Source organism: Streptomyces sp. NPDC001851 (assembly GCF_040297165.1).
Lineage (GTDB): Bacteria > Actinomycetota > Actinomycetes > Streptomycetales > Streptomycetaceae > Streptomyces.
Genome location: NZ_JBEOYR010000045.1, coordinates 1 through 43,400, shown reverse-complemented (window position 1 = coordinate 43,400; position 43,400 = coordinate 1). Strand labels below are relative to the sequence as shown.

Here is a 43,400-nt window from a genome sequence, read left to right as displayed (position 1 = left end):
ACCACGTACTGGATCGCCGGCTTGTCCACGACCGGCAGCATCTCCTTGGGAGTGGCCTTGGTCGCCGGCAGGAACCGGGTACCGAGACCGGCCGCGGGAATGACAGCCTTGCTGATCCTGGGGTGCGACTGAGTCATGCCCGCAACCTTATCCGGTGCCTTTGCAGGGAATCTGTGGCTCCGGCCGGTTGACCCTTATATGGCCGCATGGGAAGAGTGCAAGGACGAGCCGTGGAACACGACGGACGCGCGAGCGAGCCTGACAAGCGGAAGTTGCGGCGGGAGTTCCTCTCGGTGAGGAACATGTTGACGGACGATGACGTCGACGAGACGGGCCGCGCGCTGGCCGGGCGCGCGCTGGAACTGCCCGAGCTGGCGGGTGCGCGCACGGTGGCGGCGTACGTCTCCGTGGGCGGCGAGCCCGGCACGGCGGCGCTGCTGGACGCGCTGCGCGCGCGGGGCGTACGGGTCCTGCTCCCGGCGCTCCTGCCCGACAACGACCTGGACTGGGGCGAATACGCCGGCCCTGGCTCCCTTGCGCGGGTCCGGCACAGCGGGAAGATGGCGCTTTTCGAGCCCTCCGGCGCGCGTCTGGGCCCGGACGCCGTGACGGCCGCGGACGTGGTGCTGCTGCCCGGGCTCGCGGTGGACGCGCGCGGGATGCGCCTGGGGCGCGGCGGAGGGTCGTACGACCGCGTACTGGCCCGTCTGGAACGCGCGGGCGCACGCCCCCGGCTCGTGGTGCTTCTGTACGACACGGAGGTGGTCGCGCACATCCCGGCGGAGGCGCATGACAAGCCGGTGCACGCCGTGGTGACGCCCTCGGGCGTGCGCCGTTTCCCGAGCGGCTGAGCGGACTTCCGGTACGAGAAAACGGCCCTCCACGCGTGCGTGGAGGGCCGTTTCCGTGTCGTCACCGTGTCATGGCCTGAGGACGAGTGTGTCGCTCGTGCTGTTGTCGACCGCCTTGCCCGAGAACGACCAGGGCAGCAGCTCGCCCTTGGCCCACAGACTCGTCTGGTCCGTGTAGTGCGCGCTGAAGGCGTGCCCGGAGGCACCGGTCAGGTTGATCCACCTGGACTTGTCGAAGTCGGCGAGGTTGACGACCATCCGCATGGAGGGCACCCAGACGACGTTGTAGCCGCCGGCGGCGTTCCAGCCGGTCGCGTTCACCGTGGCCTCACCGCCGCTGAGCTTCCAGGGGCCGCGGTTGAGGATGTACTGGAGCACCCCGGGGCCGTCGGTGCCGAGCGTCTGGTTCTTCAGGAACAGGCGGTGCAGCCGGCCCCAGCTCCAGGTGTCGATGTCCTTGCCGAGCTTGGCGGTCAGCTCCCAGCGGGCGTCGATCATGGCGCGGGCGAAGAGCTGGTCCATGGTGTTCGCCGCGGGACGCGTGCCCGACTTGGGCGTCTTCCACCAGTCGCTGTCCGGCTTCTCCATCAGGGTGCGCACGACCTCGAACCAGCGGTCGCCGCCGTCCGGCTGTCCCTGGTCGGCGTCGCGTTCACCGCATTCGCGCACCTTGGCGTCGTCGTCGACGGGGCCGGTGCTGTCGATCTTGTCGACCCACAGGCACTGTCCCTTGACGCGCAGTTCCTTGGGGAGCTTGTTGCCGAAGGCGAGCTTGAGGATGTTGCGCCACACGGCGTTGAAGTAGGCGGCTGCCGCCGAGTCGGCGTCCTGGGTGTAGTCCCAGCCCTCCAGCAGCTTCTGCGCATCGCGCACGTTCTTGTCGTTGAGGTTGATCTTCAGCAGCTTCGGCACCAGGAGCTTGGCGATCTCGCTGCTGCTGTCCAGCTGCATCTGCCGCATGTCGTCGGTCGAGATCCTTCCGCCGTTGTTGATCTTGGATTGGATCAGGTCGGCGATGCGCTGGCTGCGGGTGCCGTAGCCCCAGTCGGTGGTGAGGGTGTACGGGTACTTGCCCTTGTCGACCACGGCCTGGTTGGCGGTGACGATGTAGCCGCGCTTGGGGTTGTACTCGTAGGGCAGCTCGTTCTGCTTGACGAAGCCGGTCCAGTGGTACTTCGAGTCCCAGCCGGGGGCGGGGATGGAGCCGTCGTCGGCGGCGGAGCGCGTGGGGATCTTGCCGGGCAGTGTGTAGCCGATGTTGTTGTCGGTGTCGGCGTAGACCAGGTTCTGCGACGGCACGTCGAACAGGGCGGCCGCCTGGCGGAAGTCGCTCCAGTTCGCCGCCCTGTCGAGGGCGAAGACGGCGTCCATGGAGGTGCCCGGGTCGAGCGCGGTCCACCTCAGGGCGATGCCGTAGCCGTCGCCGCGGTCGGGGGCGGCGGCGTTGACGGTGGCCTTCTTGCCGACCTCGACGAGTTCGTCGTCACGGTCGGACAGCAGGGGCATGCCGTCCTGCGTCTGGCGCACGACGATGGTCTTCGAGGAGCCGCCGGCGACGTTGATGGTCTCCTCGCGGGTCTTGAACGGCCGGACCTTGCCGTCGTACAGGTAGCCGTTGGAGCTCACCTTCTCCAGGTAGAGGTCGGTCACGTCGACCCCGGAGTTGGTCATGCCCCAGGCGATGTCCGCGTTGTGGCCGATGATCACACCGGGCATTCCGGCAAACGTGTAGCCGGTCACGTCGTACTGGCACGCACTGGAGACGCTGCGGCAGTGCAGGCCCATCTGGTACCAGACGGACGGCAGGGACGCCGACAGGTGCGGGTCGTTGGCGAGCAGCGGCTTCTTGTTGATCGTGTACTTCCCGGACACCACCCAGGAGTTGGAGCCGATGCCCTGGCCGTTCACACCGACGGCGGTGGGAACGTCGTCCAGGACCCTGTAAAGGCCCCCCAGCTGGCTCCTGAGCGTCGATCCGGTCGTACCGGCGGCGGAAGAGCCCACCGAGCCCGTCGCGCCCCCAGAGGCGCCTGTGGCGCCGCGGGTGGTGCCGGACGTGCCCGTCGCGCCGGCGCCCTGGGAGGTGCCGGTGGCGGTGCCCTGCTGGAAGGACTTGGTCAGCTCGTTGTACTGGCCTTCCTGCACGATCGGCTTGTTGCGGCTGTAGGGGTACTCCGGGTAGAGGTCCTTGATCTGCTGCGGGCCGAGCCGGCTGGTCATCAGGGCGCGGTCGACCTCGTCCTGCATGTTGCCGCGCAGGTCCCAGGCCATCGCCTTCAGCCAGGAGACGGAGTCGACCGGGGTCCAGTTCGCCGGCTTGTAGTCGTTGGTGAAGCCGAGGGCGGCGTACTCCAGGGAAATGTCCTTGCCGCTCTTGCCCTGCAGGTAGGCGTTGACCCCCTTGGCGTACGCCTGGAGGTACTTCTTCGTGGCGGCCGACAGCTTGGTGTCGTACTCCTGCTTGGCGACGCGGTCCCAGCCGAGCGTGCGCAGGAACTCGTCGTTCTTGACCTGGCTCTTGCCGAACATCTCCGACAGGCGCCCGGACGTCATGTGCCGGCGCACGTCCATCTCGTAGAACCGGTCCTGCGCCTGGACGTACCCCTGCGCCATGAACAGGTCCTGGTCGGAGGACGCGTAGATCTGCGGGATGCCGTTGCCGTCCCGCTTGACGTCGACCGGCCCGGACAGGCCCTGGAGTGTGATCGTTCCCGTGGTCTGCGGGAAGGAGGCGCGGACGGTACTGATCGACCAGTACGCCCCGTAGGCGATGCCTCCGATGATGGCCAGTACCAGGACAAGCACCATCAGTCGGGCTTTGCGCCCCTTCTTCCTGCCGGACTTGGCGGGCGCGGCACCGGTGGTGGCGGTGTCACCCGTTGTGGCGGTGGTGTTGGGGGGCATCGCTGTCCTTGCTGTCCTAACGCGAGCGGCAGGTCGGGCTGTGACTTTGAATGAGCGCTGGAGCAACCATAGGCGCAGGGCCCTGTCCGCCTTGACGCGGAGTCGGGAACCAGCACGCACGGGCGTTCGATCTTGCCCCGCCGAGCGTCAAGAAAGCGTCAAGAGTTAGGTAAGGTAACGAAGTAACCGGAGATTTCAGGGGAGGAACCGCCGCTGACTGTTCACCACCTCAACCAGCTCTTGCTCGTCTGCTCCGTGGTCCTGCTCGTCGCCGTCGCGGCCGTGCGGATCTCCTCCCGCAGCGGGCTCCCCAGCCTGCTCGTCTACCTGGCGATCGGCGTCCTCATGGGCCAGGACGGCATCGGCGAGATCCACTTCAACAGCGCCGCGCTGACCCAGGTCATGGGGTACGCGGCCCTGGTCGTGATCCTCGCCGAGGGTGGTCTGGGCACGAAGTGGAAGGCGATCAGGCCGGTCCTGTCGTCCGCCTCCGTCCTGGCGACCGCCGGTGTCGCCGTCAGCGTGGGGGTCACCGCGGCGGGCGCGCACTATCTGGTCGGGCTGGAGTGGCGGCAGGCGCTCATCGTCGGCGCGGTGGTGTCGTCGACGGACGCGGCGGCGGTCTTCTCGGTGCTGCGCAGAGTTCCCCTCCCCGCGCGCGTGACGGGCGCGCTGGAGGCGGAGTCCGGCTTCAACGACGCCCCGGTGGTCATCCTGGTCGTCGCCTTCAGTACGGCCGGCCCGGTCGAGCACTGGTACGTCCTGCTGGGCGAGATAGCCCTGGAACTGGCGATCGGCGCCGCCCTGGGGCTCGCCGTGGGCTGGTTCGGCTCCTGGGGGCTCAAGCACGTGGCCCTGCCCGCCTCCGGCCTCTATCCGATCGCCGTGATGGCCATCGCCGTCACCGCGTACGCCGCCGGCGCCCTGGCGCACGGCAGCGGCTTCCTGGCCGTCTACCTGGCCTCGATGGTGCTCGGCAACGCCAAGCTGCCCCACTGGCCCGCGACGCGCGGCTTCGCCGAGGGGCTCGGCTGGATCGCGCAGATCGGCATGTTCGTGGTGCTCGGCCTGCTGGTCACCCCGCACGAGCTGGGCGACGACGTCTGGCCCGCCCTCGTCATCGGGCTGGTCCTGACCATGGTGGCCCGTCCGCTGAGCGTGGTGCTCAGCCTGGCGCCGTTCCGCGTGCCGTGGCAGGAGCAGACCCTCATGTCGTGGGCGGGGCTGCGCGGCGCCGTGCCCATCATCCTGGCGACGATCCCGATGGTGAACGGCGTCACGGGCAGCCGCCGCATCTTCAACATCGTCTTCGTGCTTGTCGTGGTCTACACCCTCGTCCAGGGGCCGACTCTGCCGTGGCTGGCGCGCACGCTGCGCCTGGGCGAGCAGGGCGAGGCCTCCGACCTGGGCATCGAGTCGGCGCCCCTGGAGCGGCTGCGCGGGCACCTGCTGTCCGTCTCGATCCCGGAGGGCTCGCGGATGCACGGTGTGGAGGTCAGCGAGCTGCGCCTGCCGCCGGGGGCCGCCGTCACGCTCGTCGTCCGCGAAGGAAAATCGTTTGTTCCGCTGCCCATGACCGTGCTGCGCCGGGGCGACGAGTTGCTCGTCGTCGCCACCGACCCGGTGCGCGACGCGGCGGAGCGACGCCTGCGCGCGGTCGCCCACGGCGGCAAGCTGGCGGGTTGGCTGGGTACGAACGGGGCGGGCAGCTTGCGTTGAGGGCGCGTTTCGGGGAGTTCATGCCCCGTGAAATCCCAGGCGGCTGCGAGGGTGGTGCTCGTTTTCACAGCCGTGGGCGGCGCTGATCCCTGTAGCATGAAGGCGCACCCTGATCGAACCAACTCTGCCTGACGCAGAGCTGGCGCGACCGTATGGCGGCCGGGTCCACCCACCCGCAGTGGGCGCCGGCATCTACCGCAGTCCGCGCAAGAGGACAGCTCTCGGCGCCCGGGCCCACACGGCCCGCGCTACCAGGCGGCAGAAAGGCACGGGCCGTGGTATCCACGGTCACCACCACCGAACCGGAGAAGACCTCGCCGGCCTCGTCCCGCCCGGGATACGGACAGCTGCTGCGCACCCGCGGCGCCTGGACCTTCCTGCTCCCCGGTTTCGCGGCGCGCCAGCCGTTCGCGATGCTCACCCTCTCCATCGTGCTGCTCGTGCAGCACACCACCGGCTCGTACGGCGCCGCAGGCGCCACCGCGGCCGCCACCGGTGTCTCGATGGCGCTGTTCGCGCCGTACAGCGGCCGCCTCGCCGACCGCTACGGCCAGCGCGCCGTGCTGGTCCCCGGCGTCCTCGTGCACACGCTTGCGGGCCTGTCCCTGACGGCGCTCGCGCTGGCGCACGCGCCCCTGTGGGCGCTGTTCCTGGCGGCCGTCCCGACGGGCGCCTCGGTCCCGCAGGTCGGCCCCATGGTCCGTGCCCGCTGGGGCGTGAAGCTGCAGGGCTCGCCGCTGATGACCACCGCGGCGGCGTTCGAGTCGGTCACGGACGAGCTGACCTTCGTCTTCGGTCCGCTGCTGGCGACCGCGCTGTGCACCACCGTGGCGCCGGCCGCGGGCCTGATCACGGAGGGCGCGCTGACCCTCGTGGGCGGGCTGCTGTTCGCCGCGCAGAAGAGCACGCAGCCGTCGGTGAGCGGTGAGAGCGGACACGCACGCGTGGAGCACGGCTCCGCCCTGCGCGTGCCTGGTGTGCGCGTACTGGTCGTGACCTTCCTCGGCATCGGGTCCGTCTTCGGCGGCATGCAGGTGTCGCTCGCGGCGTTCACCGAGTCGATCGGCGAGCCCGGCCTGAACGGTGTCCTGTACGGCGTCTTCGCCGCCGGGAACATGCTGTCCGGCATCGTGTGCGGCGCGATCGCCTGGAAGGCCGCCCCCCAGCGGCGCCTGGTCGTGGGCTACACGGCGCTCGCGATCGTCGCGTCCGCCCTGTGGACGGCGCACTCGGTGCTGCTGCTCGCCGGGCTCGGCCTGCTGGTCGGCATGTGCATCGCGCCGGCGCTGATCACCGGCTACACGCTGGTCGAGGGCCTGGTCCCGGCAGGCGCCCGCACGGAGGCCTTCACCTGGCTGACCGGCGCGGTCGCGCTCGGTCAGGCGGCCGCCGTCACGGCCGCCGGGCAGCTGGAGGACCGGCTGTGGGACGGTGCGGGGTTCCTGGTGCCGATGGCGGGCACCGTGCTCGCGCTGGTGACTCTGCTGGCGCTGCGCTCCCGGCTGGTCGCGCGGCCGCAGAACCGCACCGTCGCACGTGGCGTCGGTCACCGCGTGCCGGTCACGGTGGACTGATTCCCGGGAATACGTCACTATGGACCGTCGTTAGCACTCATCGAGTGAGAGTGCCAGGAGGAAGACAGTGCCGACCTACCAGTACCAGTGCACCGAGTGCGGCGAGGGCCTTGAGGCGGTGCAGAAGTTCACTGATGACGCCTTGACCGAGTGCCCCAGCTGCAGTGGCCGCCTGAAGAAGGTGTTCTCCGCGGTCGGCATCGTTTTCAAGGGCTCCGGCTTCTACCGCAACGACTCCCGCGGCTCCACGTCGAGCAGCAGCCCGGCGTCGAAGTCGTCCGGCACGTCTTCGGCCGACTCGAAGTCGTCCACGTCGGCCACGGCGTCGTCCTCGACGTCCTCCGCGGCCGGCTCCGCCAGCAGCTCGGCCGCCTGACCTCTTTCTCCCGGACCCTGCCGTCGTACGACGGCAGGGTCTTCGGCGCTCGTCGGTACCGGCTCCCCCGCGGTTCGGCCGCCCGCTAGTGTGCTGGTCATGGCGAACGCAGAGATCGGCGTAATCGGCGGCTCGGGCTTCTACTCGTTCCTCGACGACGTGACCGAGGTCCAGGTGGAGACCCCCTACGGGCCGCCCAGTGACTCCCTCTTCCTCGGCGAGATCGCCGGCCGCCGGGTCGCCTTCCTGCCCCGGCACGGCCGTGGCCACCACCTGCCGCCGCATCGCATCAACTACCGCGCCAACCTGTGGGCGCTGCGCTCCGTCGGCGTACGGCAGGTTCTCGCACCGTGCGCGGTGGGCGGGCTGCAGCCGGAGTACGGCCCCGGCACCCTGCTCGTGCCGGACCAGTTCGTGGACCGTACGAAGTCCCGGACGCAGACGTACTTCGACGGGTTGCCGCTGCCCGACGGCACCGTGCCGAACGTCGTGCACGTGTCCATGGCCGATCCTTACTGCCCCACCGGACGGGCTGTCGCCCTGAAGGCCGCTCGGGGGCGGGACTGGGAGCCGGTGGACGGCGGCACGCTGGTCGTGGTCGAGGGGCCGCGCTTCTCCACGCGTGCCGAATCGTTGTGGCACCAGGCACAGGGCTGGTCGGTGGTGGGCATGACCGGTCACCCGGAGGCGGCGCTCGCCCGGGAACTGGAGCTGTGCTACACGTCGCTGACCCTGGTCACCGACCTGGACGCGGGCGCCGAGACCGGCGAGGGCGTCTCGCACGAGGAGGTGCTGCGGGTGTTCGCGGCCAACGTGGACCGGTTGCGCGGCGTGCTGTTCGACGCGGTGGTGGCGCTGCCGGAGAGCGCTGCACGGGACTGTCTGTGTGTGAACGCGCTCGGCGGAATGGATCCGGGCTTCGAGCTGCCGTAGCTCTCGCTAGACGATCCGGAGCTGCCCGTTCGAGTGGGCGGGATATCCACAGTTCGTCCGTGATCCACCGGCTCCGGCGGGATTCGGCGCGAGGCCTCATCGTGGCACCGCCAACCGAATTCCTCGTCGCAGGCGGTGATTCCCATGCCCCGGTCCTCGTCGTCCCCGTATGCGTCCTCGTCTCCTCCCCCGTTCCCGCCTCCCCTCCGGCTCCCGCGCCCGCTGGGCACGGACGCCCCGCCGACCTGTGAGATCCCGCAGTTCCCTCCGGTGCGCGTGCGCGGCGGGCGGTATCAGCTGCAGCGGCTCGTACGGCACCGCAGGCGGGCCATCGCCGCCGGTCTCGCGGTGACCGCGGCCGCGCTCGTCGCCGCGGGGCCGCGCAGCGGGGCCGAACCGCACCGCGCGGAACAGGCGCGCGGCCACCGGGTCACGCAGCCCGTACGCCGGCACGCGGTGGTGGACGTGGTGACCGCGCCGGTGCGGATCGCCGACGCGGCCACGGTCCGCCTCCTGCGGCCCGGCGACCGTGTCGACGTCCTCGCTGCCGAGGGCGCGTCGCCCGGGGGCGTCGCCCGGGTCCTCGCGCGCGGTGTGCGGGTGACCAGGGTGCCCGAGCCCCTGGAGGGCGGGGCGGAGAGCGGGGCGCTGGTCGTGCTGTCGGTGCCGCGCACCACCGCGGCACGGCTCGTCGGCGCGAGCGCCACGGCACGCCTGGCGGTGACGCTGTGCTGAACCGTCTCGGAAAGTTCCTGGGCTGCTTGCTGTCACGTCGCTGGATCGAGCGTTCGCACTGGACAGGATGGCCTCACCGTGCCGTAGGTTGCGGAGCGTGTCATTCCACACCCTGTGCATGCGAGGAGAGTCGCCTAGGTGAGCGCGAAGCAGGAATCGAGCGTCTGGCAGGGCTTCAAGGCCTTCCTCATGCGGGGCAACGTCGTCGACCTGGCCGTGGCCGTGGTGATCGGCGCGGCCTTCTCGAACATCGTCAACTCGGTGGTGAAGGGGATCATCAACCCGCTGGTCGGCGCGATCGGCACGCAGAACCTGGACAACTACAGCTCATGCCTGAGCGCCAGGTGCGAAGGGACCCACGGCATCCGGCTGATGTGGGGCTCTGTCCTCGGTGCCACGCTGACGTTCCTGATCACCGCGACGGTGGTGTACTTCCTGATGGTTCTGCCGATGTCGAAGTACCTGGCCCGGCAGGCGGCCCGCAAGGCGGCGCGGGAGGGCACGAGGGAGGTCATGGAGGTGACCGAGCTGGAGGTGCTCAAGGAGATCCGCGACGCGCTGGTCGCACAGCGTGGGTCGGGGCACGACGCGCGCTAGCGGCGTTGCTGCGGACGGCTCAGAGGTGGTGGGGCGGCTTCTCGTCCAGGAAGCGCTTCAGGTCGGCGGCGCTGTCGCCGTCCGCGCGCTCGCCCCAGCCGCGATCGGTGTCGTCCGAGGACTGCTGGTCCAGCGGGTCGTCGAAGACCAGCGCGGGTTTCGGGGCGGGGGGCTCGGATTCGGGGGCGGTGGGCATGCCTCAAGGGTACGGTCCCGGTCCGCGCGCCCGCGCGCGGCCGGCTCCCCCGGCGGGAGCGGCTTGTGATTGCGTTCACTGTCTGCTGGTGCCTTCGCAAGGCCTTTTGCCCGCTTTTCTGGTGTGCTGAGAGGCATGACGTCGAGTTCCGCCCCGGCGCCCGCCCCCTCGGGCGCCCCACAGCCCTCCGGACCGCTGCGACGGCTGACCGCGCGCGGGCGCGACGAGGCGCACCGGGTGTCCTCGCCGCTGGAGCTCTTCTTCGACCTGTGCTTCGTCGTGGCGATCGCACAGGCGGGTGTGCAGCTGGTGCACGCCGTCGCCGAAGGGCACGCGGGCGGTGGAATCCTCAACTACGCCATGCAGTTCTTCGCCATCTGGTGGGCCTGGATGAACTTCAGCTGGTTCGCCTCGGCGTATGACAACGACGACGCGCTCTACCGGGTCGTCACCCTGGTGCAGATCGCCGGCGTCCTTGTGCTGGCGGCCGGCATCTCCCGGGCCTTCCAGCATCACGACTTCCTGGTGGTCTGGCTCGGCTATGTGATCATGCGGCTGGCGATGGCCACGCAATGGCTGAGAGCCGCGAGATCAGCTGAGGGCGCGCAGAGAGCCATGGCGTTGCGGTACGCATGCGGTGTGCTGCTGTGCCAGATCGGCTGGCTCGGCCTCGTACTGCTGCCCGAACCCGCGCGGCCCTGGGTGTTCCTCGTGATGGCGGTCGCGGAGATGTGCGTGCCGCTGTTCGCCGAGAAGGGCTACGGGTCCTCCTGGCACCCGCACCACATCGCCGAACGGTACGGCCTGTTCACCATCATCGTGCTCGGCGAGACGATCTCCGCGGCGACCGTGGCCGTGAAGTCGGCCGTGGACGAGCACCACGCGCTGGGCGAGTTGCTGCCGATCGCTGCGGGCGGGCTCCTGATCGTCTTTTCCGCATGGTGGATCTACTTCGTGGTGCCCATCCACGGCCATCTGCGCTCCAACAGACAGGCGTTCCTGTGGGGTTACGGGCACTATCTGATCTTCGCCTCGGCCGCGGCGATCGGCGCGGGTCTGGAGGTGGCCGTGGAACACGCGGCCGGCAAGGCCCGTATCTCCGCCCTGTCCGCGTCGGCTGCCGTCACGCTGCCCACGGCGCTGTATCTGCTGACCGTCTGGGCGCTTCACTCCCGGCACTTCAAGGTCGGCATCGCCCAGCAGCTGGTCCTGCCGGTCACGGCACTGCTGGTGATCTGCTGCACCTTCCTGGGCGCCTGGGCGGTGCTCGCGGCGGGGCTCGTGACCTCGGCCGCGGTGGTGACCGGAGTGACGCTGACGGCGCGCATGGTCCATCGGGAGCGTGCGGCGAACGCCCCCGCTCCGGCGGGCTGAGCTCTCCTCCCGGGGGGCGTGGCAGGCCAGACTGGCCGTCATGACAGTTGACGCAATCACCGACGTCGCCGGGGTGCGGGTGGGTCACGCGACCCGCAGCGGGGACGGCTGGCTCACCGGCACCACGGTCGTCCTCGCTCCGGAGGGCGGAGCGGTCGTCGCCGTGGACGTGCGCGGCGGTGGTCCCGGCACCAGGGAGACCGACGCGCTCGACCCGCGCAATGTGGTGCAGCGGGTCGACGCGGTCGTACTGACCGGCGGCAGCGCGTACGGGCTCGACGCTGCGTCCGGCGTGATGGCCTGGCTGGAGGAGCAGGGGCGCGGGGTGCGGGTGGGGACGGACCCGGCGCACGTCGTGCCGGTCGTGCCGGCCGCGTGTGTCTTCGACCTGGGGCGCGGCGGAAACTTTCGCGCGCGGCCGGACGCGGCCACGGGGCGCGCGGCGGTGGAGGCCGCCGCGGCGAGTGCGCCGGGCGCCCGGGTGGCGGAGGGGTGCGTCGGGGCCGGTACGGGCGCCGTGGCGGGGCAGATCAAGGGCGGGGTGGGCTCGGCGAGCACGGTGCTCGACTCGGGGGTCACCGTGGCCGCGCTGGTGGTGGTGAACGCTGCGGGGTCGGTGATCGAGCCCGGGACGGGGGCGCTGTACGGGGAGTTGCTTCAGGGGAGGGTGGAGTATCCCGAGGGGCGCGTGCACGAGCACGCGCGCCGGCGCCTCGCCGAGACCGCTGCGAAGAACGCGCCGCCCCCGCTCAACACGACGCTGGCGGTGGTCGCAACCGACGCCGGTCTCTCCAAGGCGCAGGCGCAGAAGCTGGCGGGGACGGCGCACGACGGGATTGCGCGCGCCGTCCGGCCGGTACACCTCATGAACGACGGGGACACGGTGTTCGCGCTGGCGACCGGCGCGCGCTCGCTGTCCGAGCACCCGCTGGAGCTCAATGGCGTCCTCGCCGCCGGCGCGGATGTCGTGACGCGCGCGATCGCGCGGGGCGTGCGCGCCGCCGAGTCGGTCGCGGGGCCGGGCGGCACGTGGCCGTCGTACGAGGAGTTGTACGGGGTGCGACAGGGGTGGTGAGGTGGGCGGCCCGTGCGTCGGGCTGGAATTGTCGCGGTTCTGTCACGTGATGGCGTTTGACGGGGGTTGGAGGGAACCTTCCCGGGCGCCGGTGCGCTCTTTCTTCACGCACTGGAACGGATCACGCACATCACATGAACCTGGAGCAGCCCGTGACAACGCCGGACATTGCAGCGCGGCGCGCGCTGGGGGCCTGTGCCGCCATGCTGGTCGGCGCCCTCACCCTGACCGCCTGCGGTGGCAGCGCCAACGCGACCAGCGACGGCAAGGACGGCAAGGACTCCCCCAAGACGTCGACGGCGAAGGTCGTGATCTCGGCCAAGGACGGTTCGACCGGCGCGTCCATCAACGCGACCGGGGTGAAGGTCAGCGGCGGCAAGCTGACCGACGTGAAGATGACCGTGGCGGGGACGGGTCGGACCGTGGCCGGGGCGATATCGGCGGACGGCAGCACCTGGAAGCCGAAGCAGCAGCTGGAGCGGGGCACGAAGTACGAGATCGGCGCGACGGCGAAGGACGCGGACGGGCGTACCGCCGCGGCCAACTCCATCTTCACCACGGTCACGTCGGCGAACAGCTTCATCGGCACCTACACGCCGGACGACGGCAGCACGGTCGGGGTGGGGATGCCGGTGTCGTTCACCTTCGACAAGTCGATCACCGACAAGAAGACCGTGCAATCGCGTATCTCGGTCGACTCCAGCAGTGGCCAGCAGGTGGTCGGGCACTGGTTCGGGGATCGGCGGCTGGACTTCCGGCCGCGGGAGTACTGGAAGGCCGGCTCCAAGGTCACGATGAACATCGACCTGGACGGGGTCGAGGGCGCGAAGGGCGTCTACGGGGTGCAGAAGAAGACCGTCTCCTTCACCGTCGGGCGGTCGCAGGTCTCCACGGTCGACGTCAACACGCAGACCATGACCGTGGTGCGGGACGGCAAGACGGTCAAGACGGTGCCGATCTCCGCGGGCAGTCCGCAGCACACCACGTACAACGGGCAGATGGTGATCGCCGAGAAGTTCGTGCAGACGCGTATGAACGGCTCGACGGTCGGATTCGGCGGCGAGTACGACATCCCGGATGTGCCGCACGCGATGCGGCTGACGTCGTCGGGGACGTTCATCCACGGCAACTACTGGTACAGCAAGGGCAACCCGCCCTTCGGCCGGGAGGGCACCAGCCACGGCTGCGTCGGTCTCGCGGACGTGCAGGGCGCGCAGGGCGCCACGTCCGCCAAGTGGTTCTTCGACAACTCGCTCGTCGGGGACGTCGTGATCGTGAAGAACTCCCCGGACACCACCGTCGCCCCCGACAACGGACTCAACGGCTGGAACATGTCGTGGAGCGCCTGGACCGCGGGCAGCTCCGCCTGATCTGCAGTTTTTGACGCCACGTGAGGCCGCGCGGGAACTTTTCGCGCGGCCCGCGCGTTTTCCCGGCACGTTTTCTCGGTTCCCGGACATGATGTCCGACCGAGGGGCTACCGTATGCACCCACAAGGTGACATGCAGCAACGCCGGGAGAAACCTTGAGCGTTCCGTACGAGACAGCAGCGTACGAACCAGCCGAGTCGCCCGAGTCTCCGGAGGAGCACCTCGCGCGACTCCTCGGCCGTGCCCTGAACTCCTTCGAGCTGCCCGACGAGGTGATACGGCAGCTCGACTGCGCGCTGGTCCACGACAGCTCGCTGCACTCCGCGTACCACAGCGCGGGGCTGCACCGGGAGACGTACCGGCACACCTGGCTGCTCGCCGACGGCTCCGCGGTCACCCTGTGGGAGCTCGTGCACAACGCCATGCCGGGCGGCCCCCCGGAGCACGAGGTCTATGTCGACGAGGAGGAGCTGCAGGCGGCCACCTCGCGGCTCGGAATGCCGCCGGAGGCACCGGAGTTCGAGCTGCCCGCGCTGATGCGGCTGTGGGCGATTCCCGAGCCCCGGCACGTGTTCGCCTCCGACGACTCGGCGGACCACGCGCGGCGGCTCCTGCGCCGGGCGGAGAACCCGGACCGTCCCGGTGCGGAGACGGCGGCGTTGCTGGCGACGGCGATCGCGCACGAGATCACGCAGGCGTTCGGGCGCCCGGGGCGCGCCGGGCGCGCGGGGCTGAGCTACGCGCTGTACGAGCACGCGTTCCTGCTGCCGGACGACAGCGAGATCTCCCTGTGGGAGGTCGAGCACACGGCGACGCCCGACGGGCGGCACATGTGCGAGGTGTACATGTCGGAGGACGCGGCGCGGGACGCCATGGAGCGGCGCGCGGCGCGACAGGGGTAGCGCGTGGGGCGGTGTCGCGGGCCCCTTGCCGGTCAGTGATCGCCGAGTTGCCGTACCAGCCCGGCGAAGGCGTCCCGTTCCGCCGGGGTCAGTTCCACCGACTCCCACGGGGGTCCGGACTTGCGCTGGGTCGGCAGGACCGGAAGACGGGCAGCCGGGAGCTCGCGGACGGCCTCCGCTCGGAAGCGACGCAGCAGGCGCAGGACGCCGATCACCCACACCGCACCGGCCAGGGTGAGGACGGCCGCGCCGGCCAACTGGAGACTCGGGACGTGCTCAGGCATGCGTCCCAGTACACACCACGGTCCGGGACTTCGGTCCCGGACCGTGACGTATCTCGCAGGTGCCGTGAACAACTCACAGCGCACCAAAAGGACAAGGCGTGGCGGTGGGGTGGGTGCGGTGGTCAGGCCGCCACGGGCTGCTGGGTCTCCTTCGGTGTGCCGGCCCCGTTGGCGGTGGGGTCGGTGGCCGTGGCTTCCGGGGCCGGCTTGCGCATGCCCTTGAGGAGGACGACCAGGGCCGTGGTGGCGCAGACACCGGCCGCGATGGCGATGAGGTACGGGAAAGGGTTGCCGATCAGCGGTACCACGAAGATGCCGCCGTGCGGGGCGCGCAGGGTGGCGCCGAAGGCCATCGACAGGGCGCCGGTGAGCGCGCCGCCGACCATGGCGGACGGGATGACCCGCAGCGGGTCCGCGGCGGCGAACGGGATCGCGCCCTCGGAGATGAAGGAGGCGCCCAGGACCCAGGCGGCCTTGCCGTTCTCGCGTTCGGCCGGTGTGAACAGCTTGCCGCGTACGGTGGTGGCCAGGGCCATCGCCAGCGGCGGGACCATGCCGGCCGCCATCACCGCTGCCATGATCTTCATCGCGGAGTCGCTGGGGTTCGAGACCGCGATGCCGGCGGTGGCGAAGGTGTAGGCGACCTTGTTGACCGGGCCGCCCAGGTCGAAGCACATCATCAGGCCGAGCAGGGCGCCGAGCAGGACGGCGTTGGTGCCGGTGAGGCCGTTCAGCCAGTCGGTGAGGCCCTTCTGGGCGGTGGCGATGGGCTTTCCGATCACGACGAACATCAGGAATCCGACGATCGCCGAGGAGATCAGCGGGATCACCACCACCGGCATGATGCCGCGCAGGGGCGCGGGTATCCGCACCTTCTGGATCGCCAGTACCACGCCGCCGGCGATCAGGCCGGCCGCCAGGCCGCCGAGGAAGCCCGCGTTGATGGTCAGTGAGATCGCGCCGCCCACGAAGCCGGGGACGAGACCGGGCCGGTCGGCCATGCCGTAGGCGATGTAGCCGGCCAGGACCGGGACGAGGAAGCCGAAGGCCACGGCGCCGATCTGGAACAGCAGGGCGCCCCAGCTGTCGGCCTGGGTCCACACGAAGTGGTCCATCACCGACGGCGCCTTGTTGATCTTGTAGCCGCCGATCGCGAAGCCCAGGGCGATGAGGAGGCCGCCCGCGGCGACGAACGGGACCATGTAGCTCACGCCGCTCATCAGCCACTTGCGGAGCTTGGTGCCGTATCCCTCGGTGGAGTCGCCGGCGCGTTCGACCGGCGTGCTGCCCGGCGCGGGCGCCGGCGCGCTCCTCTCGCCGCGTGCTGCCTTCTCGCGTACGTCCGTGATGAGTTCGGCGGGTCGGTTGATGCCCGCCTTCACTCCCACGTCGACGGTCGGCTTGCCGGCGAAGCGGTCCTTGTCGCGTACGGGGACGTCGTGCGCGAAGATCACGCCGTCCGCCGCCGCGATCACCGCCGGGTCCAGCCGGGTGAATCCGGCCGAACCCTGTGTCTCGACGACGAGTTCGACGCCTGCCTCGCGTCCCGCGTTCTCCAGGGACTCGGCCGCCATGTAGGTGTGCGCGATGCCGGTCGGGCAGGAGGTGACGGCGACGATGCGGAAGGGGCGCTCGCCGGGGGCGGTGGCGCCCGGCGCCGGGGTGGCTCCTTGCTGGTCGGTCACGCCCGGCGCCGGGGCCGTGGTGCCCGCCGCGGCGCCGGCGGAGGCCGCCACCGGCGCCGCAGCGGTGTCTTGGGAGGCGCTCGCGGCGCCCTGGGCGGCGCTTGCCGCAGCGTTCGCGTCCGCGTCCGAGTCCACGCCCTCGGCGCTCGCGTCGCCCTGCGCGCCCTCGCCCGAAGACGCCTCCGGCGCCTGCGCCGTGCTCGGTACCTCGTCCCCGCGGACCAGTGCCGCCGCCGTCTCCGTGTCGGGCGCCGCGCGCAGCGCCGAGGTGAACTCGGTGTTCATCAGCTGGCGGGCCAGCGAGGAGAGGATCGTGAGGTGGGCGTCGTCGGCGCCGGCCGGTGCCGCGATCAGGAAGATCAGGTCGGCCGGACCGTCCACGGCGCCGAAGTCGATGCCGGCGGCGCTGCGGCCGAAGGCGAGGGTCGGCTCCGTGACGTGGGTGCTGCGGCAGTGCGGGATGCCGATGCCGCCGTCGAGGCCGGTCGGCATCTGGGCCTCGCGGGCGGCCACGTCGGCGAGGAAGCCCTCCAGGTCGGTCACCCGGCCCTGGGCCGCCATGCGCTCGGCGAGGGCGCGCGCCGCCGCTTCCTTGGTGTCGGCGGACAGGTCGAGGTCGACCAGGTCCGCGGTGATCATGTCGCTCATCGCGGGCTCCTATGCACGCGTGCCGCCCGGGGAGAGGGGTGGGCGGAGGTGGGGACGGGGGTGCTGTGGGGGGAGGCGGTGCGGAGGGTGGCCGTGGTGAGTAACGGGGAGTCTCGCCGGGGCCGGGCCGGAGTGGTCGTACGGCGCAGGAGCGGGGCGTTCATGACACCGGCTCCGTCAGTTCGCGGTCGAGCGGGATCTCGGCCGTGACGGTCACAGCCGCCGAGTCCAGGTCGGCGGGGGTCGGCATGACGCTGCCGGGGAGCTGGACCGCGGCGGCGCCGTGGGCGACGGCGGAGGCGAGGGCCTCGGGGCCGGTGCCGCCGGCGATCAGGAAGCCGGCGAGGGAGGAGTCGCCGGCGCCGACGTTGCTGCGGACGGTGCCGACGCGCGCGGCGGCGAACCAGGCGCCCCTGTCCTCCACGAGGAGCTGCCCGTCGGCGCCGAGGCTCGCGAGCACGGCGCGTGCGCCCATGCCGCGCACCTCTTCGGCCGCCTTCAGCGCGTCGCCCACGGTCGCCAGGGGGCGCCCGACGGCTTCCGCGAGCTCCTCGGCGTTGGGCTTCACCACGTCCGGCCGCGCGCGCAGCGCCTCCAGCAGCGCACGCCCTGAGGTGTCCAGCGCGATGCGTGCGCCTCCGGCGTGCGCCCGCGTGACGACATCGGCGTACCACGAGGGCGCGAGCCCCCGGGGCAGGCTGCCGCAGCACGCGATCCAGTCGGCGCCCCGTGACTGCCCGCGGACGGTGTCCAGGAGGAGTTCCTGTTCGGACGGGGACAGTTCGGGGCCGGGGGCGTTGATCTTCGTCAGTACGCCGTCCGCCTCGGCGAGCGCGATGTTGGAGCGGGTGGCTCCGGTGATCGGGACGGGCGCGACCTCGATGCCCTGGGCGTGGAGCAGGTCGGCGACGAGCGCCCCCGGCGCGCCGCCGAGGGGCAGGACCGCGACCGTGCGCCGTCCGGCGGCCGTGACGGCGCGCGAGACGTTCACGCCCTTGCCGCCCGGGTCCATGCGCTCGGTCTCGGCGCGGATGACTTCGCCGCGCTTGAGCGCCTGGACCTCGTAGGTGCGGTCGAGGGACGGGTTGGGGGTGACGGTGAGGATCATGCGCGTACTACTTCCGTGCCGGTGCGCTCGATGGCGGCGGCGTCTTCGGGGCTCAGCTCGCTGTCGGTGATCAGCAGGTCCACGTCGCTCAGGTCGCCGAAGCGGGCGAAGTGCTCCTGGCCGTGCTTGGTGGAGTCGGCCAGCAGCACCACGCGGCGGGCGGCGGCGACCGCGGCCCGCTTGACCGCGGCCTCGGCGAGGTCCGGGGTGGTCAGACCGTGTTCGGCGGAGAAGCCGTTGGCCGCCACGAGCAGCAGGTCGGCGCGGATCTCGCCGTACGCGCGGAGCGCCCAGGCGTCCACGGCGGCGCGGGTGCGGTGCCGTACGCGCCCTCCGACCAGGTGGAGCTGGATGCCCGGGTGGTCGGCGAGGCGGGCGGCGATGGGCAGGCTGTGTGTGACGACGGTCAGGGAGGCCTCCAGCGGGATCGCGGCGGCGACCCGGGCGACCGTCGTACCGGCGTCGAGGATCAGCGTGCCCTCGGCGGGGAGTTCGGCGAGGGCGGCCTTGGCGATGCGGTCCTTCTCGTCGGCGGCGGTGGACTCGCGCTCGGTGAGGTCCGGTTCGAAGTCGAGGCGGCCGACCGGGATGGCTCCGCCGTGCACCCGGCGGACGAGGCCGGCGCGGTCGAGGGCCTTCAGATCGCGGCGGATCGTTTCCGCGGTGACCTGGAACTCTTCGGCGAGCGACAGCACGTCCACCCGGCCGCCCTCGCGGGCGAGCCGGAGGATCTCCTGCTGCCGTTCCGGTGCGTACATGTCGCTGGCCTCCGCCTGATGTCCGATCACGTCCGGGTGACGCCCGAATGTGTGGTTTCAGGCCAGGCTACGCCCGCTATGGCGGAAAGTAAACAGGTTCGGATTCCAATCGGGCATGAACAGACATGCCCGGGCAGGTACGACGAGGGGCCCGGCACCTGGTTGGTGCCGGGCCCTCGTCGTCCCTGCTCAGGGCACCAGCGCGGGTTCCGTGTCCAGGACGGGCGCCTCCGCTTGCGGCGCCTCCTCGCCCTGCTGTGCGGGACGCTTCGGCAGGGCGGCCATCAGCAGGAAGATCACTCCCATGATCGCCGCGACCCACCACAGCGCGTGCTGGAAGGCGTGCACGAAGGCGGGGTCGACCCGGGCCGGGGCCGGCCGGTCGCCGATCTCGCCGAAGAACACCACGGACACGAGTCCGAGGCCGAGCGCGTTGCCCATCTGCTGCACCGTGTTGATCAGGCCGGACGCGGAACCGGCGTGCTCACGCGGAACCTCCGAGAGCACCGCGTCGGTCAGCGGGGCGACGATCAGGCCCATCCCGGCGCCCATCACGACCAGCGGCAGGGCCATCTGCCAGGAGGCGATGGACAGGCCGTACCAGTGCGCCTCCCCCAGATAGAGCAGGACGCCGGCGCCCATCACCAGCGCGCCCGCCTGGAGCACCTTCCGCCCGAACCTCGGCACCAGCTGCTGCACCGACAGGCCGGCCGCCGTGGACACCGCGAGGGAGAACGGCACTCCGGTCAGCCCGGCGTGCAGCGGGCTCCAGCCCAGGCCGACCTGCATGTACAGCGTCCAGACCAGGAAGAAGATGCCGAGCGCGACACCGAAGACGGTCTGCACGGCGATGCCCGCGGCGAAGCTCTTCACCCGGAAGAGGGACAGCTCGATCAGCGGGGAACCGTCCCTGGCCGCCTTCCGTTTCTCGTATGACACCAGCAGCGCGAAGACGACGAGCGCGCCGGCCATGCAGGCGTACCCCCACAGCGGCCAGCCCAGCTCCCGGCCGCGCGTGAGCGGGTAGAGCAGCATCAGCAGGCCCAGCGAGACCAGGGCGGCGCCGACGAGGTCCAGCTTCAGCGCCTTGGGGGCCTTCGACTCGGTGATGAAGCGACGGCCCAGCAGCCAGGCCATGACACCCACGGGGAGGTTGATGAGGAAGATGGGCCGCCATTCGAGGCCGAAGAGGTTCCACTCGGTGAGCAGGGCGCCGAGCAGCGGACCGGAGACCGCGCCGAGACCGACGATGGCGCCGAAGAGGCCGAACACCTTGCCGCGTTCATGGGCCGGGAAGGTGGCGTGCACGATCGACAGCACCTGCGGCACCATCATCGCCGCCATGCCGCCCTGCAGGATGCGGGAGGCGACGAGCATCTCCGGGTTGGCGGCGAAGCCGCACAGGGCGGAGGCGAGGGTGAAGCCGCCGATACCGATCAGGAACAGCCGCTTGCGGCCGTGGATGTCGCCGAGACGGCCGCCGGTGATGAGACCGGCCGCGAAGGCCAGGGCGTAGCCGGCGGTTATCCACTGGATCTGGCTGACCGAGGCGTGTGCGTTCCGCTGGATCGACGGGATGGCGATGTTGACGATCGTGACGTCGACCAGGTCCATGAAGGCGGCGGTCATGACGATCGCGAGCGCGAGCCAGCGGGTTCTGTCGGTCGCGGCGGGGAGCGCCGTGCGGGCGGGTGCGGTGGTGCGGCTGTCCGTCCGTCGTGGTGCGACGCGCGGTTCCCCGCGCCCCTTCAGGGTGTTCCGGTCGTTGTCGGTCATGGAATGAAGGTAGGGCGCCATTAGGTCAGATCATGTCCTAGTGGTACGGCATTCTCGTACTCATGACCACGGACACGCCGGCCCGGCTGCTGCAGCTCCTCTCGCTCCTCCAGACGCCCCGCGAGTGGCCCGGCGGGGAGCTGGCCGAGCGGCTGGGTGTGTCGCGTCGTACCGTGCGGCGGGACATCGACCGGTTGCGGGAGCTGGGCTATCCGGTGCAGGCGACGAAGGGCTCGGATGGCGGGTACCGGCTGGTCGCGGGCAAGGCGATGCCGCCGCTGGTGCTGGACGACGAGGAGGCGGTGGCGATCGCGGTGGGTCTGCGGGCCGGTGCCGGGCATGCCGTGGAGGGCGTGGACGAGGCGTCCGTCCGGGCGCTGGCCAAGCTGGAGCAGGTGCTGCCGGCCCGGCTCCGTCACCGGGTGTCCACGCTGCAGGCGGCGACCACACCGCTGACCAGCGGGGACGGGCCGAGTATCGCGCCGGAGACGCTGATCGTGATGGCCTCGACGGTGGCGGGGCACGAACGGCTGCGATTCACCTACCGGGACAGGGACGGCGGCGAGTCGCGGCGGCTGACCGAGCCGCACCGGCTGGTGTCGACGGGGCTGCGGTGGTATCTCGTCGCCTACGACCTGGACCGCGCCGACTGGCGGACCTTCCGGGTGGACCGGGTGAGCGAGCCGTTCGCGGCCGGTGCCCGGTTCGTGCCACGGGAACTGCCGACGGGGAGCGCCGCCGAGTTCCTGCGGCAGTCCATCCGGCGGCGGCAGGAGACGTATCCGTTCGCGGTGCGGTTCGCCGCACCGGCGGAGCAGGTCTCCGGGCGGCTGCCGGCGCGGCTCGGGGCGTTGGCGGACGACGGCGAGGGCGGTTGTGTCCTGCGGGGCGTCTCCGGTGATTCCCTGGAGTGGCTGGCTGTGCGGCTGGCGGCGGCGGGGTACGAGTTCACGGTGCGGGAGCCCGCTGAACTGGCGGCGTGCGTACGGGAGTTGGGCGGGCGGCTGAGCCGGGCGGGCGGTGCCGGGGAGGAGCCCTGAGGGGGCGGGCCGCGGGTGCCCGGTTTCAGGCCTCTTCGGTGACGGCCTTGCCCGGTCCGGTGGTCCACTCGAAGCCCCGCAGGGAGAGGAGGTTGCGCAGGGCCAGGGCTGCGGGGCCGCTCGGGCCGGCGGGTGGGGAGGAGGTGGCGGCCCAGGACTCCACGGCCACCCGGACGGCGGCGCCGGCCACGGCGGCGGCGAAGCGGAGGTCGGGGGTGACCGGTGCGGGGGCCGCGGGGTCGGTGCCCAGGGCGGTGGGTGTCATGCGGGCCGCCAGGATCTCGGCCAGGGTCTGTTCCGATGCCTGGCACACCTCGGCCCAGACCTTGCGCAGGGCGGGGCTGTCGCCGGCCAGGCGGATCAGGGTGCGGACCCATTCCCAGGACGCCGCCGAGACGCCGGCACCGGGGGTGAGGGTGCGGTGGACGGCGTGTTCCAGGGCCTCGGGGACGGTCAGGTGGTCCGGGGCGGAGCGGACCGCTTCGGACCAGCGCTGGGCGCCGGCGGCGTAGAGGGGGGCGACCGCTTCCTCCTTGGTGGCGAAGTAGCGGTAGAACGTGCGCGGTGCGATGCCCGCCGCCTGCGCGATGTCCTCGGCGCGGGTGGCCCGCAGGCCCTGGCGGACGAACAGGGCGGCCGCCGCGCGGGCGATCTCCATCCGGGTCTCGGCCTTCCGGCGTTCGGTGAGCGAGACCGGCGGGGAGGCGGAAAGCAGCTGGTCGGCGGCGCTGGGGGTGGTGCTCACTCCGGCAGGCTATGCCCATGTGGCAGAATCTGCCATCCGGCGGTCCACCCCGGGGTTCAGGTACGGGGTGGGCCGCCATTCCAGGTGCGCCGCTGCTGAGGCGCGTTCGCGCTCGGCCCCTCTCTCCCTTGTCTCTCCCGCTCGTTCGTGCGCCGTCGGGGTCCGTAACGGATATGTGGCCGCGGGGAGTTGGGCGGCCGGGGGACCTGTCTGCGGACGCGGGTGAAGCCGGGCTCCGGCGCCCAGGGGGGATGGGTGCCGAAGCCCGGCTCGGGAAGGTCCCGGCGCCGGGGGGGATTGCGTCGGGACCTGGCTCCGTGGTGGCGGGGCGCGTGGGGTCGGCCGGTCTGTGCGAGGTGTGGGGAGTGCGGTTCCGGGGGCCGGCTGCTACTGGGCCCGGAAGGGTTGTTCCCGTGGGCCCGGGAGTTGAAGCGATGGGACCACGCCATGTTTGCGCCGTCTTTCGCCACCGGCGTGCGCGTCCCGGGCACCGTACGCCCCCAACGCACCACGCGTCTCCCCGCAGGGGGCGCCCCCGGGCCCGCGGCACAGGCGGCGGCACACACCACAGTTCGCCGGACGCACCGCCCCGCGCCACACGGGGGCGCCCTTCCCCGGAGCATGCCCGGCAGCCGGGCGGGCTCTCACCGCCGCAGGCCTGCGCCCTGGCACCCGCATCCCCCGCAAGCCCCTTACGCCGCCGCGTCGAACCCGGTGTCGCGGGCCAGCTTCTTCAGTTCGAGGAGGGCGTGCTTCTCGATCTGGCGGATGCGTTCGCGGGTCAGGCCGTGCTCCTTGCCGACCTCGGTCAGGGTGCGCTCGCGGCCGTCCTCGATGCCGTAGCGCATCTTGATGATGGAGGCCGTGCGCTGGTCCAGGCGGCCGATCAGGTCGTCCAGTTCCTCGCTGCGGAGGAGGGTGAGGACGGACTGCTCGGGGGTGACCGCCGATGTGTCCTCCAGCAGGTCGCCGAACTGGGTCTCGCCCTCGTCGTCCACCGACATGTTCAGCGAGACGGGATCGCGGGCCCAGTCGAGGACGTCGATGACGCGCTCCGGTGTGGCGCCCAGCTCCGCGGCGATCTCGGCGGGCTCCGGGTCGCGGCCGTTCTCACGGTTGAACTCGCGCTGCACGCGGCGGATGCGGCCCAGTTCCTCCACGAGGTGGACGGGGAGCCGGATCGTGCGGGACTGGTCGGCGATGGAGCGGGTGATCGCCTGGCGGATCCACCAGGTGGCGTACGTCGAGAACTTGAAGCCCTTGCGGTAGTCGAACTTCTCGACCGCGCGCACCAGGCCGGCGTTGCCCTCCTGGATCAGGTCGAGCAGGGGCAGGCCACTGCGCGGGTAGCGCCGGGCGACCGCCACGACCAGGCGGAGGTTGGAGCGGATGAAGATGTCCTTCGCCCGCTCGCCGGCCGCGACCAGCGCCTGGAGCTCCTCGCGGGAGGCGTCCGAGGCCGACTCCTCCTCGCCGTCGAGGATCTGCTGCGCGAAGACACCCGCCTCGATAGTCTGGGACAGCTCGACCTCCTTGGCGGCGTCGAGCAGCGGCGTACGCGCGATCTCGTCGAGGTACATGCCGACCAGGTCGCGGTCCGCGATCTCGCCGCCATGAGCGCGAACACTGCTTGCCGAGTCGGCCGTCTCGCCGGTGGCGGACTGACGACGGGCGACGGCACGGGTTGCCATGCGTGCTCCCTTGCGATGGTGGGCTGGCGGGTGGTCCTGCGAACGCCTGGCACTGGCGGGGACCGTCTCCGGGACTCCTGCCGAGTCCTCTGCGACTCTCTCCGGGTGCCCTGCATCCGTGGGAAACAACGACTGGAATCCGGACAGAATTCCCAACCCGCCCCCCAATTTTTCTGATCATGCAGTACCCTGCTTCGCCACACTGGGAGGCGAGATGCCGACGGAACGTACAGAGGTGCAGGTCAGACCGGGAGTCGAGGGGGACCTCAACGCCCTCACGGCGATCTACAACCACTATGTACGTGAGACGGCGATCACATTCGATACCGCGATCTTCACTCCGGAAGAGCGCCGCCCTTGGCTGCTCTCCCACCCGGAAGACGGCCCGTACCGCCTGATGGTTGCCACGGAAACGGAACCTGGGGGCGACTCACAGCGAATTCTTGGGTACGCCACATCCAGCCCTTACCGGCCGAAGCCCGCGTATGTCACATCCGTGGAGGTTTCGGTGTACGTCGCCCCGGACGCGAACCGGCGGGGCATCGGCACGCTGCTCTACGACGCCCTCTTCGAGGCGCTGGCCGACGAGGACGTGCACCGCGCCTACGCCGGGATCGCCCAGCCCAACGAGGCCTCCGAGCGGCTGCACACCCGCTTCGGCTTCCGGTACGTCGGCACGTACCGCGAGGTCGGCCGCAAGTTCGGCCGCTACTGGGACGTGGCCTGGTACGAGAAGCCGCTGTAGCTCAGCCGAACTGCACCGACCGCTTCGCCAGCCCCATCCAGAAGCCGTCGATCACGGTCCTTGCCGCATCCGGTTCCCCGCCCGCCCCGGCCGCGCCCATGGCGACGAACAGCGGGGCGAAGTGTTCGGTGCGCGGGTGGGCGTAGCGGCCGGCCGGCGCCTTGTCGAGGAAGTCCAGCAGGGCGTCCCAGTCGCGGTCCGCCAGGGCGCGGCGGCCCCAGTCGTCGAACTCCGAGGACCAGCCGGGCACGCCGCCGCCGGTGTGCCTGAGGGCGGCGAGGTTGTGGGTGAAGAAGCCGGAGCCGACGATGAGCACGCCCTCGTCGCGCAGGGGGGCGAGCTTGCGGCCGATGTCCATCAGGCGCCCGGGGTCGAGGGTGGGCAGGGAGATCTGCAGGACGGGGATGTCGGCGGCCGGGAACATCTCGACGAGGGGGACGTAGGCGCCGTGGTCGAGGCCGCGGTCGGGGATGTCCTGTACGGGGATGCCGGGGGCGCGCAGCAGCTTGCGGACGGATTCGGCCAGTCCGGGGGCGCCGGGGGCGGCGTACCGCACCCGGTAGTAGTGCTCGGGGAAGCCCCAGAAGTCGTGGACGAGGGGGACGGTGCGCACGGCGCCGAGTGCGAGCGGGGCCTCCTCCCAGTGGGCGGAGACCATGAGGATCGCCCGGGGGCGGGGCAGGTCGGCGGACCAGGCGGCGAGCTGGCCGGGCCAGACGGGGTCGTCGGCGAGCGGCGGGGCGCCGTGGCTGAGGTACAGGGCGGGCATGCGCTGCGGCCCGGCGGAGGGCTTCTCCTGTGCGGTGGTGGACATGACGCAAGCTCCGATTGCTTTAACTCTCAAGTTCTAGTCCACACCATACGCCCGACTTGTTCAAGTTTCAAGGAGCGAGCTCGTACAGTGGGACGCATGAACACGGCACCCGACTCCGCCGCGCAGCCCCGCTGGCTCACCGACGAGGAACAGCGCGTCTGGCGCGCCTACCTGCACGCCACCACCCTGCTGGAGGACCACCTCGACCGGCAGCTGCAGCGCGACGCGGGCATGCCGCACATCTACTACGGCCTTCTCGTCGGCCTCGCCGAGGCCCCGCGCCGCCGGCTGCGGATGACCGAGCTGGCGATGAAGGCGAAGATCACCCGCTCCCGGCTGTCGCACGCGATCGCGCGGCTGGAGAAGAACGGCTGGGTGCGCCGCGAGGACTGCCCCTCGGACAAGCGCGGCCAGTTCGCGGTGCTCACCGACGAGGGTGCCGAGGTGCTGAAGCGCACCGCGCCGGGCCATGTGGCCGCCGTACGGCAGGCGATGTTCGACCGGCTCAGCCCCGACCAGCAGAAGGCCCTCGGCGAGATCATGGAGATCGTCGCCGAGGGCCTCCAGCCCGACGAAGCGGGTGCGGACCTGCCCTGGCTCCGCTAACGCCCCTGGTGCAGCGCCTGGCCGGTCAGTGGGCCACCACCGGCACCGGCACCTCGTCCTCGACGCCCGAGCCGGAGATCACCTCGGTGGTGTCCGGGCGGCCGGCGTTGACGAACGTGAAGGCGATCAGGGCGGCCAGGCCCAGGATGCCGACGGCGAACCAGATCGCCGTGCTGTAGCCGTGCACCATGGCCCGCAGCCCCACCAGCTGCTGCTGCGGCCTGGTGACGGCGCCGGCGATGTGGTCCTTGAAGTACGACGTCTTCGCGGACGCGGCGATGGTGTTCAGCAGGGCGGTGCCGATCGCGCCGCCCACCTGCTGCGAGGTGTTGACCATGGCGGAGGCGACACCGGCGTCCCGGGGCTCGACGCCCTGGGTGGCCAGGGACATGGCCGGCATGAACGCCGTACCCATGCCGAGGCCGAGCAGCAGCATGGCGGGCAGCAGGAGCATGCCGTACGAGGAGTCGATCCTCAGCTGGGTCAGCAGCAGCATGCCGAGGCCGGCGGCCAGGAAGCCGGGGCCCATCAGCAGCCGGGCGCGGATCCGGGTCATCAGCCGGGTGCCGATCTGGGTGGAGCCGGTGATCATGCCGGCCACCATCGGCAGGAAGGCGAAGCCGGTCTTGACCGGCGAGTAGCCCTTCACGACCTGCAGGTAGTAGGTCAGGAAGAGGAACAGGCCGAACATGCCGATGATCGCGAGGCCGAGGGAGAGGTAGATGCCGCCGCGGTTGCGGTTGCTGACCACGCGCAGCGGCAGCAGCGGGGCCTTGACCCGGGACTCGACGGCCACGAAGGCGAGCAGCAGCACCGCGGACGCCACGAACATGGCCACGGTGACCGCGTCGCCCCAGCCGTCGGACTCGGCGCGGGTGAAGCCGTAGACGAGGGCGACCAGGCCGAGGGTGGACAGCAGGACGCCCGGGATGTCGAGCGGGTTGCGGTTGCGGCCGCCCTCCGGCTCGCGGATGACGAACCAGGCGCCGAGCGCGGCGACGACGGCGAACGGGACGTTCACGAAGAAGGTCCAGCGCCAGTTCAGGTACTCGGTGAGGAAGCCGCCGAGGATCAGGCCGACGGCACCGCCGCCGCCCGCGATGGCGCCGTAGATGCCGAACGCCTTGGCGCGCTCCCGGGCGTCCGTGAACATCACGGCGAGCAGCGACAGCGCGGCCGGGGCGAGCAGGGCGCCGAAGACGCCCTGCAGGGCGCGGGCGCCGAACATCATCGGGCCGGTGGTCGCGGCACCGCCGAGCGCGGAGGCGAGGGCGAAGCCGGCCAGGCCGGTGACGAAGGCGCGCTTGCGGCCCCACTTGTCGGCGATACGGCCGCCGAACAGCAGCAGACCGCCGAAGGCGAGGGCGTAGGCCGTGACGACCCACTGCCGGTTGCCGTCGGATATGCCGAGGTCGGTCTGGGCGGAGGGCAGGGCGATGTTCACGATGGTGGCGTCGAGGACGACCATCAGCTGGGCGAGCGCGATGAAGACGAGCGCTCTCCAGCGGTTGGCGTCGCCGGCGCGTGCGGCGAAGCCGGTCGGCGCGGTGGCGCCGGGAGCCTTGCGGGCTGTTTCGGACATGGAGGTACCCACTTCGGGACTTCGTGACGGGAAGCTGAGGGAGGGAGGGAGGGGCGGAGGGATGGGTGGAGTGAGGGGCCGGCGGAGGGAGGGACCGCGGCTGACGGCCGAACTAATCGGTCAGCACGCGCGCAGCTCCTTCATGGTCACGGCCGCGCCCGGCAGGGCGGAGCGGGCGGGCGCCCGCAGGCCGTCGAGGAAGAGCTGAAGGTGGCGGTGGACGAAACGGTCGCCGCGCAGGCAGTCCGTGCCGGCCGGGGGCCGGCTCAGCTGGGCCGCGACGATCAGCAGGTCGCCGACCCCGACGTCGGGCCGGAGCTGTCCGGCCGCCTTGGCCCGGCCCATGACCTCCTCGACGAGCTCTTCGACGCGCTCGCGGGAGGCTTCCAGGTCGGGGTGGTGCTGGTCGAACGTGCCGGAGATCATCGGGCACAGCGCGCTGATCCGCTCGTCGGCGGCGGTGTGCACGAAGTGCTCCAGCGCGGCGAAGGCGTCCCCGGTCTCGGCGAGGGCCGCCTCGGCCGCCTCGGCCGTACGGTCCATGACGGAGCAGACGACCTCGCGGACGAGGGCCTCGCGGTCGGGGAAGTTGCGGTACACCGTGGCGTTGCCGACGCCCGCCCGGCGGGCGATCTCGTCGAGCGGCACGTCCGGGCCGTGCTCGACGAACATCTCCCGGGCGGCGGTGACGATCCGCTCCCGGTTGCGCAGGGCGTCGGCGCGGGGCCGGTGCGCCTTGCGCGGTGCGGGAGTGGTCGCGGTCGGCACGGTGGACTCCTCGGTGCTGGTGGCTCTGCCGGTGCTGGAGCGGGCGGCAAGGGGGCGATCCGGGGAGACGGTCCCCGTTTCGCTCGGACACAGGGCTAAACGGGGAAGCGCTCCCCGGTTATTTCCGGCCAGGGAAAGGAACTCCTGTGACCTGAGCCACACTTGCCGGTCCCACTCCTCGCCCGCCGGGATTCACCCCCCTGCGGACCGGCATTCGCACGATCGGTCTCCTCCAGCGCGCGGCCCCCCGCTCCGCCGACACAGGGTGAGCGCAAGGGTGCAGCCGGAGACCGGCGGCTGCCGTGGAGCGAAGGGCCCATGCATGCAGCCGCAGCCGCCCCGCCGCATATCCCTTCCCCACGGCCGGCTCCCCGGCCAGGGCCGCGCCCAGGGCCGCACGTCCGGTGGGGGGCACGCGCAGGGATCGCGGGGCCGCGCCCCCCGTGCGGGCCGCGGCCGCATACGCCGCCGCATACGCCCGCGCCGGGCGGCCGCCCTCGCCGCGGTGACCGCACTGACCCTCGTGGTCAGCACCTCGGCCGGGACCGGCCGCCTGACGGCGCCCACCACCCCGGGGGCCATCGGCATGGCCCGCTCCGCCACCCTCGCCCCCTGTACGGTCCGCGGCGGTGCCGACGTACAGATGACCGAGGGTCTGCCCACCCCGCACGGCTACGCCCGCTCCACGGGCACGGTCCACGCCCTGACCCTGATGGTCGACTTCTCCGACGCGCCCGGGCAGGGCAGCGCCATGGACCGCTTCCACGAGTTCTTCCCGAAGACCCAGGAGTGGTTCCGCACCGCGTCGTACGGCCGCCTGGACTACCGGCCGGTGACGCCGATCCCCGGGTGGCTGCGCATGCCCAAGTCCTTCCGGGAGTACGGCATCGAGCGCGGCGCGCCCTTCGATCCCGGCTACCGGCAGCTGGTGCAGGACATCGTGGACGCGGCCGACCCGGCCGTGGACTTCCGCGCGTACGACCTCTTCAACATCCTGATCACCCCGAACGCCGGCCCCTCGGCGCTGGACACCGTCCTGTCCGTGACCTTCGCCGGCAACACCGACGCCCCGGTCGCCGACGGCGTCCCCATCGCCAACGCGTCCTTCGTCTACTCCCGCCAGGACGACGGCTCCGGTTCCTACGCCCGCACCGGCTACCGGGTGCTGCCGCACGAGAACGGCCACACCTTCGGCCTGCCCGACCTGTACACGCAGGAGGGCGGGGGCGCGGTCGGGCACTGGGACATCATGAGCGAGGACTGGGGGGCGGACAACGATCTGCTCGGCTGGCACAAGTGGAAGCTGGGCTGGCTGGACAGCTCCCAGGTGGGCTGCGCGGCGACGCGGGGCAGCGTCGATTACCTGCTGACACCGCTGTACAGGCCCGGCGGCGGGAAGCTGGTCCTGGTCCCCGTCGACGCCCACAGCTCCTACGCGCTGGAGGTGCGCGAGCAGGGCGGCAACGACGAGGCGGTCTGCCGCCCGGGCCTGCTGGTCTACAAGGTCGACGGCACCATCGACACCGGACGCGGCCCCGTCCGGGTCTACGACAGCCACCCCGGCAGCGGCGGCTGCACCCGGAGCCCCAACGTCCAGGCGGAGCTCTCCGACGCCCCCTTCTCCCCCGGCACCGCCTTCAAGGACCCCCGCCACGGCATCACCGTGCAGGTGATCGGCAAGGAGGAGGACGGCACCTACCGGGTGCGGGTCACGCGGGCGTAGGGCACCGGCTCTAGGATGGTCCGCCGCTTCACGGCCGCCGCCACCGGACCGGGTGAAGGGCCGTACGGTGCCGGGCTGTTCGCCGTCGAGGGGATGGGGTCCATGGAAGATCGCCGTCGGCGGGCGCGGCCGCCCGGCCCGCGGGCGGTGCGCGAGGTCGTGCGCGTCTCCGTGCCGCTGATGTTCGGCATGGTCGGCAACCTGGTCCTGATGCTGGTCGACCGGATCTGCCTGGCCCGCTACTCGCAGGACGCCCTCAAGGCGTCCGGGCCCGCCGTCTTCACCGCGACCACGGTGATCATGGTGACCACGGGGGCGGTCGGCGTCACCCGCTCCTATGTGGCACAGGCGCACGGCCGCGGTGACGAGCGCGGCGCGCTGGACGAGGGCGCCAACGGCTTCGCCCTCGGCCTGCTGCTCTCCGTGCTGCTGCTGGCCGCCACCCCGCTGCTGACGCGGGTGCCGCAGCTGAGCGGGCAGCCCGCGCACATCGAGGCGCTGGAGGCGCAGTTCCTGGGCCTGTCCACCCTCTACGGCTCCGTCATGACCCTCAACACGGCGCTGTCGTCGTACTTCAGCGGGATGGGCCGGACCCGGATCCCGATGACCGTCGGCGCCGTCGGGCAGGCGGTCGGCATCGTGATGACCATCGGCCTGGTCTTCGGCCGCTTCGGACTGCCCGAGCTGGGCATGCGGGGCTCCGCGCTCGGCACGCTGAGCGCGGTGTCCGTCATGTGCGTCGGCTACCTCGTGTGCCTGCCCCGCGGCTGTGCGGCGGGGCTCGGCCGGCTGCTGCGCCAGGGCGGCGGACAGGTCGCCCGGGTGCTCTGGCTGCGGCTGCGGCGCGGCGCCCCCGCGGGCGGCTCGCTCAGCCTGGAGGAGCTGGGGCAGACGGCGTTCGTGTGGCTGGCCGGCGTCCTCGGGCCGGTGGCGCTCGCCGCCGACAACGTCGTGCTCGCCCTGAACTACGCCGCGGTCATCCCCCTGATCGGCCTGGGGGCGGGCTGCGCCATCCTGTGCGGCAAGGCCGTCGGCGCCGGACGGCACCGCGACATCCCGCACCTCATGCGGGTCACTCTGACGCTCTGCGCCGTGTACGTGGCCGTGGTCGCGGTCCTCCAGGTCGCCGCGCCGGCCCTGCTGCTGAGCCCGTTCGGCCTCGACGGGGCCGACGCCGCCGTGACCGCCCACGCCGTGGACACCTCGCGCGTGCTGTGGACGTACTCCGCCGCCTTCGCGTTCTCCCTGACCGGCTCCGGCGTGCTGGAGTGCCTCGGGCTGGCCCGCTTCGGGTTCGTGGCGCGGATCGTCCTCATGTGGGGTCTGTGCGTCCCCACGATCGCCGTGTTCGTGCTGCTCTCCCGGGCCGACGCGGACATGCTGCCGGTCATGTGGGTGATCTTCTCCGCCTTCGAGGCGGCGACGGCGGCGGTGTGCCTGTGGCGCGTCCGGCGCGCCGTCGCCGGCGAGGAGAACAGGCTGCACACAGGCGGTCCGGTCCGGCAGACCGCCTGACGCGTCAACCGCCGTTCCCCACCGGCTGGTTCCGCACGGAGTGACGTGCGTCACTCTGGAAAGCTCTTGGTGGAGGGGCGCTCCCCGTGTCACTATTTCTGCACGACGAGCCTGCCCAAAAACAGCCGGAGCGCTGTGGGTTGAGCCCCCGACCGCCGATCCGCGCGGGCACGGCCGAGCCTCTTCGGTGCCTCACCTCTTCCCCCTCCGCACCCGCCGTCGCGGTACGCGTTCACCGCCGGCTGCCCGCGGCTCAAGAGGTGGCCGCCCCTTCTCCCGCATCGCCGCCTGCGACGTCGCGTTGCGCTCCCGCACTGCACCCACGCCTGTACGCCGTGATCACCACATGGAGGAAGAATGTCAGAATCCGCTGAGTTGACGGCCCTTTACTCGGCCATCGAGGAAACGGCCCGGGTCATGGGCGTAGCGTGCTCACGTACCAAGGTCTGGCCCGTGCTGACCGCGTACCAGCAGGTGATGGACCAGGCCGTGATCTCCTTCCGGGCACAGACCGGCCCGCGCGGCACCGGGGATCTGGACTGCCGCTGGACGATGCTCCCCAAGGACCTCGACCCGTACGCCGTCGCTCTGGCCAGCGGCCTCGCCGCGGAGACGGACCACCCCGTCGGCACCCTCGCGGAGCAGATCCACGGTCAGTTCCCCGTCAACGGCTACGGCTTCGACTTCGGAGTCGCCGGCGGTTTCAAGAAGACCTGGTCCTTCTTCGACGCGGCCGCCCCGCACTCGGTGGCGGCGCTCGGCGACCTTCCGTCGATGCCGCGCAGCGTGTCGGAGAACCTCGGCTTCTTCACGCGGCACGGCCTGGCCGACCTGGTGAACACGGTGGGGATCGACTACGCGAAGCGCACGGTGAACCTGTACTTCGCCCGGCCGTCCGCCGAAGCCTTCGCGCCGGAGGGCATCCAGTCGCTGCTCCGTGACGCCGGCCTGCCCGAGGCGAGCGAGCAGCTGCTGCACTTCTCCGAGCAGGCGTTCGGTGTCTACACCACCATGAGCTGGGACAGCTCGAAGATCGAGCGGGTCACCTACGCCGCCAGGACCGTGGACCCGCTGGGGCTGCCCGTGGACGTGGACCCGGGCCTCGCGCGGCTCGTGAACGAGGCTCCCTACGACACCACCGGCCGGCAGTTCGTCTACGGGGTCTCGGCGACGCCCAAGGGCGAGTTCCACAAGATCCAGTCGTACTACCAGTGGCACGACCGCGTGGTGGCGATGCTGGAGCCGGTCGACGCCTGACGGGCCGTCCGCCGGCGCTGGGAAGTCAAGGGCCTGCGGGGAGACACCACGGTGGCTCCCCGCGGGCCCTTCTGTGTCCGACACGGTTGCCGTGCCGCCGTCACCCGCGCAATCGGTGAAGTCCGACGAACTCTGGATGACGCGATCTCAATGCAGAAAAGACAATGGGGGCTGAGTGCGTTGACTCTACCGACCTCAGCGGAGGGGATATCGGAAAGCCGCCTGGCTCGCCCGGTCGGCATCGGCCGCGCCCACGCCAAGGCCATTGTGCTGGGCGAGCACGCGGTGGTCTACGGAGCCCCGGCGCTCGCCCTTCCCGTTCCGCAACTGACCGTCACGGCGAGCGCCGGGTGGTCCGCCGGCTCGTCCGACGACACGGGCGACGTCTCCCTGACGACGACCGGTTCCGATGCCCGGCCGAGGGAGACACAGGCCTCCGACGGTCTGCGCCGGCTGACCGCCGAGTTCCGGGCGACCATGGGGCTGACCGAGCCACTGCACCTCGATCTGATCCTCGACTGTGCGATCCCGGCCGGCCGGGGGCTCGGTTCCAGCGCGGCGTGTGCGCGCGCGGTCGTCCTCGCGCTGGCCGATCTCTTCGGCCGCGAGGTGTCGCCGGAGACGGCGTTCGACCTGGTGCAGACGGCCGAGAACGTGGCGCACGGCCGGGCCAGCGGCGTCGACGCCCTGACCGTGGGTGCCCGCACCCCGCTGCTGTTCCAGGCGGGCGAAGCCCGGGAACTGGCCATCGGCTGCGACGACGTGTGCATCGTCGCGGACAGCGGCGAGATGGGCAGGACGAAGGACGCCGTCGAGCTGTTGCGTGCGGCGTTCCAGCGGCGTTCCGGGGCGCGGGAGCAGTTCGTGCGCCAGGCGTCGGCACTGACCGACGAGGCCCGGCAGGCCCTCGCCGACGGCGAGTCGGCGCGGTTCGGGGCGCGGCTCACGGCGTACCACGAACTGCTGCGCACGGCCGGCCTCAGTACCGACCGGATCGACGCGCTGGTCGAGGCCGCGCTCACGGCGGGCAGCCTCGGAGCCAAGATCACCGGTGGGGGCATGGGCGGCTGCGTGATCGCGCTGGCCCGTCCCGAGCACGTGAGGGAGGTCACCCGGAGCCTGCGGCACGCAGGCGCCGTGCAGACCTGGGAGGTACCGCTGAGGGGGCACGCCGACCATGCACGCTGAACACCCGACCACGGCCGTCCGGACCCGGGAGCCGGGGACCGAGGGCTGCGCCACGGCCGTGGCGCACCCGAACATCGCCCTGATCAAGTACTGGGGCAAGCGCGACGAGCGGCTCGTGCTGCCACGGACCGACAGCCTGTCACTGACCCTGGACGTCTTCCCGACGACCACCCGCGTCCGGCTGGCCCCCGGGGCGCTGCACGACGAGGTGACGTTCGGCGGCGTACCCGCGCAGGGCGAGGCGCGGCGCCGGATCATCGCCTTCCTCGACCTGGTGCGGGAACGGGCCGGGCTCCCGCACCGGGCCGTCGTGGACACCGAGAACACCGTTCCCACCGGGGCGGGCCTGGCGTCCTCGGCCAGCGGGTTCGCCGCCCTCGCCGTCGCCGCGTCCGCCGCGTACGGGCTCGGCCTCGACCCCACCGCGCTGTCCCGTCTGGCCCGGCGGGGTTCCGGGTCGGCCTCGCGGTCGGTCTTCGGCGGCTTCGCGATCTGGCACGCCGGGCGGGACACGGACCCGGACCCGGACCTCGGGTCGTACGCCCAGCCGGTGCCGGCGGGAGACCTCGACCCGGCGCTGGTCGTCGCGGTGGTCGACGCGGGGCCCAAGAGCGTCTCCAGCCGTGAGGCCATGCGGCGGACCGTGGACACCTCGCCGCTGTACCCGGCGTGGGCCGCCTCCAGCGAGGACGACCTCGCCGAGATGCAGCGGGCGCTGCTGCGGGCCGACCTCGACGCGGTCGGCGAGATCGCGGAACGCAACGCGCTGGGCATGCACGCGACGATGCTGGCGGCGCGCCCGGCGGTGCGGTACCTGTCGCCGGCCACGCTCACCGTGCTCGACAGCGTGTCGCAGCTCAGGCGGGACGGCGTGGCGGCGTACGCGACCATGGACGCCGGGCCGAACGTCAAGGTGCTCTGCCGTCGCGCGGACGCCCACCACGTGGCCGGGGCCGTGCGCGCCGCCGCCCCGGGCGGATCGGTGCACATCGCCGGGCCGGGCCAGGGCGCCCACCTGCTCGACGGGGCGCCATGACGTCCCGCCCGGGAACCGTCGTCCGGCGGGCGCCGGGCAAGCTGTTCGTCGCGGGCGAGTACGCGGTGGTGGAGCCCGGCAACCCGGCGATCCTGGTGGCGGTCGACCGGCATGTCACCGCCGCCGTGTCCCCCGCCGAAACCGGCGTGGTGATCTCCTCCGACCTGGCCGCGCGGCCGGTGCGCATGCGCTGGCGGGACGGCGGGCTCGGCGGACACGACGCGGCCGACGAACAGCGCGCCCGTACCGGCCTGGCCCACGTGGTGGCGGCCGTCGAGACGGTGGGCCGGCTGCTGGCCGAACGGGGCCTGCCCGCGCCCGCCCTCGACATCTCGATCGGCAGCCGGCTGCACGACAACGGCACCAAGTTCGGCCTGGGTTCCAGTGGCGCGGTCACCGTGGCGACCGTCTCGGCCGTGGCCGCCTCCTGCGGCCTGCGGCTGTCGCCCGACCACCGGTTCCGCCTGGCCATGCTCGCGACGGCCGGTATCGACACCAAGGCCTCCGGCGGTGATCTCGCCGCCAGCACCTGGGGCGGCTGGATCGCCTATCAGGCACCCGACCGGGCCGCCGTCCTCGACCTGGCCCGGCGCCGGGGCACCGAGGAGGCGCTGCGCGCCCCCTGGCCGGGATTCGCCGTACGCCGGCTGCCGCCGCCGAACGGTCTCTCGCTGGAGGTCGGCTGGACCGGAACACCCGCCTCCACCGCCTCCCTCGTGTCCGGCCTGAACCGGCGGGCCTGGCGGGGCACCGCGGCCCACCAGAGGTTCACGCAGACCACCACCGACTGTGTGCGCGCCTCGGTCTCGGCGCTGGAGCGAGGCGACCGCGGGGAACTCCTGCACCAGATCCGGCGCGCCCGGCACGCGTTGGCCCAGCTGGACGACGAGGTCGGGCTGGGCATCTTCACGCCCGCTCTGACGGCACTGTGCGAGGCCGCCGAAGCCGTCGGCGGCGCGGCCAAGCCCTCGGGCGCGGGGGGCGGCGACTGCGGCATCGCGCTGCTGGACGCCGAAGCGGCGCCGCAGGTCTCTCAGCTACGCAGGCGGTGGGCCACGGCGGGGGTGCGCCCCCTGCCGGTCCGTCCCGCCATGGAAGGGAACGAGGAATGATCGCTCAACGCAAGGACGACCACGTCCGGCTCGCTGTCGAGCAGCAGCACGGCCACATCGGACGCAACCAGTTCGACGAGGTGTCGTTCGTCCACCACGCCCTGGCCGGCATCGACCGGCCGGACGTGTCGCTGGCCACCGCCTTCGCCGGTATCTCCTGGCAGGTGCCGCTGTACATCAACGCGATGACCGGCGGCAGCACCAAGACCGGTGAGATCAACCGGGACCTGGCCATCGCCGCCCACGAGACCGGCGTGCCCATCGCGTCGGGCTCCATGAGCGCGTACTTCAAGGACCCGTCGTGTGCCGACACGTTCCGCGTGCTGCGCCAGAGGAACCCGGACGGGTTCGTCCTGGCGAACGTCAACGCGACGGCCTCGGTGGAGAAGGCGCAGCGGGCCGTCGAGCTGCTGGGGGCCAACGCCCTGCAGATCCACGTCAACACGGCGCAGGAGACGGTGATGCCGGAGGGCGACCGCTCCTTCTCGTCCTGGGTCCCGCAGATCGAGCGGATCGCGGCGGCGGTCGACGTACCCGTGATCGTCAAGGAGGTCGGGTTCGGTCTCAGCCGCGAGACCGTCCTGATGCTGCGGGAACTGGGCGTGCGGGTGGCGGACCTCGGTGGCCGGGGCGGCACCGACTTCGCCCGCATCGAGAACGGCAGGCGGGAACTGGCCGACTACGCCTTCCTGGAGGGCTGGGGCCAGTCCACCGCCGCCTGTCTCCTGGACACGCAGGGCGTCGGCATGCCCGTGCTGGCCTCCGGGGGCGTCCGCAATCCGCTCGACGTGGCCCGCGCGCTGGCGCTCGGCGCGTCCGGGGTCGGGGTGTCCGGCGGATTCCTGCGCACGCTGATGGACGACGGCCTGTCGGCGCTGATCGCGCAGATCTCGACGTGGCTCGACCAGCTGACCGCGCTGATGACCATGCTCGGCGCGCGTACCCCGGCCGAGCTGACCCGCTGCGACGTGCTGATCCACGGCTCCCTGCGGGACTTCTGCACCGACCGGGGCATCGACACGGGACGGTTCGCCCGGCGTTCCGGCGGCCTCGACGCCCTCACCGAGATGACGGGAAGCACACGATGACCGAGGCACACGCGATCGCCGGGGTTCCGATGAAGTGGGTGGGACCCCTGCGGATCTCGGGGAACGTCACCGACGTCGAGACCCAGGTCCCGCTCGCCACCTACGAGACGCCGCTGTGGCCCTCGGTGGGCCGTGGGGCGAAGGTCTCCATGCTGGCCGAGCGGGGCATCGTCGCCACGCTCGTGGACGAACGGATGACCCGTTCGGTGCTCGTGGAGGCGACGGACGCGCAGACCGCGTACACGGCCGCACGGACCATCGACGCGCGGCTGGGCGAACTGCAGGAGGTGGTCCGCGGCTGCAGCAGGTTCGCCGAGCTGATCGGTGTCAGGCACGAGATCAACGCCAACCTGCTGTTCGTCCGGTTCGAGTTCAGCACCGGCGACGCCTCCGGGCACAACATGGCGACGCTGGCGTCCGACGCGCTCCTGCGGCATCTGCTGCAGACCGTCCCGGGCATCTCCTACGGGTCGATCTCGGGCAACTACTGCACGGACAAGAAGGCGACAGCGGTCAACGGCATCCTCGGCCGCGGCAAGAACGTGGTCACGGAGCTTCTCGTACCGCGTGACGTGGTGGAGGGCGTGCTGCACACGACGGCCGCCCGGATCGCCCAGCTGAACCTGCGCAAGAACATGCTCGGCACGCTGCTCGCCGGCGGCATCCGCTCCGCCAACGCCCACTTCGCGAACATGCTGCTCGGGTTCTACCTGGCGACGGGGCAGGACGCGGCCAACATCGTCGAGGGATCGCAGGGCGTCGTCATGGCCGAGGACCGCGACGGCGACCTCTACTTCGCCTGCACACTGCCCAACCTGATCGTGGGCACGGTGGGCAACGGCAAGGGCCTCCCGTTCGTGGAGACCAACCTGGCCCGGCTCGGCTGCAGGGCCGACCGCGCCCCCGGGGAGAACGCGCGCAGGCTCGCCGTCATCGCGGCGGCGACCGTGCTGTGCGGCGAGCTCTCCCTCCTCGCGGCACAGACGAACCCGGGCGAACTCATGCGCGCCCACGTCCAGTTGGAACGCGGCAGCACGACGGAAAAGGTGGGTGCTCAGGCATGACCGGCGACATCGGCATAGGAATTCACGACCTGTCCTTCGCGACGACCGAGTTCGTGCTGCCGCACACGGCGCTCGCCGAGTACAACGGCACCGACATCGGCAAGTACCACGTGGGCATCGGCCAGCAGTCGATGAGCGTGCCCGCCGCCGACGAGGACATCGTGACCATGGGCGCGACCGCTGCCGCGCCCCTCATCGCCCGGCACGGCGCGGACCGCATCCGGACGGTCGTGTTCGCGACGGAGTCCTCCATCGACCAGGCCAAGTCGGCCGGTGTGTACGTCCATTCGCTGCTCGGGCTGCCGCCGGCCACCCGGGTCGTCGAACTGAAGCAGGCCTGCTACGGGGCGACGGCCGCCCTGCAGTTCGCCATCGGCCTCGTCCACCGCGACCCCGCCCAGCAGGTCCTGGTGATCGCGAGCGACGTCTCCAAGTACGACCTGGACAGCCCGGGCGAGGCGACCCAGGGCGCGGCGGCGGTGGCCATGCTGGTCGGCGCGGACCCCGCGCTGGTGCGCATCGAGGGACCCTCGGGCCTGTTCACCGCGGACGTCATGGACTTCTGGCGGCCGAACTACCGGGACACCGCGCTGGTCGACGGGCAGGAGTCCATCACCGCCTATCTCCAGGCGGTGGAGGGCACCTGGAAGGACTACACCGAGCAGGGCGGCCGCTCCTTCGACGGGTTCGGCGCGTTCTGCTACCACCAGCCGTTCACGAAGATGGCCTACAAGGCGCACCGTCACCTGCTGAACTTCTGCGGCTACGTCACCGACGAGGCGCAGATCGCGCGGGCCATCGGACGGACCACGGCCTACAACAGGGTCGTCGGCAACAGCTACACCGCGTCGGTGTACCTCGCCCTCGCCGCGTTGCTCGACGAGGCGGAGGACCTGTCCGGGCAGTCCATCGGCTTCCTCAGCTACGGGTCCGGCAGTGTCGCCGAGTTCTTCGCCGGGACCGTCGTACCCGGATACCGGGAGCACCTGCGGACCGAGGCGCACCGCGAGGCGATCGAGCGGCGCCGGCCGGTGGACTACGCCGGCTACCGGGAGCTGCACGAGCGGACGTGCCCGGCCGACGGGGGCGAGCACTCCACCCCGGCGCAGACCACCGGTCCCTTCCGGCTGGCCGGGATCCGCGACCACAAGCGCATCTACGAGCGGCGCCCGGAGGGGCGGACGGTCGCATGACCACCATCGGGATCCTCGGTACGGGTGCCTATGTGCCGGACCGGGTCGTCTCCAACGACGAGGCCGGTGCGGCGGCGGGGGTCGACGACGCCTGGATCAGCGGCAAGACCGCGATCCGGGAACGGCGCTGGGCCGCGCCCGAGCAGGCCACCTCGGACCTGGCCACGGCCGCGGGACGGGAGGCGCTGCGTTCCGCCGGCATCACCGCCGGTCAGCTGTCCGCGATCGTGGTCGCGACCTCCACGCCGGACCGGCCCCAGCCGGCCACGGCCGCCTATGTGCAGCACCGGCTCGGTGCGGCCGGCGCGGCGGCGTTCGACGTCAACGCCGTCTGTTCCGGCAGTGTCTTCGCGCTGTGCGCGGCCGAGGGCGTGCTCGCGAGGTCCGGCGGGCATGCGCTGGTCATCGGCGCCGACCTGTACTCGCGCATCCTGAACCCGGCCGACCGCAGGACGGTCGTCCTGTTCGGTGACGGTGCCGGCGCGCTGGTCCTGGGGCCGACCGCCCGGGGCCCGCGCGTGCGGCACATCGCACTGCACACGTTCGGCGAACTGGCCGGCCTGATCGAGGTGCCCGCGGGCGGTAGCCGGCTGCCCTGCGACCGGTCCGCCCTCGCCGCCGGTCTGCAGTACTTCGCGATGGACGGGCGGGAGGTGCGCCGCTTCGTCATGGACCAGCTGCCCCAGCTGACCAAGCAGTTCCTGCACGAGGCCGGTGTCGTGCCCGACGACATCAGCCACTTCGTCCCGCACCAGGCCAACGGCGTCATGCTCGACGCCGTGGCCGCGGACCTCCCCCTGCCCCGTGCCCGCACCCATCGCACGCTGACGCACTACGGCAACACGGGCGCCGCCTCCATCCCGATCACCTTGGACGCGGCCGCCCGCGCGGGTGCCTTCCGCGCGGGGGAGCTGATCCTCCTGGCCGGCTTCGGCGGTGGCATGTCGGCCGGTTTCGCGCTGGTGGAGTGGCGATGAAGAGCCTGACCGCCCGGATACCGGGCTCCAAGAGCCTGACCAACCGGCTGCTGCTGCTCGCCGCCGCCGCCGACGGCACCAGCAGAGTGCACGCCCCCCTGGTGAGCGAGGACACCCTCGCGTTCCGCGAGGCGCTGCGGGTGTGCGGGATCACGGTGCGGGGCACTCCCGAGGACGACTTCTGGGAGGTCACGGGCACCGGGCGCGGACCGGCCGGCCCGGGCCGGCCGTGGTGCGCGGACGCCGGTACGGCCGCCCGCTTCCTGCCGCCGTTCGCGGCAGCAGGCCAGGGCACCTTCCTCTTCGACGGGTCGGCACAACTACGGGCCCGCCCCCAGGGCCCCCTGCTCGAAGCACTGCGCGCGCTGGGCGCCGACCTGGAGGCGGGCCCGGGCAACGGACTCCCCCTGCTGATCCGCGCCCGCGGCCTCGCCGGCGGGGAGCTGTCGGTGGACTCGTCGCTGAGCAGTCAGTATCTGAGCGGCCTGCTGATGGCGGCCCCGCTGATGCGGCACGGTCTGGTGATCCGGACCGCACGCCCGGTCAGCCGCCCCTACGTCGACATGACCGTGGCGCTGATGCGGCGCTTCGGGGCCGACGTCGACGACAGCGAGGACGGAGTCCTGCGTGTCGCACCGGGGGCGTACGACGCCACCGACACCGTGGTCGAACCCGACGCGTCCTCGGCCTCCTACGTCTTCGCGGCGGCGGCCGTCACCGGAAGCACGGTCACCGTTCCCGGTCTGGGCGCCGGCAGCCTGCAGGGCGACCTGCGCTTCGTGGAGGTCCTGTCCCGGCTCGGGGCCCAGGTCCGGGTGGACCCGGCGGCCACCACCGTGACGGGCACCGGCCGCCCGCGCGGCGGTTTCACCGTGGACATGGGTGACATCTCGGACACGTTCATGACCCTCGCCGCGATCGCGCCCCTGGCCGACGCGCCCATCACGATCCGCGGCATCGGACACGCGCGGCTGAAGGAGTCCGACCGTGTCGCCGCCGTCGCGGCGAACCTGCGGGCCTGCGGCATCGAGACCGCCGAAGGCCCGGACTGGCTCACCGTCCATCCGGGAGTACCGCGCCCCACCCGCATCGCGTGCCGGCGCGACCACCGGATCGCGATGTCGTTCTCGGTGCTCGGACTCGCGGTGCCGGGGGCGATCTCGCTGGACGACCCGGCGTGCGTCGGGAAGACCTTCCCGGTGTTCCACGACGAGATGCGGCGCCTGTTTCCCGACTACGCACTTCCCCCGTACACCGGGGAGCTGGCAGAGGAGCACCGTTGAGCAGGCTGCGTTGGCTGACCGCGGGAGAGTCCCATGGTCCCGCACTTGTCGCGACGCTGGAGGGTCTTCCCGCCGGCGTGCCGATCACCACGGAGATGGTGGCGGATCACCTGGCGCGGCGGCGGCTCGGGTATGGCCGTGGTGCGCGGATGAAGTTCGAGCGGGACGAGGTCACCTTCCTGGGTGGTGTCCGGCACGGTCTGACCCTGGGTTCCCCGGTGGCGGTGATGGTGGGGAACACGGAGTGGCCGAAGTGGGAGCAGGTGATGGCGGCCGACCCGGTGGACCGGGAGATCCTGGACGGGCTGGCCCGTAACGCGCCGCTGACCCGGCCGCGGCCCGGCCACGCCGATCTGGCGGGTATGCAGAAGTACGGTTTCGACGAGGCGCGGCCGATCCTGGAGCGGGCTTCGGCCCGGGAGACGGCGGCGCGGGTGGCGCTCGGCGCGGTCGCCCGCTCCTACCTGAAGGAGACGGCCGGTATCGAGATCGTCTCGCACGTCGTCGAGCTGTGCTCCGTGAAGGCCCCGCAGGGCGTGTACCCCACGCCGGCCGACGTCGACAAGCTGGACGCCGACCCGCTGCGCTGTCTGGACGCGGACACCTCGAAGGCGATGGTCGCCGAGGTCGACCAGGCCCACAAGGACGGCGACACGCTCGGCGGTGTGGTCGAGGTACTGGCTTACGGCGTACCGGTCGGCCTGGGGTCGCACGTGCACTGGGACCGCAGGCTGGACGCCCGGCTCGCCGGTGCCCTGATGGGCATCCAGGCGATCAAGGGCGTGGAGGTCGGGGACGGTTTCGAGCTGGCCCGGGTGCCCGGTTCCAAGGCGCACGACGAGATCGTGGGCACACCCGAGGGGATCCGGCGCGTCTCCGGCCGCTCCGGTGGCACCGAGGGTGGTCTGAGCACGGGCGAGGTGCTGCGGGTGCGGGCGGCGATGAAGCCGATCGCGACCGTGCCGCGGGCCCTCAAGACGGTGGATGTCTCCACCGGTGAGGCCGCCCAGGCGCATCATCAGCGTTCCGATGTGTCCGCGGTGCCCGCGGCGGGCATCGTCGCGGAGGCCATGGTCGCGCTCGTGCTGGCGGACGCGGTCGCCGAGAA

39 protein-coding genes are annotated in these 43,400 nt (G+C 71.7%); 26 read left to right on the top strand and 13 right to left on the bottom strand.

Annotation, left to right across the window (positions count from 1 at the left end; genetic code table 11):
- Positions 1-137: sugar phosphate nucleotidyltransferase (locus ABT171_RS39775; RefSeq protein ID WP_351251584.1), on the bottom strand; the 137-nt coding region annotated here is incomplete at its 3' end.
- A gap of 69 nt (positions 138-206) precedes the next feature.
- Here ABT171_RS39775 and ABT171_RS39770 point away from each other — a divergent pair.
- Positions 207-851, top strand: coding sequence for a 5-formyltetrahydrofolate cyclo-ligase (locus ABT171_RS39770; RefSeq protein ID WP_503078702.1), 645 nt, complete (start codon positions 207-209; stop codon positions 849-851).
- A gap of 69 nt (positions 852-920) precedes the next feature.
- Here ABT171_RS39770 and ABT171_RS39765 read toward each other — a convergent pair whose 3' ends face one another.
- A complete protein-coding gene (locus tag ABT171_RS39765) occupies positions 921-3,755 on the bottom strand; it encodes a penicillin acylase family protein (protein ID WP_351251572.1) in 2,835 nt (944 codons plus the stop codon).
- A gap of 192 nt (positions 3,756-3,947) precedes the next feature.
- Between ABT171_RS39765 and ABT171_RS39760 the strand changes: the two genes are divergently transcribed.
- The 6 genes from ABT171_RS39760 to mscL all read left to right on the top strand — a co-directional run bounded on the left by ABT171_RS39760 (position 3,948) and on the right by mscL (position 9,689).
- Entirely contained in the window at positions 3,948-5,474 is a 1,527-nt protein-coding gene (locus tag ABT171_RS39760) for a potassium/proton antiporter (RefSeq protein WP_351251582.1), read from the top strand.
- 275 nt (positions 5,475-5,749) lie between these two features.
- Complete coding sequence (locus ABT171_RS39755) at positions 5,750-7,048, top strand: MFS transporter (RefSeq protein ID WP_351251570.1); 1,299 nt, start codon at positions 5,750-5,752, stop codon at positions 7,046-7,048.
- 67 nt (positions 7,049-7,115) lie between these two features.
- Positions 7,116-7,424, top strand: coding sequence for an FmdB family zinc ribbon protein (locus ABT171_RS39750; protein WP_351251568.1), 309 nt, complete (start codon positions 7,116-7,118; stop codon positions 7,422-7,424).
- Between the two features lie 99 nt (positions 7,425-7,523).
- Positions 7,524-8,357 (top strand): S-methyl-5'-thioadenosine phosphorylase, encoded by an 834-nt coding sequence (locus ABT171_RS39745; protein WP_351251567.1) that lies wholly within the window; start codon positions 7,524-7,526, stop codon positions 8,355-8,357.
- Between the two features lie 144 nt (positions 8,358-8,501).
- Positions 8,502-9,092: a CpaB family protein gene (locus ABT171_RS39740; protein ID WP_351251565.1), complete on the top strand. Its 591-nt coding sequence runs from the start codon at positions 8,502-8,504 to the stop codon at positions 9,090-9,092.
- 138 nt (positions 9,093-9,230) lie between these two features.
- On the top strand, positions 9,231-9,689 hold the full coding sequence (gene mscL / locus ABT171_RS39735) for a large conductance mechanosensitive channel protein MscL (protein ID WP_351251563.1): 459 nt from the start codon (positions 9,231-9,233) through the stop codon (positions 9,687-9,689).
- Positions 9,690-9,708: 19 nt separating this feature from the next.
- Here mscL and ABT171_RS39730 read toward each other — a convergent pair whose 3' ends face one another.
- Positions 9,709-9,885 (bottom strand): hypothetical protein, encoded by a 177-nt coding sequence (locus tag ABT171_RS39730; RefSeq protein WP_351251561.1) that lies wholly within the window; start codon positions 9,883-9,885, stop codon positions 9,709-9,711.
- Positions 9,886-10,020: 135 nt separating this feature from the next.
- On the opposite strand from ABT171_RS39730, the gene ABT171_RS39725 reads away from it, so the two are divergent.
- The 4 genes from ABT171_RS39725 to ABT171_RS39710 all read left to right on the top strand — a co-directional run bounded on the left by ABT171_RS39725 (position 10,021) and on the right by ABT171_RS39710 (position 14,606).
- Complete coding sequence (locus ABT171_RS39725; RefSeq protein WP_351251559.1) at positions 10,021-11,259, top strand: low temperature requirement protein A; 1,239 nt, start codon at positions 10,021-10,023, stop codon at positions 11,257-11,259.
- 40 nt (positions 11,260-11,299) lie between these two features.
- Complete coding sequence (locus ABT171_RS39720; protein WP_351251557.1) at positions 11,300-12,334, top strand: P1 family peptidase; 1,035 nt, start codon at positions 11,300-11,302, stop codon at positions 12,332-12,334.
- Positions 12,335-12,486: 152 nt separating this feature from the next.
- Positions 12,487-13,704, top strand: coding sequence for a L,D-transpeptidase (locus tag ABT171_RS39715; protein ID WP_351251555.1), 1,218 nt, complete (start codon positions 12,487-12,489; stop codon positions 13,702-13,704).
- A gap of 155 nt (positions 13,705-13,859) precedes the next feature.
- Positions 13,860-14,606, top strand: coding sequence for a DUF6227 family protein (locus ABT171_RS39710; protein WP_351251553.1), 747 nt, complete (start codon positions 13,860-13,862; stop codon positions 14,604-14,606).
- A 32-nt stretch (positions 14,607-14,638) separates the two neighbouring features.
- Here the strand turns inward: ABT171_RS39710 and ABT171_RS39705 are convergent, their stop codons facing one another.
- The 5 genes from ABT171_RS39705 to ABT171_RS39685 form a co-directional block, all read right to left on the bottom strand.
- The gene (locus ABT171_RS39705; RefSeq protein WP_351251551.1) at positions 14,639-14,890 is read right to left on the bottom strand and encodes a hypothetical protein; all 252 of its coding nucleotides are present in this window, start codon (positions 14,888-14,890) and stop codon (positions 14,639-14,641) included.
- A 122-nt stretch (positions 14,891-15,012) separates the two neighbouring features.
- Positions 15,013-17,223 carry a PTS fructose transporter subunit IIABC gene (locus ABT171_RS39700; RefSeq protein ID WP_351251549.1) on the bottom strand — a complete coding sequence of 737 codons (2,211 nt, stop codon included), beginning with the start codon at positions 17,221-17,223 and terminating at the stop codon, positions 15,013-15,015.
- Between the two features lie 160 nt (positions 17,224-17,383).
- Complete coding sequence (gene pfkB, locus ABT171_RS39695) at positions 17,384-18,331, bottom strand: 1-phosphofructokinase (RefSeq protein ID WP_351251547.1); 948 nt, start codon at positions 18,329-18,331, stop codon at positions 17,384-17,386.
- Complete coding sequence (locus tag ABT171_RS39690) at positions 18,328-19,089, bottom strand: DeoR/GlpR family DNA-binding transcription regulator (RefSeq protein WP_351251545.1); 762 nt, start codon at positions 19,087-19,089, stop codon at positions 18,328-18,330. Before ABT171_RS39690 ends, pfkB begins: the two co-directional genes overlap by 4 nt.
- A gap of 189 nt (positions 19,090-19,278) precedes the next feature.
- Entirely contained in the window at positions 19,279-20,865 is a 1,587-nt protein-coding gene (locus tag ABT171_RS39685; RefSeq protein ID WP_503078691.1) for an MFS transporter, read from the bottom strand.
- Between the two features lie 62 nt (positions 20,866-20,927).
- On the opposite strand from ABT171_RS39685, the gene ABT171_RS39680 reads away from it, so the two are divergent.
- Complete coding sequence (locus ABT171_RS39680; RefSeq protein WP_351251543.1) at positions 20,928-21,905, top strand: helix-turn-helix transcriptional regulator; 978 nt, start codon at positions 20,928-20,930, stop codon at positions 21,903-21,905.
- 25 nt (positions 21,906-21,930) lie between these two features.
- Here the strand turns inward: ABT171_RS39680 and ABT171_RS39675 are convergent, their stop codons facing one another.
- Together ABT171_RS39675 and ABT171_RS39670 are read right to left on the bottom strand one after the other, a co-directional pair.
- The gene (locus ABT171_RS39675; protein WP_351251578.1) at positions 21,931-22,563 is read right to left on the bottom strand and encodes a TetR/AcrR family transcriptional regulator; all 633 of its coding nucleotides are present in this window, start codon (positions 22,561-22,563) and stop codon (positions 21,931-21,933) included.
- Between the two features lie 779 nt (positions 22,564-23,342).
- Positions 23,343-24,341 (bottom strand): sigma-70 family RNA polymerase sigma factor, encoded by a 999-nt coding sequence (locus ABT171_RS39670; RefSeq protein WP_351251541.1) that lies wholly within the window; start codon positions 24,339-24,341, stop codon positions 23,343-23,345.
- Between the two features lie 214 nt (positions 24,342-24,555).
- Here ABT171_RS39670 and ABT171_RS39665 point away from each other — a divergent pair, with 214 nt between their 5' ends.
- On the top strand, positions 24,556-25,086 hold the full coding sequence (locus ABT171_RS39665; protein ID WP_351251539.1) for a GNAT family N-acetyltransferase: 531 nt from the start codon (positions 24,556-24,558) through the stop codon (positions 25,084-25,086).
- A gap of 1 nt (position 25,087) precedes the next feature.
- Here ABT171_RS39665 and ABT171_RS39660 read toward each other — a convergent pair whose 3' ends face one another.
- Positions 25,088-25,900 carry a dioxygenase family protein gene (locus ABT171_RS39660; protein ID WP_351251537.1) on the bottom strand — a complete coding sequence of 271 codons (813 nt, stop codon included), beginning with the start codon at positions 25,898-25,900 and terminating at the stop codon, positions 25,088-25,090.
- 96 nt (positions 25,901-25,996) lie between these two features.
- Between ABT171_RS39660 and ABT171_RS39655 the strand changes: the two genes are divergently transcribed.
- Positions 25,997-26,506 carry a MarR family winged helix-turn-helix transcriptional regulator gene (locus ABT171_RS39655; protein WP_351251535.1) on the top strand — a complete coding sequence of 170 codons (510 nt, stop codon included), beginning with the start codon at positions 25,997-25,999 and terminating at the stop codon, positions 26,504-26,506.
- Between the two features lie 25 nt (positions 26,507-26,531).
- Here ABT171_RS39655 and ABT171_RS39650 read toward each other — a convergent pair whose 3' ends face one another.
- Together ABT171_RS39650 and ABT171_RS39645 are read right to left on the bottom strand one after the other, a co-directional pair.
- Positions 26,532-28,088, bottom strand: coding sequence for an MFS transporter (locus tag ABT171_RS39650; RefSeq protein WP_351251533.1), 1,557 nt, complete (start codon positions 28,086-28,088; stop codon positions 26,532-26,534).
- Between the two features lie 120 nt (positions 28,089-28,208).
- Entirely contained in the window at positions 28,209-28,856 is a 648-nt protein-coding gene (locus ABT171_RS39645) for a TetR/AcrR family transcriptional regulator (protein WP_351251531.1), read from the bottom strand.
- Between the two features lie 505 nt (positions 28,857-29,361).
- Between ABT171_RS39645 and ABT171_RS39640 the strand changes: the two genes are divergently transcribed.
- From ABT171_RS39640 to aroC, 12 genes are all read left to right on the top strand, one after another.
- The gene (locus ABT171_RS39640; protein WP_503078684.1) at positions 29,362-30,579 is read left to right on the top strand and encodes a M6 family metalloprotease domain-containing protein; all 1,218 of its coding nucleotides are present in this window, start codon (positions 29,362-29,364) and stop codon (positions 30,577-30,579) included.
- A 102-nt stretch (positions 30,580-30,681) separates the two neighbouring features.
- On the top strand, positions 30,682-32,094 hold the full coding sequence (locus ABT171_RS39635; RefSeq protein WP_351251529.1) for an MATE family efflux transporter: 1,413 nt from the start codon (positions 30,682-30,684) through the stop codon (positions 32,092-32,094).
- A gap of 357 nt (positions 32,095-32,451) precedes the next feature.
- Positions 32,452-33,351 carry an aromatic prenyltransferase gene (locus ABT171_RS39630; protein WP_351251527.1) on the top strand — a complete coding sequence of 300 codons (900 nt, stop codon included), beginning with the start codon at positions 32,452-32,454 and terminating at the stop codon, positions 33,349-33,351.
- A 180-nt stretch (positions 33,352-33,531) separates the two neighbouring features.
- Complete coding sequence (gene mvk / locus ABT171_RS39625; RefSeq protein WP_351251525.1) at positions 33,532-34,539, top strand: mevalonate kinase; 1,008 nt, start codon at positions 33,532-33,534, stop codon at positions 34,537-34,539.
- Complete coding sequence (gene mvaD / locus ABT171_RS39620) at positions 34,529-35,575, top strand: diphosphomevalonate decarboxylase (protein WP_351251523.1); 1,047 nt, start codon at positions 34,529-34,531, stop codon at positions 35,573-35,575. The genes mvk and mvaD overlap by 11 nt, the downstream gene beginning before the upstream one ends.
- Positions 35,572-36,687, top strand: coding sequence for a phosphomevalonate kinase (locus ABT171_RS39615; protein ID WP_351251521.1), 1,116 nt, complete (start codon positions 35,572-35,574; stop codon positions 36,685-36,687). Before mvaD ends, ABT171_RS39615 begins: the two co-directional genes overlap by 4 nt.
- A complete protein-coding gene (fni, locus tag ABT171_RS39610; protein ID WP_351251519.1) occupies positions 36,684-37,775 on the top strand; it encodes a type 2 isopentenyl-diphosphate Delta-isomerase in 1,092 nt (363 codons plus the stop codon). The genes ABT171_RS39615 and fni overlap by 4 nt, the downstream gene beginning before the upstream one ends.
- Positions 37,772-38,839, top strand: a complete 1,068-nt coding sequence (locus ABT171_RS39605; RefSeq protein WP_351251517.1) for a hydroxymethylglutaryl-coenzyme A reductase family protein — start codon at positions 37,772-37,774, stop codon at positions 38,837-38,839. Before fni ends, ABT171_RS39605 begins: the two co-directional genes overlap by 4 nt.
- Positions 38,836-40,032, top strand: a complete 1,197-nt coding sequence (locus ABT171_RS39600) for a hydroxymethylglutaryl-CoA synthase (RefSeq protein ID WP_351251515.1) — start codon at positions 38,836-38,838, stop codon at positions 40,030-40,032. The genes ABT171_RS39605 and ABT171_RS39600 overlap by 4 nt, the downstream gene beginning before the upstream one ends.
- Positions 40,029-41,009, top strand: a complete 981-nt coding sequence (locus tag ABT171_RS39595) for a 3-oxoacyl-ACP synthase III family protein (RefSeq protein WP_351251513.1) — start codon at positions 40,029-40,031, stop codon at positions 41,007-41,009. The genes ABT171_RS39600 and ABT171_RS39595 overlap by 4 nt, the downstream gene beginning before the upstream one ends.
- Positions 41,006-42,292 carry a 3-phosphoshikimate 1-carboxyvinyltransferase gene (gene aroA, locus ABT171_RS39590; protein ID WP_351251511.1) on the top strand — a complete coding sequence of 429 codons (1,287 nt, stop codon included), beginning with the start codon at positions 41,006-41,008 and terminating at the stop codon, positions 42,290-42,292. Before ABT171_RS39595 ends, aroA begins: the two co-directional genes overlap by 4 nt.
- Positions 42,289-43,400: chorismate synthase (aroC, locus tag ABT171_RS39585; protein ID WP_351251509.1), on the top strand; the 1,112-nt coding region annotated here is incomplete at its 3' end. The genes aroA and aroC, both read left to right, overlap by 4 nt.

Excerpts from the sequence above, each read along its gene's own strand:
- ABT171_RS39745 (WP_351251567.1), top strand. The coding sequence starts at position 7,524 with ATGGCGAACGCAGAGATCGGCGTAATCGGCGGCTCGGGCTTCTACTCG.
- ABT171_RS39720 (WP_351251557.1), top strand. The coding sequence starts at position 11,300 with ATGACAGTTGACGCAATCACCGACGTCGCCGGGGTGCGGGTGGGTCAC.
- ABT171_RS39660 (WP_351251537.1), bottom strand. The coding sequence starts at position 25,900 with ATGTCCACCACCGCACAGGAGAAGCCCTCCGCCGGGCCGCAGCGCATG.
- aroA (WP_351251511.1), top strand. The coding sequence starts at position 41,006 with ATGAAGAGCCTGACCGCCCGGATACCGGGCTCCAAGAGCCTGACCAAC.
- ABT171_RS39705 (WP_351251551.1), bottom strand. The coding sequence starts at position 14,890 with ATGCCTGAGCACGTCCCGAGTCTCCAGTTGGCCGGCGCGGCCGTCCTC.
- ABT171_RS39605 (WP_351251517.1), top strand. The coding sequence starts at position 37,772 with ATGACCGAGGCACACGCGATCGCCGGGGTTCCGATGAAGTGGGTGGGA.
- ABT171_RS39630 (WP_351251527.1), top strand. The coding sequence starts at position 32,452 with ATGTCAGAATCCGCTGAGTTGACGGCCCTTTACTCGGCCATCGAGGAA.
- ABT171_RS39740 (WP_351251565.1), top strand. The coding sequence starts at position 8,502 with ATGCCCCGGTCCTCGTCGTCCCCGTATGCGTCCTCGTCTCCTCCCCCG.
- ABT171_RS39690 (WP_351251545.1), bottom strand. The coding sequence starts at position 19,089 with ATGTACGCACCGGAACGGCAGCAGGAGATCCTCCGGCTCGCCCGCGAG.
- ABT171_RS39675 (WP_351251578.1), bottom strand. The coding sequence starts at position 22,563 with ATGGAGATCGCCCGCGCGGCGGCCGCCCTGTTCGTCCGCCAGGGCCTG.
- ABT171_RS39670 (WP_351251541.1), bottom strand. The coding sequence starts at position 24,341 with ATGGCAACCCGTGCCGTCGCCCGTCGTCAGTCCGCCACCGGCGAGACG.
- ABT171_RS39635 (WP_351251529.1), top strand. The coding sequence starts at position 30,682 with ATGGAAGATCGCCGTCGGCGGGCGCGGCCGCCCGGCCCGCGGGCGGTG.
- pfkB (WP_351251547.1), bottom strand. The coding sequence starts at position 18,331 with ATGATCCTCACCGTCACCCCCAACCCGTCCCTCGACCGCACCTACGAG.
- mvaD (WP_351251523.1), top strand. The coding sequence starts at position 34,529 with ATGCACGCTGAACACCCGACCACGGCCGTCCGGACCCGGGAGCCGGGG.
- ABT171_RS39700 (WP_351251549.1), bottom strand. The coding sequence starts at position 17,223 with ATGAGCGACATGATCACCGCGGACCTGGTCGACCTCGACCTGTCCGCC.
- ABT171_RS39770 (WP_503078702.1), top strand. The coding sequence starts at position 207 with ATGGGAAGAGTGCAAGGACGAGCCGTGGAACACGACGGACGCGCGAGC.
- ABT171_RS39765 (WP_351251572.1), bottom strand. The coding sequence starts at position 3,755 with ATGCCCCCCAACACCACCGCCACAACGGGTGACACCGCCACCACCGGT.
- ABT171_RS39725 (WP_351251559.1), top strand. The coding sequence starts at position 10,021 with ATGACGTCGAGTTCCGCCCCGGCGCCCGCCCCCTCGGGCGCCCCACAG.
- ABT171_RS39680 (WP_351251543.1), top strand. The coding sequence starts at position 20,928 with ATGACCACGGACACGCCGGCCCGGCTGCTGCAGCTCCTCTCGCTCCTC.
- ABT171_RS39615 (WP_351251521.1), top strand. The coding sequence starts at position 35,572 with ATGACGTCCCGCCCGGGAACCGTCGTCCGGCGGGCGCCGGGCAAGCTG.
- ABT171_RS39685 (WP_503078691.1), bottom strand. The coding sequence starts at position 20,865 with ATGACCGACAACGACCGGAACACCCTGAAGGGGCGCGGGGAACCGCGC.
- ABT171_RS39655 (WP_351251535.1), top strand. The coding sequence starts at position 25,997 with ATGAACACGGCACCCGACTCCGCCGCGCAGCCCCGCTGGCTCACCGAC.
- ABT171_RS39730 (WP_351251561.1), bottom strand. The coding sequence starts at position 9,885 with ATGCCCACCGCCCCCGAATCCGAGCCCCCCGCCCCGAAACCCGCGCTG.
- fni (WP_351251519.1), top strand. The coding sequence starts at position 36,684 with ATGATCGCTCAACGCAAGGACGACCACGTCCGGCTCGCTGTCGAGCAG.
- ABT171_RS39600 (WP_351251515.1), top strand. The coding sequence starts at position 38,836 with ATGACCGGCGACATCGGCATAGGAATTCACGACCTGTCCTTCGCGACG.
- ABT171_RS39595 (WP_351251513.1), top strand. The coding sequence starts at position 40,029 with ATGACCACCATCGGGATCCTCGGTACGGGTGCCTATGTGCCGGACCGG.
- ABT171_RS39650 (WP_351251533.1), bottom strand. The coding sequence starts at position 28,088 with ATGTCCGAAACAGCCCGCAAGGCTCCCGGCGCCACCGCGCCGACCGGC.
- ABT171_RS39665 (WP_351251539.1), top strand. The coding sequence starts at position 24,556 with ATGCCGACGGAACGTACAGAGGTGCAGGTCAGACCGGGAGTCGAGGGG.